Genomic DNA, 42259 nt, shown 5'->3' with positions numbered 1-42259 from the left:
CCTGATGTGGACCGGCTCGACCTGATGTGGACCGGCTCGACCTGGCGTGGACCGGCCCGGCCTGGCGTGGACCGGCCCGGCCTGGCGTGGACCGGCCCGGCCTGGCGTGGACCGGCCCGGCCTGGCGTGAACCGGCCCGGCAGGATGTGGACCGGCTCGGCCTGGCGTGGACCGGCCCGGCCTGGCGTAAAGCGGCTGCCTGACGTGAACCCGGCCCGACGCGGGCAAACGCAAATCTGCCCGACCGGCCGCACGGGCGGCTACCCGGCGAGGACCTGGCCCGCGCGGCCCGACCTCATCCGCCCGACCGGCCGAACACGCGGCCGCCTGCCGTGGATCGGCTCGGCTCGACGTGGATCTCGGCCCGGCCCGACCCGGACCCGAGCGCGCCAACGGGAACCAGACCGACCCCACGGGCCGCCCACTTGACCCGCGACGGGCCCAAGGCCCGCCAGGCTGCGCCTCCATCGTCGTAGATGGATCTTCCGGGGCGTCAGTCATCGCCTCGGACTGGTAATCTGCTGCGTCGTGACAGACGACTCCCACCCCGCTCGGCGCGGTGGCGGCCCGCTTCGCGAGGACGCTGACGCGACGGCTCAGGTCGTCCAGCACGCCGGTGCTTCCGACTCCGCCAACGCCGCCGTCCCGGTGCCGCCAGCCGGTAACGAAATCCCTGGTCAGCGCACCGAACCGGTGCCTCACCACGGCCCGCCGCACGCTTTCCAGCCCGCCACGCCGCCGGCCTATCCGCATGGGGCGGCTCCGGGCGGAGGGGCAGCAGCGGCTGTTCCGACCGGGACTCCAGACCCCCTCAGCGAAGGACCGGCTGCAAATGGGGTCACAAGTGGCACACCGACCATCCACGACAGTGCGGCCGGTGGCTATGGCCCATTTCACCGCGGTGTCGGCCAGGTGAGTGCGCCGACGGCCGGAGCCGGTCCCGTCTACGGAGATCCGGCTGCTGCCAGTGGCAGCTCAGCCTTCGCCGCGCCTCCCACCCACGGCAACGCGCCGACGCCAGGAGTAGTACCGCCCGGCGGCACCCACCCGGCCTCAACGCCAGGTCACCCCTACGCAGGGCCGCCGGCCTCCGATGGGTACCACACCGCGGCGCCGGGTTCGGCATACGGCGAGACACCCGCTTCCGGCGCAACACCGCTCTCCAACCCAGGCCCCACCCCGCGCCCCGGAACGACCTACGGCGCCACCTCAACCTCGGGCGCAGATCCAACCTCCGGCGCCGCCTTCGGCGCCAACCCGGCATTCGGCGCCACCCCAACGTCAGGGGCGGATCCGACCTCCGGCGCCGCCTTCGGCACCATCCCAACCTCAGGCGCAGGCCCAACCTCCGGCGCCGCCTTCGGCACCACCCCAACCTCCGGAGCCGGCCCCACCTCCAGCCCTCCGAGCTGGTCAGCCACCGACCCCATCTCCGGCAGCACCCCCGACCCCTACGGCTTCTCGGTAGCCCCGTCCTTCAACGCCGGCCCCCGCATCGAGCCCACCCCCAAACAACCCAAAAGCCGCTTCCTCATCCCCGCCCTGGCCGGCCTGGTCGCCGGACTCGTGATCTTCGGCACCGGAGGCTGGTTCCTCGGCCGCTCCACCGCCGACAACCCTTCCGCGGCCCCGGCCGTCACCCCGTCCGCCCCGGCCCCGTCCGACCCCGCGGCCTTCCCGCCGTACGAGCAGAACCAGGTGGCGATCAACCAGCCGAAGTTCACCGGCCCGCTCGCCCCGGTCGCTCAGGGCTGGCTTCCCCATCTCTCCGGCTGCCAGCGCAACGGTGAGAAGGACGGCCCGGTCCTCAACAAGGGTGAGAAGAGCCGGGTCCGCTGCGAGATGGACGCCATGAGTGCGATCTTCGTGGAGTACGCCACCATCGCCGACCGGGACAAGGCGCGGGTGCGGACGCTCGGGCAGAACGTTGATGCCCGGACCCTCACGCCGGGCGCTGCCGGGGCCGCCGTGGAGCGGGCCACTCCTTCCGGCCGGACCAACGGCAACTACGTAGAGTACGCGTACCAGGCTTCCGGCAAGACCGTCAGTGGCATCTGGTGGGATGACTCCGCCACTCCGGTGGCCGCCTACCTGCTTGCTTACTGGAAGGAAGGGACCGGGCAGAAGTGGGAGCCGATGCGCGACGTCTGGGCCCGCTACGCCTGAAATGCCCAACAACGTACGTGAGCAGGGCGTGAGCGGGTCTGTGCCGTACGTCCCATCCGCTGCCGAATCATGAGTCCTTGACCGAAGCGGCACTTGCGACCTAGCCTCGCGTTACACAAGGTTTGCTCGACCATCGCAGGCTAAGCGCACAACATAGATCGCATTACATTACGGCATCACTTGAGGCGCAGGGCGCCGTCGATGCCTCCGCCGCCCGCAGACCGCGCGGGCGGCGGCCAGTCATACCCGCGGTCGGTCCTCGACGCCAACGCGTGGCGCCGTCGGCTGACCACGCCCGCGGTCAGTCGCCTTGGTCGGGCATTCCCTCAGGCAGCCGACGCAGTGATGCGGCGCGGCGAAGGGAGACTCGGCGAGATGACCGCCCTGGAGTGGGTACTCGTAGTGGCGATCGTCGTTCTTGCCGCCTTCGTGGTGGTCGGCCTGGTCCTCGGCGCGCGTGCGCTGCGTCAGCTGCAGGAGAGCAAGACCGCCGACCGGGAGAGCCGCGAGCAGACCCTCGACGCCGCCAAAGCCAAGGTCGACGACGCGAACGCCAAGGCTGCGTCCGTACGAGCGGAAGCCGCCGCCGCCAAGGCCGAAGCCACCTCCGCGCGGGCCGAGGCCCGCCGGGTCCTCGAGGCCGCCCACGAGGAGGCCGACACGATCCTCGAGCACGCGCACCGCCAGGCCGAGTCCGACGCGGAGCAGGTCCGCACGGCCGCCCGGCGCAGCGGCGAGCGCGAGGTCGCCCTGCTCAACGCGACCGCCAAGGAACACGCCGCGGAGGTCGAGCGCCGCGCGGCCCGTATCGACGAGCGTGAGCGGCTGCACGCCGACGAGGTGGAACGGCTGGTCGAGCGGGAGCGCCGGCTCGTCGCGATGGACGCCGACCTGGCCGCCCGCGAGGCCGCCCTGTCCGCCCGCGAGACCGAGCTGACCGTCGCCGAGGAGAGCCGCCGCAAGGAGCTCGAGCGGATCGCGGGCCTGACCGCCGACGCCGCCCGGGCCGAGTTGATCGACACGCTCGAGAGCCAGGCCAAGCGCGAGGCCGCGATCCTGATCCGGGACATCGAGAGCGAGGCCAAGCACACCGCCGACACCCGGGCCCGGCACATCGTGGTCGACGCCATCCAGCGGATCGCCAGCGAGCAGACCGCGGAGAGCGTGGTCAGCGTCCTGCACCTGCCCAGCGACGAGATGAAGGGCCGGATCATCGGCCGTGAGGGCCGCAACATCCGGGCCTTCGAGTCGACGACCGGCGTCAACCTGATCATCGACGACACCCCGGAGGCGGTGCTGCTCTCCTGCTTCGACCCGGTGCGCCGCGAGGTGGGCCGGCTCACCCTGGAGAAGCTGGTGCTCGACGGGCGGATCCACCCGCACCGCATCGAGGAGGTCTTCGACAGCGCCAAGAACGAGGTCGACCGGCTCTGCGAGCGCGCGGCCGAGGAGGCCCTGGTCGACGTCGGCATCACCGACATCCACCCCGAGCTCGCGACGCTGCTCGGCCGGCTGCGCTACCGCACCAGCTACGGCCAGAACGTGCTCAAGCACCTGGTCGAGACGGCCCACATCGCCGGCATCATGGCCGCCGAGCTGGGCCTGGACGTCCCCACGATCAAGCGGTCGGCGTTCCTGCACGACATCGGCAAGGCGCTGACCCACGAGGTGGAGGGCAGTCACGCGCTGATCGGCGCCGACCTGGCCCGCAAGTACGGCGAGTCCGAGGACGTCGTGCACGCCATCGAGGCGCACCACAACGAGGTCCAGCCGCAGACCATCGAGGCCGTGCTGACCCAGGCCGCGGACGCCTGCTCCGGCGGCCGGCCGGGTGCGCGCCGGGAGAGCCTCGAGGCCTACGTGAAGCGGCTCGAGCGGATCGAGGAGATCGCGGCCGGCAAGGTCGGCGTGGACAAGGTCTTCGCGATGCAGGCGGGCCGCGAGATCCGCGTCATGGTCCGGCCGGAGGACGTGGACGACATCGGGGCGGCGGTCCTGGCCCGCGACGTCGCCAAGCAGATCGAGGAAGAGCTCACCTACCCCGGCCAGATCCGGGTGACGGTCGTCCGAGAGTCGCGCGTGACCGAGTTGGCCCGGTAAGAAGCAAGGTCAAGGGCCAGATCAAGGGCAGGCTCAAGGGCTCAACGGCTGCGTGCCGATGACTGCGAGTAGTTGCAGCTGGTTCACGGCTGGGCTGCCCGGTGGGGCCGTGAAGAACTGGACGCGTTGGCGGCCGTCCTCGCTGAACAGGTTCTGGCAGTTGATGTCCAGCACGCCGAGCTCAGCGTGGTTGATGCGTTTGCGCTCGCCGCGCCGTACCGCCACATCGCCGGTCTCCCAGAGCGCGGCGAACTCACGCCCGGTCCGGTGCAGGCGGGTGACCAGGTCCCGGGCCTCCGGGTCGGTTCCGCGCCGGGCGACCGCCGCGCGCAGGTCGCTGACCAGCACCTTCGAGTGGTGCGGGTGGTCCGCTTCGGGATAGCCGGCCCTGATCGCGGGCTCCGCGAACCAGCGGTACAGGTAGTCGCGCACCGGCGGGCCCAGCAGCGCCTCGGCCGGCCTGTTCTGCACCACCGTCTCGTGCAGGTCGGTCATGATCCGGGCCGGGGTGCTGCCGAGCTGGTCCAGCAGGAGGAGCATCGCCGGTGGCACGTGCGCCGCCGTGCCCTGGGCCGCCGGCACCCCGCGCCCGGCCAGCAGGAACAGGTGGTCGCGTTCGTCGGCGTCCAGGCGCAGTGCCCGGGCCAGGGCCGCCAGCATCTGCGTCGACGGCTGGGCGCCGCGGCCGCGTTCCAGCTCGGTGTAGTACTCGACCGAGGCGCCGGCCAGCTGGGCGACCTCGTCACGGCGCAGGCCCGGCACCCGGCGGCGCGGCCCGGACGGCAGGCCGGCCTCCGTGGGGGTGATCCGGGCTCGCCGGGATCGCAGGAAGATGCCCAGCTCAGAGAGGTTCACCCGGCCAGTGTCGCCGGTGCCGGCCGCCGTATCCAGGGGCCGGCGTCCCCTGGATGACCGCCGGACCGGGCGCCACGCTTATGCCGGGTCAGCGGACGCCGGCCCGATGCCCACCACGATGCGGAGACGACATGCCGTTCGCGAATCTGAAGGTGCCCGCCGGGCTGCTCTCCAGCGAGCAGAAGGAGGTCCTCGTGCACCGGGTCACCGACCTGTACGCCGAGACGTTCGGCGACGCCGTACGGGACAACACCATGGTGCTCGTCGACGAGGTCGCCGACGGCGGCTGGGGCATCCGGGGTGAGGTTCTCACCCTGGCCAAGCTGCAGCAGCCCGGAGGCTGAGCGAACCGGCGCCCGGGCGTCCCGGGCGCCGGATCACCGCACTCAGGCGCCGCCCGCGCCGCCGGCCGGCACCGCCGCGACCGGCGCCGGGCCGCCGGACACCTTCGGTGCCTTGCCCTGGCGCCGGGTCCGGCGTTCCAGCCAGCCCGCGAAGGTGGTCAGGGACGCGTTCACCGTGATGTAGATGATCGCCGCGACGATGGCCGCCGCCACGATGTTGCCGAAGTTCGCCGCCAGCGTGTTCACGCCGTCCTGCAGCAGCTCCGAGTAGCCGATGATGTAGCCCAGCGCCGTGTCCTTGACCAGCACCACGAGCTGGCTGACGATCACCGGGAGCATCGCCCGGGCCGCCTGCGGCACCAGGATCTCGCGCATCACCTGGCTCTTGCGCATGCCGATCGCGTAGCCGGCCTCGCTCTGCCCGCGGGGCACCGACTTGATGCCGGCGCGGAACGCCTCCGCCAGCACCGAGCCGTTGTAGAGCGTCAGGCCGATGACCACGGCCCAGAACGGGTCCATCGGCGCCTCGGTGATGAACGGGACGCCGTAGAAGATGAAGAACATCAGCAGCAGCAACGGTACGGCGCGGAAGAACTCCACGATCACACCGGACGGCACGCTGAGCCACCAGTGGTCGGACAGCCGCCCCACCGAGAAGACGATGCCGAAGATCAGCGAGAGCACCATCGCGACCGCCGCCGCGCTCAGCGTCGCCCACAGGCCCGGCAGGATGTAGTCCGTCCAGGTGGACGACTCGGTGAACGGCCTCCACAGCGCCGCCGCCCACTGGCCCTTCTCGTCGAACTTGCGGTAGATCCAGTAGACCAGCCCCAGCGCGGCGACGCCGAAGACGGCGGTCAGTACCGCGTTGCGGATCTTCGCCTTGGGACCCGGGTGGTCGTAGAGCACAGCGTCGGCACTCATGCCATCGCCTCCGCTAGCGCTCCGGCGATGACATTCGTCGGACGCAGTGTTGATGATTCGCTCGCAAGCTCGCTCATCGCTTCACCGCCAGCCGGTTGGCCAGCCAGCCGAAGGCGTAGCCGGTGGGGATCAGGACGATGGCGAAGGTGCCGGCGAACACGAGGAAGATCGGGATGACCGCGTCACCGTTGGCGTTGATGAGTTCCTTCATCGCGTTCGAGGACTCCGCCAGGCCGATCGTGCCGACGATGGTGGCGTTCTTGGCCAGGGCGATGAAGATGCTGCCCAGCGGTGCGACCACCGCCCGCCCGGCCTGCGGCAGGATCACCATCGTGAGGGTCTGGAAGAACGACATGCCGATCGCGCGGGCGGCCTCGGCCTGTCCGGCCGGCACCGTGTTGATGCCCGAGCGGATGGCCTCGCAGACGAACGCGGCCGTGTAGACGGCCAGGCCGATCACGCCGAGCCAGTAGTTGTTGAGGTCGATGTCGTCGGCCAGGGACAGGCCCAGGGTCGAGAACAGACCGAAGTAGCAGAAGAACACGATCAGCGTGAGCGGCGTGTTCCGGAACGTGTTGACCCACAGCGTGCCGAAGCCGCGCAGCACGGGCACCGGTGAGACCCGCATGGCGGCGAGCACCACGCCGATCACCAGTGCGCCCACGGCGCCGGCCGCGGTCAGTTTCAGGATCCACAGGAATCCCGTCACGTACACGTCGATGTTCGTGGGATCGGAGAAGACGTCCATCGCCCTCACTTCCTCGCGCCGCGGCAGGGAACAACCGGGCGGGGCCGGCGCTGCCGGCCCCGCCCGTTCTCGAAAAGATCAGCTGCAGTTGGTCAGCTTGGCGACGTCCAGGGTCGGCGCCGCCTGCCCGCTCTTGCCGAGCGTGGTGTCCCACGCCGCCTTGTACGAGCCGTCCGCCGCGGCCGCCTTCAGGATCTCGTTGATCTTGTTGCAGCCCTCGACGTCGTCCTTCTTCAGGCCGACGCCGTACGGCTCCTCGCTGAACTTCTTGCCGACGACCTTGAACTTGCCGGCGTACTGGTCCTGCGCGGCGTAGCCGGCCAGGATGATGTCGTCGGTGGTGACCGCGTCCACCTGACCGCCGGCCAGCGCCGTCACGCACTTGGAGTACGCGTCGAACTGCTGCAGCGAGGCGTCCTTGTACTCGGTCTGGATCCGCTTGGCCGGCGTGGAGCCGGAGACGGAGCAGACCTTCTTGCCGGCCAGCGCCTCGGGACCGGTGATCGTCGAGGCGGCCGGCACCAGCAGGTCCTGGCCGGCGATGTAGTACGGGCCGCCGAAGTTGACGACCTTCTTGCGCTCGTCGTTGATCGTGTACGTCGCCACCACGATGTCGACCTGGCCCTGCTGGATGAACGGCTCACGGTTCGACGACACGGTCGTCTTGTACTCGATGCCGGACTCCGGGACCCCGAGACCCTTGGCGATGATCTTCGCGATCTCGACGTCGAAGCCGGTGTACGTGCCGCCGGTCTGCAGGCCGAGACCCGGCTGGTCGGCCTTGGTGCCGACCACGAGCTTCTTGTTGCTGGCCGTCTTGCCGACGATGCCGCTGGCGGTGGAGCCGGAGCCCGACCCGCTGTCGTCGCCGCCACATGCCGCGGCCGCCATCGCCAGGGCGAACGCCCCGACCACTGCCGTCATTCGGGTGATGCGCATCGTCCTGCTCCTCTGAGGTGAAACTGCGAACTGCGGGAAACTGCAAACATTGTGAACCTGCACGGACAACGCAGAGGGGGGAATCCGCTGTGGACGTTCAGTGGGTGAGGATCTTGGAGAGGAAGTCCCGGGCGCGCTCACTCTTGGGGTTCTCGAAGAACTCGGCCGGGGGCGCCGACTCGACGAGCTGGCCGTCGGCCATGAAAACCACCCGGTTGGCGGCGTGTCGGGCGAAACCCATCTCGTGGGTGACGACGACCATCGTCATGCCCTCGCGGGCGAGCGAGGTCATCACGTCGAGGACCTCGCCGACCATCTCCGGGTCGAGCGCGCTGGTGGGCTCGTCGAAGAGCAGGGCCTTGGGCTGCATGGCCAGCGCCCGCGCGATGGCGACGCGCTGCTGCTGACCGCCGGAGAGCTGGGCCGGGTACTTCTCCGCCTGGCTGGCGATGCCGACCCGGTCGAGCAGGGCCATCGCGCGCTCGCGGACCGCCGCGGGCTTCTCGCCGCGGACCTTGACCGGCCCCAGCATGACGTTCTGCAGGATGGTCTTGTGCGCGAAGAGGTTGAACGACTGGAAGACCATGCCGACCTCGCTGCGCAGCCGGGCCAGCGCCTTGCCCTCGGCGGGCAGCGTCTGCCCGTCGAAGGTGATCGTGCCGGAGTTGATCGGCTCGAGCCGGTTGATCGCCCGGCACAGCGTCGACTTACCGGACCCGGACGGTCCGATCACGACGACCACCTCGCCGCGCGCGACCGACAGGCTGACATCCTGCAGGACGTGCAAGGGGCCGAAGTACTTGTTGACGCCGTCGAGAACGATGAGAGGCTCGCTTGTCGGCACCGTCGGACCACCGTCCCGTCGTTGGGTTCACTCGGATGGGGTCACTCTATGGGCGCGGTTGTATCGGTTCACGCCGAGATTGGTCACGGAGCGGTAACTGTGCAGGTGTACAGCCGAAGGGATGTCCACGATGAGCGGTATGGCTGACGCCGATCCGAGTGACGGGCTTTGGAGCTGGTGTGTCGCCGGACGCCTGGATGCGGCTTTGGTCCGCGACGCTCTGTCGGGTGCTCTGCAACGGCCGGTGACGACCCTGGACGTTCCGGTCGCCGACGCGGTGCTGTGCGACGTCTGGCACGTCGGCGGCGACTTCCCGACGGCGGTCGAGTGCTTCCTGGCCCCCGGCGAGCTGACCGAGGCGACCATCGCCAGCGCCGTCGCGGTCCGGCTCGGCGCCGACCTGCTGCTGCCCGACGACACCCTCAACCCCACCCGGTACGTGCTGGCCGAGCCGGACGGGACGCTGCGGGCCGTGCACGTCGACGAGGTGGAGACCGACGACGGTATGGAGCGCCGGCACGTCCGCCCCTGCACGGGCTCGGACCCGGCCTGCGCCCGCGGCCCCGGTTGCAGCCGTTCGCGCTACAAGCCCGCCCCGACGCCGGAGCGACCCGCGGCGGCTTAGGGACTACCCTGGTCAATTGCCATGACTACCGAGACTTCTCCCGCCGCCGCCCGCACCTACGACGTGCGCACCTACGGCTGCCAGATGAACGTGCACGACAGCGAGCGCATCTCCGGTCTGCTGGAGGGCGCCGGCTACGTGCGGGCCGCCGACGCCGACGCGGCGGACGTGGTCGTCTTCAACACCTGTGCGGTACGGGAGAACGCCGACAACCGCCTCTACGGCAACCTCGGCCACCTGCGCCCGACCAAGCTGAAGAACCCGGACATGCAGATCGCGGTCGGCGGCTGCCTGGCCCAGAAGGACCGCGGCGACATCGTCAAGCGCGCGCCCTGGGTGGACGTGGTCTTCGGCACCCACAACATCGGCTCGCTGCCGGTGCTGCTGGAACGCGCCCGGCACAACCAGGACGCCGAGGTCGAGATCCTCGAGTCGCTCGAGGTCTTCCCGTCGACGCTGCCCACCCGCCGCGAGTCGACCTACGCCGGCTGGGTGTCGATCTCGGTGGGCTGCAACAACACCTGCACCTTCTGCATCGTGCCGTCGCTGCGCGGCAAGGAGAAGGACCGCCGCCCCGGCGACGTGCTGGCCGAGGTCGAGGCGCTGGTCGCCGAGGGCGTGCTCGAGGTCACCCTGCTGGGGCAGAACGTGAACTCCTACGGCGTGGAGTTCGGCGACCGGCTCGCGTTCGGCAAGCTGCTGCGCGCCTGCGGCGGGGTCGAGGGCCTGGAGCGGGTCCGCTTCACCAGCCCGCACCCGAAGGACTTCACCGACGACGTGATCGCCGCGATGGCCGAGACGCCGAACGTCTGCCATTCGCTGCACATGCCGCTGCAATCCGGCTCCGACGACGTGCTCAAGGCGATGCGCCGCAGCTACCGCTCGGAGAAGTACCTCGGCATCATCGACAAGGTCCGCGCCGCGATGCCGGACGCCGCGATCACCACCGACATCATCGTCGGCTTCCCCGGCGAGACCGAGGACGACTTCGAGCGCACCCTCGACGTGGTGCGCCAGGCCCGGTTCTCCAGCGCCTTCACCTTCCAGTACTCCAAGCGCCCCGGCACCCCGGCCGCGACGATGGCCGACCAGCTGCCCAAGCAGGTCGTCCAGCAGCGCTACGAGCGGCTGATCGCCACGCTCGAGGACATCACCTGGGCGGAGAACAAGAAGCAGGTCGGCCGCGAGGTCGAGGTCCTGGTCGCGACCGGCGAGGGCCGCAAGGACGAGCGCACCGGCCGGATGAGCGGCCGCGCCCGCGACGGCCGGCTGGTGCACTTCGCGACCGGCGAGCTGACCGGCATCCGCCCCGGCGACATCGTGACCACCGAGATCACGTACGCGGCCCCGCACCACCTGAACGCCGACGGCGCACCGCTGAGCCACCGCCGCACCCGCGCCGGCGACGCGCACGAGGCCGGCCGGGCCCCGCGCACCGCCGGGGTGACGCTGGGCCTGCCGACCGTGGGCATCCCGGCGCCGCTGCCCGCCACCACCGGCGGCTGCGCGCTGTAGCGGCGCCGCTCACCAGGGCACGGGACCGTCGTCGTTGAAGAAGCCGCCGGTCGGTCCGTCCGGTCCCAGCGTGGCCAGCCGGACCGCGATCGCCGCTCCCTGGGCCGGCGTCCGGTAGCCGGTGAAGCCGTTGAGGTCCGTGGCGACGTAACCCGGGTCGGTCATGTTCACCAGCACCGACCTGGCCGGGGAGATCCTGCCCCGCTGGCCCAGCATGCCGGAGGGCGCCGCGACCGGCCCACTGGTGCACGAGGCCGCCCAGCTGCTGCAGCTCATCGCCCTCGGGCAGACGATCGCCGTGCTGCCCGAGTCAGCCGGTGACGAGCTGCGCAGCGAGCTGGTCTGCGTGCCCGTCACCGACGCCGCCCCGATCGTGACGCTGCTGGCCTGGCCCGAGCGGAGCACGTCCCGCTCGCTGGCCGCGTTCGTGCGGGTGGCGGCCGACATCGCCGCCAAGCACCGTCAGAGCGACTCCACCTCAGCACCGGTACGCCCGGCCCGGGCGACACCCCAGTCGTAGAGCGCCTGCAGCACCGGCGCGAGGGTACGGCCCTCGTCGGTCAGGTCGTACTCGACGTGCGGCGCCGCGGTGCCCAGGTCGCGCCGGGAGATCAGGCCGTCGGCCTCCAGCTCGCGCAGCCGCTGGCTGAGCATCTTCTCGCTGATCCCCGGGGTCAGGCGGCGCAGCTCGCCGTAGCGGTGCACACCCTCCTCGAGGTGGGACAGCAGCACCGTGCGCCAGCGGCCGCCGATCACGTCGACGGTCAGCTCGACCGGGCAGGAGTATCGCTTGGGCACGCACCATTATGTGCGTTCTTGTGGCCGGCCCCCGATCCGTGGTGCGGTGGGGGACATGGGTGACACACCGACGCTCTACGAGTGGGCCGGCGGTACCGACGCGTTCTTCCGCCTGACCACGGTCTTCTATGCCAAGGTCACCGACGACGAGCTGCTCGGGCCGCTCTTCGCCCGGATGGACCCGGAGCATTTCCGGTACGTGGCCCTGTGGCTGGCCGAGGTCTTCGGGGGGCCGCCGGCCTACACCGAGGAGCACGGCGGCTACCCGCAGATGGTGACCAAGCACCTCGGCATGGCGATCACCGAGCCGCAGCGGCGCCGCTGGATCGACCTGATCCAGGACGCCGCCGACGAGGCCGGGCTGCCCGACGACCCGGAGTTCCGGGCGGCGTTCCTGGGCTACCTGGAGTGGGGCACCCGGCTGGCCAAGCAGAATTCCCAGCCCGGGGCCGACGTCGTCCGGCAGGCGCCGGTGCCGCACTGGGGCTGGGGAGTGGCACCGCCGTACCTGCCGGGTCAGGGCCTGTCCTAGCGATATCCGGTTGCCGCTGCCGCGATGATGGTCGAATGTTCAGCTTTGCCGATGTCACCCGTGCCCGCACCGTGGTCCACCAGCACCTGCCGCCGACGCCCGTGCGCTCCTATCCGGCGCTCGACGCGGCGGCCGGGGCGACCGTCCTCGTCAAGCACGAGGACCGGCAGCCGGTCGGGGCGTTCAAGGTACGCGGTGGCCTGACGCTGCTCGCCGCCATGTCCGAAGAGGACCGGTCCCGCGGCACGGTCAGCTACTCCACCGGCAACCACGCGCGGTCCCTGGCGTACGCCAGCCGGATCTACGACGCGCCCTGCACGGTGGTGATGCCGGCCGCGGCAGCTCCCGCCAAGGCGAAGGCGATCGAGGCGCTGGGCGCGCAGGTGGTCCTGCACGGCGACGACCTGGAGGCGGCACAGCGCCACGCCGAGAAGCTGGCCGGGCAGTCGGGCGCGCGGCTGGTCAGCCCGGGCGACACGCCGGAGCTGCTGGCCGGGGTGGGCACGCTCTACCTGGAGATCTTCGAGGCCCGTCCGGACCTGGACGCGATCCTGGTCCCGGTCGGCAGCGGTACGGGCGCGAGCGCCGCCACCGTGGTCGCCCGCGAACTGGCCCCGGACTGCCGGGTCATCGGCGTGCAGTCATCCGAGTCCCGCGCCGCCCACGACTCGTGGCAGTCCGGCGAGCTGGTGCAGCGCCCGAACCGTACCCGGGTCGCCGGCCTGGCCACCGGCCGCGGCTACGCCCTCCCGCAGAGCGTCATGCGCGCCGGCCTGGCCGACTTCCTGCTGGTCACCGACGACGAGATCGCCGCGGCCCAGCGCCTGCTGGCCACCACGGCGGACACCGTGGCGGAGGGCGCGGGCGCGGCTGCCCTGGCGGGCCTGCTGAGCCGCCCGGATCTGTTCGCGGGGACCCGCGTGGCGGTCGTCTGCACCGGCGGCAACGCCGACGAGTCGGAGCTCGCGATGCTGGGCTGACCGGAACAGGCGCACACAGCAAGAGTCCCGCCGGTCAGCCCGGATCCCAGTGATCTGCTGGCGGCGGGACTCTGTGCGCGTACCGGAAAGGTTTTATCCGGCTTGTTCGGCGAGGGAGAGGAACTGGCGCTTGGAGGCCAGCGCCTGTTCGGCCTCCTTGATCCGCTTCGCGTCGCCCGCGGCCTGGGCCCGGGCCAGCCGCTGCTCGGCCTCGGCGACCTGCTCGCGCATCTGCTGCAGCAGCGGGTTGTCCTGCGGCGTGGTCTTGCGCCACGCCGAGTCCATCGCGATCCGGATGCGTTCCTCGGCGGCCCGCCAGCGGCGGTCCAGCGACGCGGTCGACTCGCGGGGCACCCGGCCGGCGTCATGCCAGGCCGCCTGGGCGTCCCGGAGCTTGTTCTGGGCGCCGCGCGGGTCCGCGTCGACGTCCAGCGCCTCGATCTCGGCCAGGATGGCCTGCTTCTTCTCCAGGTTGCCCTTGTACTCGGCGTCACGGGCCGAGAAGACCTCGCTGCGCCGGGTGAAGAACGCGTCCTGAGCCGCCCGGAAGCGTTCCCAGAGGCGCTGCTCGGCCTCCTTGGCGGCGCGGGGAGCGGCCTTCCACTCGTTCATCAGGTCCTTGAGCCGGTTGGCCGTGGTGGACCACTCGGTCGAGTCGGCCAGCGTCTCGGCCTCCTTGACCAGCTCCTCCTTGGCCGTCTGGGCCTGCTTGCGCTGCCCGTCCAGGGTGGCGAAGTGCGCACCCCGGCGGCGGGTGAAGCCGTCGCGGGCCGCCGCGAAGCGCTTCCACAGCTCGCCGTCGGTCTTCTTGTCGACGCCGCGGATGGTCTTCCACTCGTCGAGGATCTCCTTGAGCCGGTCGCCCGCGCTCTTCCACCCGGTCGACTCGGCGGCGATCGTCTCCGCCTCCTCGACCAGGGCGGTCTTGCGCGCCAGGGCCTCGCCCCGGGCCACCTCGCGGGCGGCCTTGGCCTCGCCGGCCTTCTCCTCGGCGACCGCGGTCAGCCGGTCGAGGCGGGCGGCGAGCCCGTCGATGTCGCCGACGACGTGTGCCTCGCCGAGGCCGGCGCGGATCCGCTTCACGCTGGTCAGCGAGTGTGTGGCGTCCGCGGCACCGGACTTGAGCCGGGCCTCGATGAGGTCGACCTCGGTCACCAGGTCCGCGAACCGCCGGGCGAAGTGGGCCAGGCCCTCCTCGGGTGTGCCCGCCTGCCACGAGCCGACCACGCGGTCGCCCTCGGCCGTCTTCACATACACGGTGCCGTCGGCATCCACGCGGCCGAAGGCCGTCCAGTCGTTCATGAGCCCACCCTCGTTCTCCCGGCTGCGCGAGCCTCGCTGCCCGCGACCGCCGCCATAGCGCAGTCGAATGCCATCATCCCATCGGCATTCTTTCTCGCGCATTGTCACAGGTCCAACCCGGTTCCGGGGAAGCGCCCGCGAACGACCGTGACCAGCCCGTTACGGTGGCTCCGTGCCATTGCTCCCAGGTTCGCCGGTGATCGCGGTGGTCGGGCCCACCGCGGCCGGGAAATCCGCCCTCAGCATCGCGCTCGCCCACGCCCTCGGTGGCGAGGTGGTCAACGCCGACTCCATGCAGCTCTACCGGGGGATGGACATCGGCACCGCCAAACTGACCGCTGACGAGCGGGAAGACGTCCCGCACCACGTGCTGGACGTCTGGGACGTGCGCGAGCCGGCGAGCGTGGCGGCCTATCAGGAGCTGGCCCGCGCGGCCGTCGACGACATCCTCGCCCGGGGCCGGGTGCCGCTGCTCGTGGGCGGCTCGGGGCTGTACGTCCGGGCCGTTCTGGAGGAGTTCGAATTTCCCGGCACGGATCCCGCCATTCGGGAGCGGCTGGAGCGGGAGCTCGCTGCCGTGGGACCGGCACCGCTGCACGAGCGGCTGCGGACGCTCGACGAGCCGGCCGCCACCAAGATCCTTCCGTCCAACGGCCGGCGCATCGTCCGGGCCCTCGAGGTGATCGAGCTGACCGGCGCGCCCTTCACCGCGTCACTGCCCTCGCCGACGCCGTACTACCCGTCGGTGCAGCTCGGTGTCGACCGCGAGGCCGGGGCCCTGGACCAGCGGATCGCCGATCGGGTCGACCTGATGTGGGCGGCCGGGCTGCTCGACGAGGTACGCGGCCTCGACGGGCTGCGCGAGGGCCGCACGGCGAGCCGGGCCCTGGGGTACCAGCAGGCGCTCGCCCAGCTCGACGGCGAGTTCACCCGGGAGCAGGCCGTCGAGGACACCGTGCGGGCCACCCGGCGCTTCGTGCGCCGGCAGCGCTCGTGGTTCCGCCGCGACCCGCGGATCACCTGGCTCGACGGCGCGTCACCGACCCTGACGGAGGACGCGTTGGCGGCCTGCGCGGCGGCTGCGCGATGATGGACCGCGTGTTGTTCACCAAGGGCCATGGCACCGGCAACGACTTCGTCATCCTGGGCGACCCGGACGGGGCGCTGCAGCTGACGCCTGCGCTGGTCGCGGCGCTCTGCGACCGGCACCGCGGCATCGGCGCCGACGGCGTGCTGCGCGTCGTGCGCAGCGCCAAGCACCCGGAGGGCGCGGGCTCCGCCGCCGACGCCGAGTGGTTCATGGACTACTGGAACGCCGACGGATCCCTGGCCGAGATGTGCGGCAACGGCGTCCGCGTCTTCTCCCGCTATCTGATCGCCAACGGCCTGGCCACGCCCGGCCCCGAGGGCCTGCCGGTGGCCACGCGGGCCGGCGTCGTGCGCGCGGCGGTCGAGGCGGACATCATCTCCGTCCACATGGGCGCCCCCGAGGTGTACGCGGCCAGCACGGCGACCGTCGGCCCGCTGACCTTCCCCGGTATCGCCGTGAACTGCGGAAACCCGCATCTGGTGTGCGGCCTGCACGACAGCCTGCCGCTCTCCTCGCTGGACCTGCACGTGCCGCCCGGCTTCGACCCCGCGCTGTTCCCGTCCGGCGTGAACGTCGAGTTCACCACCCCGGGCGCCCCGGTGGAAGGTGCGGACCTGCACGTGCACATGCGGGTCTACGAACGCGGCTCGGCCGAGACGCTGTCCTGCGGATCCGGAGCCCTCGCGGTCGGCGCGGTGGCTCTGCGTGACGCCGGGCTGGCCGAAGGTGTGGTGGCGGTGGACCTGCCGGGCGGCCGGCTGACCGTCACCCGCAGAGGTGACTCCTGGTGGCTGGCGGGTCCGGCCGTGCTGGTCGCCACGGGCGAGGTCGACCCGGCGGCCCTCGGCTGATGGCCGGGCTGCACCGGGTGGCGCACCGGGGCTATTCCGCCGTCGCGCCCGAGAACACCCTGCCGGCCCTGGCGGCCGGGGTCCTGGCCGGCGCCACGCTCATCGAGTTCGACGTGCGGACCACGGCCGACGGGGTGCCGGTGGTGATCCACGACCGCACGGTGGACCGCACCACGGGCGGCACCGGCCACATCTGGGAGCTGACCCTGGACGAGATCTCCGCGCTGGAAGCCGGCTCCTGGTTCTCACCGGCGTACGCGGGGACCCGGATTCCGCTGCTGCGCGAGGTCATCGACCTGCTGCGCCCGCATGCCGTCCTGGCACCCTCGGCCGAGGAGGCGGGCGTCACGCCTGACACCGCGCCCCGGATCGAGCTGTTGCTGGAGATCAAGCCGCCGACCACCCCGGAACAGGTCAAGGTCATCCTGGGCCAGGTCACGGAGGCCGGCCTGCGGGACCGCACGGTGGTGCAGAGCTTCGACCCGGAGATCGTCCAGCTCGTCGGCGAGGTCGCCCCGGACGTGCGCCTGGGCCTGCTGCGGCACGGCTTCGACGACGAGCAGGCCCGGGTCGCGAAGGAGCTGCGGCTCAGCTATGTGAATCCGAACCTGCGGGCAGTGCTGGCCGACCCGCCGGCGGTGGCCGCGCTGGCCGACGCGGGGGTCGGGGTCATGCCCTGGACGCCCAACGACACGGCGCTCTGGCCGGCGCTGGTCGAGGCCGGGGTCGCCGGCCTGATCAACGACCGTACCGGTGAGCTGACCGGCTGGATGATCGCCCGCGGGCTGGCCTGACCCGTCCGCGCGGCCCGGCTCGTCCTCCGGGCCGCGCGTGTCCGCTGCTCTCAGAAGGTCCCTTCGGGCGCCTGCTCCAGCTCGGCCTCGGGCACTGCCGCCGGGTTGACCGGGGCGGGGGAGCCCTTGACCACGGCGCGGATCGCCGCCGCCACCGCCGGGGTGACCCGCGCGTCGAAGACGCTCGGCACGATCACCGTCGGGTTGAGCTTGTCCTCGCCGACCACGTTGGCGATCGCCATCGCGGCGGCCAGCGCCATCTCCTCGGTGAACTCCTCGGCGCTGACGTCGAGCATGCCGCGGAACACGCCGGGGAAGGCGAGCACGTTGTTGATCTGGTTGGGCTGGTCCGAGCGGCCGGTCGCGACCACCGCGGCGTGCTGCCGGGCCTCGCGCGGGTCCACCTCGGGGTCCGGGTTGGCCAGCGCGAAGACGATCGACTTCTCCGCCATCTTGGCGATGTCGTCACCGGTGAGCAGGTTCGGCGCGCTGACCCCGATGAAGACGTCCGCGCCGACGATCGCGCCCTTCAGGTCCCCGCTGTAGTTGTCCTTGTTGGTGTGCTCGGTCAGCCACTGCCAGGTCGGGTTGAGGTCGTCCATGCCGCGGTGCAGGGCGCCCCGGCGGTCGTACGCGATGATGTCGCCCACGCCCTGGCGCAGCAGCAGCTTCATGATCGCCGTGCCCGCGGCCCCGGCCCCGGAGACCACGACCTTGACGTCGGCGAGGTCCTTGCCGACCACCCGCAGCGCGTTGGTGAGCGCGGCCAGCACGCAGATCGCGGTGCCGTGCTGGTCGTCGTGGAAGACCGGGATGTCCAGCAGCTCACGCAGCCGCATCTCGATCTCGAAGCAGCGCGGGGCGGCGATGTCCTCCAGGTTGATCCCGCCGTACGCCGGGGCGATCGCCTTGACGATGGCCACGATCTCGTCGGTGTCCTGGGTGTCGAGCACGACCGGCCACGCGTCCACGCCGCCGAACCGCTTGAACAGCGCGGCCTTGCCCTCCATCACCGGCATCGCGGCGGCCGGGCCGATGTTGCCCAGGCCCAGCACGGCCGAGCCGTCGCTGACCACGGCGACCGTGTTGCGCTTGATGGTGAGCCGGCGCGCGTCGGCCGGGTTCTCCGCGATGGCCATGCAGACCCGCGCCACACCCGGCGTGTACGCCCGGGACAGCTCGTCACGGTTGCGCAGGGCGACCTTGGAGTTGACCTCGATCTTGCCGCCCAGGTGCAGCAGGAAGGTGCGGTCGGAGACCTTGCGGACGTCGACGCCGTCCTGCGCCTCGAGCTGCTTGACGACCTGGTCGGCGTGGCTGGAGTCGGCGGTGTCGCAGGTGAGGTCGACGAGCACCCGGGTGGGGTCGGAGTCCACCACGTCGAGGGCCGTCACGATCGCACCGGCCTCGCCGACGCAGGTGGTGAGCCGGCCGATGGACGAGGCGTCGGCGGTCACGGCGATACGGATCGTGATCGAGAATCCTGCACTGGGCAGGCGGGTGGTCACCACGGTGTTCCCTCCGTCGTTGGCGGGTGCGTACCCGCATTCTTGCGCTTCGGGAATACCGGCCACCAATCCGGTGGTTGAATGAGAGTCAGACACTCCTGCGACAACGCCCCGCCGGGTTAAGTGGATGCGCCGACGAGTCCGGCGTGCCACCATCGGCGGAGGAGGTCACCTTTTGCGTACTGAGGTATTCGAACCCGACGTCACCACCGGTGAGCTGGAGCTCGAGGAGCGCCGTTCGCTGCGCCGGGTCGCCGGTCTCTCCACCGAACTCACCGACATCACCGAGGTCGAGTACCGCCAGCTGCGACTCGAACGGGTCGTCCTGGTCGGCGTCTGGACCGGCGGCAGCAGCGACGACGCGGAGAACTCGCTCATCGAGCTCGCCGCGCTGGCCGAGACGGCCGGTTCCGAGGTGCTCGAGGGGCTCATCCAGCGCCGCAGCCAGCCCGACGCGGCCACCTTCATCGGCCGGGGCAAGGTCGACGAGCTGCGCGACGTGGTCATCGCCACCGGCGCGGACACGGTCATCTGCGACGGCGAGCTCTCGCCCTCGCAGCTGCGCAAGCTCGAGGAGCAGGTCAAGGTCAAGGTCGTCGACCGCACCATGCTGATCCTGGACATCTTCGCCCAGCACGCGAAGAGCAAGGAAGGTAAGGCGCAGGTCGAGCTGGCCCAGCTGCAGTATCTGCTGCCCCGGCTGCGTGGCTGGGGTGACTCGCTGTCCCGTCAGGGCGGTGGCGCAGGCGGCGGTTCCGGCGGCGGCGTGGGCACGCGTGGTCCCGGTGAAACCAAGATCGAGACGGACCGGCGGCGGATCAACACCCGCATCTCGAAGCTCAAGCGCGAGATCAAGGCCCTGCGGACGGTACGCCAGACCAAGCGGGCCAAGCGCACCAACAGCGGCGTGCCCGCGGTGGCGATCGCCGGCTACACCAACGCCGGCAAGTCCAGCCTGCTCAACCGCCTCACCTCGGCGGGCGTGCTGGTCGAGGACGCGCTGTTCGCAACCCTGGACCCGACCACCCGCCGGACCGCCGCCGAGGACGGGCGCGTGTTCACGCTCTCCGACACGGTCGGCTTCGTCCGGCACCTGCCGCACCACATCGTCGAGGCGTTCCGCTCGACGCTGGAGGAGGTGGCCTACTCGGACCTGATCGTGCACGTCGTGGACGGCGCGCACCCGGATCCCGAGGGTCAGGTGTCGGCGGTCCGCGAGGTCCTCGGCGAGGTGGGTGCGGACCGCATCCCCGAGCTGCTGGTCGTCAACAAGATGGACGCGGCCGACGAGGAGACGATCCTGCGGCTCAAGCGGGCCTGGCCGGACGCCGTGTTCGTGTCGGCGCACTCGGGGCTGGGCATCGACGACCTGCACGCGGCGATCGCCCGGCAGCTGCCGCGGCCGGCCGTGGACATGCGGGTGCTGCTGCCGTACGACCGGGGTGACCTGGTCGCCCGGATCCACCGCGGCGGGCAGGTACTGGACACCCGGCACACCGAGCAGGGCACGGAACTCAAGGTCCGGGTGGGCGAGCAGCTCGCCGCCGAGCTGGAGAACTTCGTCGCTCCTTAGCTTCCGCTTACGTGTGTTTTAAGTGGCACCCTCGCTGAACAGGGTTGATCCACGCGTAACACCGGTACGAGACGCCGCATGCGACACTGATCGGATGCGGCGTCTCGTGTTCCCGGCCATCCTCGCCTGCGGGCTGGTGATGGTGGGGGCCGTGCCCGCCTCCGCCGAGCCCGCTCCGACGGTGACCTCGGCCAAGGCAGCGGCCGGCAAGAAGATCTGTAAGGTCACCGATCCGGCGCTGTCGGAGCTGTCCGGGATCGTGGCCACCAAGAACGGCTTCGTGGTGGTCAACGACGGCGTCGACGAGGCCGCCAAGCGCAAGATCTTCTTCCTCGACGACGACTGCGACATCACCAAGAAGGTCGACTTCCCGTCGCGCCCGCTCGACCCCGAGGACCTGGTCCTCTCCCCGGACGGCGACACGCTGTGGATCGCGGACACCGGCGACAACAACGCCCGGGACAAGAGCGGCGAGACCCGCCGGACGATCGGCCTCTGGTCGATGCCGGCCGGCGGCGGTAAGGACCCGAAGATCCACCGCGTGACGTACCCGAACGGCGACAAGCACGACGCCGAGGCCCTGCTGTTCAACGGTGACGGCACGCCGATCATCGTGACCAAGGAAGTCTCCGGCAAGACGCTGCTCTACACGCCGACGGCCAAACTGAAGGCGAACGACGAAGAGGGCGTACCGCTGAAGAAGGCGGGCGAGATCGAGCTGCCGAGCAGCGACACCCCCGGCATCCCGATCGCCCGGCTGGCTCAGACGACCGTGACCGGCGGTGCGGTGGCGCCGGGCGGTGGCAAGGTCACCCTGCGGACGTACCTGGACGCGTACGAGTGGGACGTCGCCGACGGTGACGTGCTCGGCTCCCTGAAGAACAAGCCCCGCAAGACGCCCCTGCCGAACGAGCCGTTCGGCGAGGCCATCACGTACAGCGCGGACGGCAAGCAGTTCTACACGGTGTCGGACATGGGCTCGGGCGCCGACCCGGAAGCCGACAACTACATCCTGCGCTACACCCCGGCAACGAAGATCGTCGAAGCGAAGACGAACGCGGCGCAGGACGACAAGTCCGACGGCACCTCCTGGTACGCGGACCTGAGCCTGACCGACATCACCTACCTGATCGGCGGCGTCGGCATCCTCGGCGCTCTGCTGGTCGGCGCGGGCGTGATCGGCATCATGCAGGCCCGCAAGAAGCGCAAACTCGAACCGGCAACGAAGGACCCGGACCCGAACCCCGACCCGGACCCACTGGACGCCAAGACCGAACTCCTGTCGGTCGGCGGCGCGGCCCAGCGCCCGGGCGTCTACGGCGGCAACCGCCCACCGGCCGGAGCCGCCTCAGGCCCCGGCGTGTACGGCGCAAAGCCCTCGGCCCCGGCCAAGGGCAACGGCGTCTACGGCGCCGGCGGTCGCCCGCCGCAGGGTGGTCAGCCCGCTGGTCGTCCGGGTCAGGGTGGTCAGCCTGCCGGTCGTCCCGCCGGCGGTCGTCCCGGTGTGCCGCCGGCCGGCCCGAACCAGCCCGGCCGCCCGAACCAGCCCGCCGGCCGTCCGGCTGCCCCTCCCGCCGGCCGTCCGGCTACCCCACCCGGTGGTCGTCCCGCTGCTCAGCCCGGTGGCCGTCCGGCTCAGCCCGGCGGTCGTCCTGCTTCGCCGCCCGGTGGTCGTCCCGCCGTCCCGCCGGGTGGTCGTCCTGCTGCTCAGCCCGGTGGTCGTCCGGCTCAGCCCGGCGGTCGTCCTGCTTCCCCGCCCGGTGGTCGCCCCGCTGCGCAGCCCGGCGGTCGTCCGGGCCAGGGTGGTCAGCCGGCGGTGCGTCCCGGCCAGCCGCCCGCCCGCCCGTCCCAGCCCAGCGGACGCCCGGGCCAGGGTGGCGGTGGCGGCCGGCCCGGCGGTGGCGTCTACGGCGCGCCGCCTCCACCCCCACCTCCTCCGCCGCCCTCGACCGGCCGGCCGCAGCGCGGGGGACCGCAGCGGCCCTCCGGCCACACGGGTCAGGGCGGACAACAGGGCGGCAACCCCCAGGGAGGCCGACGCCCGGGCCGACCGGACGACGGCCGCCAGGCCAACGGCATGAACAACTACGCGAACCTGAACGGCTCCCCGCGGCGCCCGGAAGGCCGCTTCGACAACCCGGGCTACGGCCGCACCCCACGCGGCTACTGAACCGTCACGGCCGGGCCGCGGTAGGCCCGGCTGAGCCAGCCCAACCAGGCCGGTGTCGCCACCTCGGGTGGTAGCACCGGCCTGTCGGCTTCCCAGCCCTGAACAACACCGCATCGGTGCTCGCTCCGTTCTGGTCCTGGCTTTCAGGGGTCGGCTCAGGGGTGTGGCCGGGCCGGGCACAACCAGCGGAGGGCCATTCCGCCCGGCTTGTCCTGCCCGGCTTGTCCTGCCCGGTCCCGTCTCTGGCTATTTGGATACCGCCCGGACTTTGGCTTTGTGTCCTTCCAGCCCAGCGCTCCGGGCTCTCCCAACTCGGCCAGTCCCAGCGCCGGTCTCGCCTGCCGCCGGGCCTCGCCTGCTTCGGCTCTGGCCGAGCCGGTCCACCGACCCGGTCCACCGACCCGGTCCACCGACCCGGTCCACCGACCCGCTTGGGCTGGCGTGCCGCTTGGGCTGGCGTGTGCGGCCTTCGTTTGACCGATCGGAGTTGCGAGCTGCGCGAAGTGCAGCCCCGGCCCCGCGGGGCTCAGCCGCGCATTCCCGCCGGCCGCCACCAAGGACCCCGACCGGCACCCCGGCCCGCCCAGAACCCATTACGGCCCGACTAGCCCAACCACCCCGGCCACGGCCCGGAGACGAGTCAGACGCGACGGAGGACCGCGACCACGCGACCCATCACCGTGGCGTCATCGCCCGGGATCGGGTCGAAGGCCGGGTTGGCCGGCATCAGCCACACATGCCCGTCCCGCTGCCGGTAGCTCTTCACCGTCGCCTCGCCGTCGATCATCGCGGCCACGATGTCGCCCACGTTCGCCGTCGGCTGCTGGCGGACCACCACCCAGTCGCCGTTGCAGATGGCTGCGTCGATCATCGAGTCGCCCTTGACCTCGAGCATGAAGACGTCGCCCTCGCCGACCAGCTCGCGCGGCAGCGGGAAGAACTCCTCCACCGCCTGCTCGGCCAGGATCGGCCCACCGGCGGCGATCCGGCCCAGCAGCGGCACGTACGCCGGGGTCGGCCGGGCCGACCGCAGCGCCTCGTCGTCGACCATCTCGCTGGGCGCCCGCACGTCCACCGCGCGGGGCCTGTTCGGGTCGCGGCGCAGGAAGCCCTTCTTCTCCAGCTCCTTGAGCTGGTAAGCCACGCTCGACGGTGACACCAGGCCGACCGCCTCGCCGATCTCGCGGACGCTCGGCGGGTAGCCGTAGCGTTCCACCCAGTCGCGGATGAACTCGAGGATCCGGCGCTGGCGGGCGGTCAGGTCCGCGGTGACCAGATCGGGGAACTGGCTGACCACCGGCGTCACGCTGCGCAGTTGCGGCGCGTCACCGCTGCGGGCCCGGGTCGGCGTGCGCCGGCGCATCGCCGCCTTGGTATTGGCGGCCTCTGGCTTCGGGTCATTCTGGTGTTGCCGGCTCGTCCGGTCGTCGGTCGACACGTTGGCCCTCCCTGTCGGCCAGTGCCTCATCGGCACGTGGTGCGCTCGCGGAGCCGGACATTCGCCCGTGGGGATGGACTTGTGCCCGGCTGACCCCTCTTGACCGAGAACCGTAACTGCGGGGTACGACATATTCAAACATCTGTACGACTTTCTCGCGGCGTGTCGCCCGGAAGTGCTCGACTTCCGTACGCCTGTTCTGATAGACCGTCGTACGGGCGTTCGATCGAACGCTTGTCCGAGGGACGTATGCGGAGAAAGGAATATGCCGTGGTGGCCACTGGTATGCGGCGGGTCGATGAGCCGGCCCCGTTGCGGTTGACCCGGCGGGGTCGCGTCGTCGTGCTGACTTTCTTCGTTCTTCTCGCCTCGCTGGCGAGTGCCGTGTTGTGGACCACTGCTTCCCGGGCCGGGAATCCCCCTGCCGGTCCGGCGCCCACGGTCGTGGTGCAGTCCGACGACACGCTCTGGGGCATCGCCGCGCGCACCGATCCGGGTCGCAGCCCACACGCCGTCGTGGCCGAGATCCGCCGGCTCAACGGTCTCAGCTCCGACGACATCGCCATCCATGTCGGTGACACCCTCGTGGTTCCCCGGGTGGGATGATCCACTGAGTGGATCATGTTGTCCCGGTGCTGGCCGTGACCGCTGTGGCACCCCCCGTGTTGAGGTAGAAAAAGCGGCGCGCCGACGCGCCGGTGAACTTGCATCGACGTCCGCAGCGGCATAACGTCAACCCCAACATCTAGTAGTTACAAGGGTGTAAGTCATCCACAGGTTGGGGTCGGGCAACCCCGTCGTCCACAGGTTCGTCCACAGCCACGAGGCGGATTCCACCGCTTCGGAGGCTGTCATTCGGCGTGCCTTGGCGACGGTTCTGCGTCGGTCCCGCGGGGTGGGTGGCAGCGCCCGGCGACAGGGGGATTTCGGTGCGGTGTCCGTATTGCCGGCACGCCGACTCACGCGTGGTCGACTCGCGTGAGGCCGACGACGGTCAGCTGATCCGTCGTCGCCGGTCGTGCCCGGAGTGCGGCAAGCGCTTCACCACGGTCGAGGAGGCCGTGCTCGCGATCGTCAAGCGCAACGGCGTCACCGAGCCCTTCAGCCGGACCAAGATCATGAGCGGCGTCCGCAAGGCCTGCCAGGGCCGGCCCGTCGACGAGGACTCGATCGCTCTGCTCGCGCAGAAGGTCGAGGAGACCGTCCGGGCCAAGGGCGCGGCCGAGGTGCCCAGCCACGACGTGGGTCTTGCCATCCTGTCGCCGCTGCGGGAGCTCGACCAGGTCGCCTATCTGCGCTTCGCGAGCGTCTACAAATCCTTCGACTCGCTCGAGGATTTCGAACGCGAGCTCGCCGATCTGCGCGAGGCGGCGGCCGGAGCCCGGCACACGGTGCCCGCCCGGCCGAGCGGTGGGCGCTCGGCCAAGTGGTCGGAAACCCGTACCAAATAAGCCTTTTGTCCATGGCATGGCGACAGCCGTGCCCGAATGTCGGCAAGCGGATCGCGGTGGGGAAGCTGCGATCTATCGAGGGGGAGCACGAAATGGCCGGTGACGGTATGACAGCAGGCAGGCAGCGCAGTCGCGCGAGCAACGGGGGCGCCGCGGTCGGGGGGCTGCGGATCGAGCGCGTCTGGACGACCGAGGGTGTCCACCCGTACGACGAGGTGGAGTGGGAGCGCCGCGACGTCGTCATGACGAACTGGCGGGACGGCTCGATCAACTTCGAGCAGCGCGGGGTCGAGTACCCCACCTCCTGGAGCGTCAACGCGGCCAACATCGTCACCACCAAGTACTTCCGGGGTGCGGTTGGCACGGACACCCGCGAGTGGTCGCTCAAGCAGCTGATCGACCGGGTCGTGAAGACGTACCGCAAGGCGGGCGAGGACCACGGCTACTTCGCCGACCCGGCTGACGCCGAGGTCTTCGAGCACGAGCTGACCTGGATGCTGCTGCACCAGGTGTTCAGCTTCAACTCGCCGGTCTGGTTCAACGTCGGCACCGCCTCGCCGCAGCAGGTCAGCGCCTGTTTCATCCTGTCCGTGGACGACTCGATGGACTCGATCCTGGACTGGTACAAGGAGGAGGGGCTGATCTTCAAGGGCGGCTCCGGCTCCGGTGTCAACCTCTCCCGCATCCGCTCCTCCAAGGAGCTGCTCTCCTCCGGCGGTACGGCCAGCGGCCCGGTCAGCTTCATGCGCGGCGCGGACGCCAGCGCCGGCACGATCAAGTCGGGCGGCGCCACCCGCCGCGCGGCCAAGATGGTGATCCTGGACGTCGACCACCCCGACATCGAGGAGTTCGTCACCACCAAGGCCCGCGAGGAGGACAAGATCCGGGCCCTGCGCGACGCCGGGTTCGACATGGACCTCGGCGGCAGCGACATCGTCTCGGTGCAGTACCAGAACGCCAACAACTCGGTCCGGGTCAGCGACGAGTTCATGCGCGCGGTCGAGGAGGGCACGACCTTCGACCTGCGCGGCCGGCTGCACGGCGAGGTCATCGAGACCATCGACGCCAAGAAGCTGTTCACCGAGATCGCCAAGGCCGCCTGGGAGTGCGCCGACCCCGGCCTGCAGTACGACGACACGATCAACGACTGGCACACCAACCCGGAGACCGGCCGCATCACCGCGTCCAACCCGTGTTCGGAGTACATGTCGCTGGACGACTCGTCCTGCAACCTGGCCTCGCTCAACCTGATGAAGTTCCTCAAGGCCGACGGTGGCTTCGAGATCGAGAAGTTCGTCAAGAGCGTCGAGTTCGTCATCACCGCGATGGACATCTCGATCTGCTTCGCCGACTTCCCGACCCCGAAGATCGGCGAGACCACGCGGGCCTACCGCCAGCTCGGTATCGGGTACGCGAACCTGGGCGCCCTGCTGATGGCGACCGGCCACCCGTACGACTCGGAGTCGGGCCGCAGTGTCGCCGCCGCCATCACTTCGCTGATGACCGGCACGGCGTACCGTCGCTCGGCCGAGATCGCCGGCGTGGTCGGCGCGTACGACGGGTACGCCCGTAACGCCGACGCCCACAAGCGCGTCATGCGCAAGCACGCCGCGGCCAACGACGAGATCCGCCCCTCGGGCACCGTCGCCACCGCGATCGTCCGGGAGGCCACCAAGCAGTGGCAGAACGGCAACAAGATCGGTGACAAGAACGGCTGGCGCAACGCCCAGGCCTCCGTGCTCGCGCCGACCGGCACCATCGGCCTGATGATGGACTGCGACACCACCGGCGTCGAGCCCGACCTGGCCCTGGTCAAGTTCAAGAAGCTCGTCGGCGGCGGCTCGATGCAGATCGTCAACCAGACGGTCCCGCGCGCGCTGCGCAGCCTCGGCTACCCCGAGGAGCAGGTCGAGGCGATCGTCGAGCACATCGCCGACCACGGCATCGTGGTCGACGCCCCCGGCCTCAAGCCGGAGCACTACGCGGTCTTCGACTGCGCTATGGGCGAGCGGTCCATCGCCCCGATGGGCCACGTGCGGATGATGGCCGCGGTGCAGCCGTTCATCTCCGGCGCGATCTCCAAGACGATCAACATGCCGGAGTCGGCCACCGTCGAGGACATCGAGAACGTTCACTACCAGGGCTGGAAGCTCGGCCTCAAGGCGCTGGCGATCTACCGCGACAACTGCAAGGTCGGCCAGCCGCTGTCCGCCGCGAAGCCGAAGAGCGCCGTGGCCGAGGTGGCCGAGGTGGCCGCCGCCGCCGAGCCGGTCGTCGAGAAGGTCATCGAGTACCGCCCGGTCCGCAAGCGCCTGCCGAAGAAGCGCCCGTCGGAGACGGTCTCCTTCTCGGTCGGTGGCGCCGAGGGTTACCTCACCGCGTCGTCCTACCCGGACGACGGCCTCGGCGAGGTCTTCCTGAAGATGTCGAAGCAGGGCTCGACCCTGGCCGGCGTCATGGACGCCTTCTCGGTGGCGATCTCGATAGGGCTGCAGTACGGCGTCCCACTCGAGACGTTCGTCAGCAAGTTCACGAACATGCGCTTCGAGCCGGCCGGTATGACCGACGACCCGGACGTCCGCATGGCCGCCTCGGTGATGGACTACATCTTCCGTCGCCTGGCCCTGGACTTCCTGTCCTACGACGCCCGCGCCGAGCTGGGCATCTTCACCGCCAAGGAGCGCGCGGCCCAGATCCAGGCCGAAGCCGCCGCCGAGGCCTCGGGTGTCGACCTGGCGGGCATGGCGGCCTCCGCGCCGGTCTCCGCCCCGGTCGGTGCGGCCTCGTCCCCGACGGCGACGGTCCCCGCGGCCGACGCCGAGAAGAGCGCGCCGTCCCCGGTGGGCTCCTCGACGGAACTGCTCGAAGTGGTCCTGGGCACGTCGGCCGACGCACCGCTGTGCTTCACCTGCGGCACGAAGATGCGCCCGGCCGGCAGCTGCTACGTCTGCGAGGGCTGCGGCTCGACCTCGGGCTGCAGCTGAGTCTGACCACGCTGACAGCTGAGGGTCATCGGCGAGTCTGACCAAGGATGGTCCCCCGGGCGCTACTGCCCGGGGGACTTTTCGTTGCCCAGGCCGCGCTCCGTGCCGACCCGATGATCGGGAACGCGACCCCTACCGAGCCTCGGCAATCACGTTCTCCGCGAGGCGGTAGATCTCGGCCGCGCCGATCCGTGTCGCCCCGGCCAAGCTCACGGTGTCGCAGGGACCGGTGTCGAGGCCGATGACAGTCGGCTCGCTGTCGTAGCGCAGGACCAGGAGATCGGTCGGCGTGCCCAGGCACTCCGGCCGAGGGGGAGCGGCCGGCAGCGCATTGATGCGTTCGACGAGGACGGCCCGGTCATCTCGGCTCAGGGCCACCGACTCGGCCCACTGCGCGGGCGTCGCGCCGGCGGGGCACAGCTGCAGCCAGCGATAGCCCGCGTCCGCGAGCAGCGGCCCGTTTCCGCCCGTTCCCGACGCGGAAGGCGCCGGGAACGGGACGGGACACCGCTGAGAGACGTGCGTGACTTCCATGGACGGGCTGCGCATTGCCCTGCTCAGGACGAACCAGGTCCCGACGGCGAGTAACACCGCGACAACTGTCACCGTCATGACCACCAGGCGCCTGCCGCGTCGCCGCGGGTGGGTAGCCGGCCGGACCGCTTCGCTCACGCGCGCCATCTCTTCTGCTCCGCAGGGTCAGGCGCAGTGCCGCCGAATGCCGAGAGAACTGTGTACGAGGAATCGTATTTACCATATGGCGATCCCCGCGCCTTCATTGACACGCTTGCGGTGCGGAGTTCCCATAGAACGTTGACGTACGAGTTTGGGACGCCCGACCCCGGCCGGTGACACGCGCGCTCGGCGGAGCCGGATCTCGTGGTGGTTCGGCTACTGCTTCGGCGTCCAGTGCGGGTCGCGGCCGGTCAGCCCCAGCATCCGGTCCAGCGCCGGCGCCGTGCGGGGCACCGGGACCTCCGCCCCGTACGCCTGCATCTCCCGGCCCAGCTCCGCCGTCTTGGCCACCTCGTCGTACAGGAAGTCCAGCAGCGTCGCGTCCCAGCTGACCTGCCGGCCGGTGGCCCGGGCCAGGTCCCAGCCGTGCACGACCACCTCGCCGATCGCCATCGCGCCGATCATCCGGGCCGGCATCTCGTGCGGCCCGCCCATCGTGGTCATGCCCTGCCAGGCGGCCGGCACCGACCAGCCCGCGACGACCAGCTCGATCTGCCGCTCCAGCGGGTCGCCGCCGGGCCGCGGCACGCCGTCGGAGTGCCGGCTGGCGCGGGCCAGGCTCGGTCCCCAGTGCACCATGTGGTCGATCAGCCCCTGGACGTCGTACTCCGTGCACGGCGTCGGGGCGGTGAGCTGGTCGGGCCGGATGGCCCGCGCGACGGCCAGGGTCGGCGGAGCCGCCAGGGCGATGAGTTCGTGTTCCCGCATGACCGCCGACGATAGGCGGCGCGCGCGCCGCCGTCTTGAAAAAACGCGACGCTAGGCTGCGGTCATGGTCCGGGACGCGCGCGAGCTCCGCGGGGCCTGGACCACCTTCCAACGCCACTGGTACGGCGTCCCGGCCGCGGATCTGGCCCCCTACGTGTCCGGGTACTGGGCCGCCGAGTGGGATCTGCGCGGGCAGGAGCCGTACCGGCAGAAGATCGTGCCGTACCCGACCGTGCAGTTGACCTTCCGCGACGGTGACGCGGTCGTCCGGGGTCCGGAGCGCGGGCATGTGGTCCGGGTGCTCGAAGGCCGCGGCCGCGTCTTCGGGGTGACGTTCCGCCCCGGCTGCTTCCGCCCGTTCCTCGGCACCAGCGTCTCCACCATCACCGGCCGCGCGCTTCCCGCCTCGGCCGTTTTCGGCCCCGGCCTGCCGCCGGGCGACCAGCAGGAGGTGGAGGAGTTCCTCCGGGCCCGGCTGCCGGCCCCGGATCCGCTGGCCGGGCGGGCCGCGGACATCGTGGCCCTCGTGCAGGCCGAGCCGCAGCTCACCCGGGTCGACGAGCTCGCGGCGCGGGCCGGGATGGGCATCCGCCGGCTGCAGCGGCTGTTCGCCGAGTACGTCGGCCTCGGCCCGAAATGGGTGATCCGTCGATACCGGCTGCACGAGGTGGGGGAGCGGCTCGCGTCCGGGGTGGACATCGACTGGGTACGCCTCGCCGGTGAGCTGGGCTACGCCGATCAGGCGCACTTCATCCGCGACTTCACCGCGATCGTCGGCGAGTCGCCCACCCGTTATGCCGAGCGCTACCCGGGGCGCTGAAGCCGGTCAACGGGATCGGCGTCACTGCCAACTGTCTTACGAATCACCACTTTAACGGTTAAGTTCGAGGGCGTGACGACTGCCGCCCCCGACCGTGCCCGCCTGGAGTCCGTGAAGGTTGCCGTCGGCGTCACCTTCGGCACGAACGGCCTGGCCTTCGCCGGCTGGCTGGCCCGTACCCCCGCGGTCCGGGAGGATCTCGGCCTCAGCTCGGCCGGCCTCGGCCTGCTGCTGCTCTGCCTCTCCGGGGCGGCCATCGCCGCGATCCCGCTGGCGGGCCCGCTGGTGCAGCGCTTCGGACCGGCCCGCGCGGTGCTGTTCGGCAGCATGTCGGTGACGCTCGGCCTGCTCGGCATGGCCGCGGGCACCGCGCTCGGCTCGGTGCCGCTGGCCGGCGTCGGTCTCGTCCTGCTCGGCATGGGCAACAGCACCTGGGACGTCGCCATGAACGTCGAGGGCGCGGACGTCGAACGCCGCCTTGGCCGCACCCTGATGCCCCGCTTCCACGCCGGCTTCAGCCTCGGCACCGTGGGCGGCGCCGGACTCAGCGCGGCCGCGGCGGCAGCCGGCGTCAGCGTCACCACCCAGCTGCTCTGCACCGCGCTGCTGAGCGCGGCCGTGATGATCGTGACCGTCCGCCGGTTCCTGCCGCACGTGCCGACGACGGCGGAGCAACGCTCGACCGGCCGGGTCCGCGATGCCTGGCGCGAGCCCCGCACCCTGATGATCGGCCTGATCATGCTGGGCTTCGGCTTCACCGAGGGCGTGGCCAACGACTGGCTGGCGATCAGCCTGGTGGACGGCTACCACGCCTCGGAGGCGGTCGGGGCCATCGGCTTCGGCTTCTTCGTCTCGGCGATGACCCTGGCCCGCCTCTTCGGCGGCAACGCGATCGAGCGCTGGGGCCGGGTCCGCGTCCTGCGCGGTACGGCCCTGTCGGCCCTGATCGGTCTGTTACTGGTGGTCTCCGGCGTCGGCGTGCCCCTGGTCCTGCTGGGCGCCCTGCTGTGGGGCGCGGGGGCGTCCCTGGGCTTCCCGATCGGCATGAGCGCGGCGGCGGACGACCCCCTGCGCGCGGCGATCCGGGTGTCGGTGGCGGGTTCGATCGGCTACGGCTCGTTCCTGGCCGGACCGCCGCTGATCGGCTTCCTGGCCGAACGCTTCGGGGTGCTGAACGCCCTGCTGGTGGTCGTGGTGGCCATCGGCCTGGGCCTGGCGGCCTCGGGCGCGGCCCGCCCGGTCAAGCCGGCCGAAACCCCGGCCGAAACCGCCCCCAACCCCTGATCCACCCGGCCCGAGCGGAGGCCGCCAGGGCCAGGCCGCACGAGCCGGGCCGGTCGCGTCCGACCCGCCGCGAGCGGCCTCAGTGGCCCCCGCTGAGGAAGTCACCGATCAGCGAGGCCAGCACCTCCGGCTGCTCGATCACCATCGCGTGCGAGGAGTCCTCCAGCTGCAGATACCGCATCCGCGGATTGGCCCGGGCCCCCGCCGCGGCCTGCTCCACGAGGTACCGCCGGTGGGCCGCGTACAGGTCGGCGAAGGGCTCCTGATCCGGCAGGTCCCGGGTGGCCAGCACGGCCAGCGTCGGTGCCGGCGTGGTGGCGTACACCGGGCCGAGGTCCAGGCCGTTCATCAGCTCCCGCAGCTCGCCGGCCGTCGCGGCGGACGGCCGCATGGTCGTCTCGCCGTCCTTGTGCACCAGGTTGCGCCGGAAGCCCTCGATCCACACCTTCTCGTTGGCGCCCATGTCCCGGGCCGCCATCTGCTGCCGCTCCACCAGGTCCGGCAGATTCTCCGAGGGGATCGTCCGCCCCGTCCCGGCGTGCGTCATGTCGAAGATGGTGGTGAGCCGGGCCAGTTCGGCCGCGGCCTTCTCCGGGTCGAGCCCGGGCAGCTGATCGGGCCGGGTGGGCGGCGGGTTGCCGTCCAGGCTCACCACACCGGGTGTCTCCGGGTGTCGCTGGCCCCACAGCACCGCGAGCATGCCGCCGAGCGAGTGCCCGACCACCGCGGGCCGGTTCAGCTCCAGCTGGACGGTCACCGCGGCGATGTCACCCAGCGCCGCGTCCCAGGTCCACGGGCCGTCCCCGGACCGCCCGTGCCCGCGCAGATCCAGCGTGATGACCCGGTGCCGGGGCCGCAGCGCCCGGGCCAGAGTGGTCAGCATGGCCAGGTTGCCGCCGGCGCCGTGCAGGAGCAGCAACGGCGGCTGGTCCCCGCCGAAGTCCCGGACGGCGACGGGCAGGTCGCCGGCGTCGACCAGTCGATCGTTGATCACAACATCTCTCCCCAGCACTCGGTATGTCTCAAGTCTCGCCCCGCAGCCGGTCCCGTACGGCCGCGGACGGCACCCCGCCGTCGGGATGGCGCGGCAATTTTCCCCGTCGGACCAGGTCGTGCACCCCTTGGCGGGTGATGCCCAGCATGGCTCCGGCCGTGGCGTAGGACACCGACTCCGCGGCCGGATGTCCGACCCGCCGGGCGACCACCCCGCCGAGCGGCGTGCGCCACCACTCGACCGGAGGGTCGAAGGCCCGGTCGTCCGGATACAACGTGGCGATGAGCCGCACCGCCGCGCGCACCGCCGTGGCGTCGTCGCCGTCCAGCATCTGGGTCGCCCATCGTCCCGCGCGGAGCTGGACCAGGAGGCGCAGCGCTTGTACCGCGTCGTCGCCTTCGAGCAGGACCTCCAGCGGGTCCAGCAGCCGGATGTCGAGCAGCCGGACGATCTGCTCGGTCAGCGCGTTCTTCGCCAGCATGCCGACATGCAATCGCTCCTTGACGCCCGGTGTCAAGGGACTCGCGGCTGGCTAGGGTTGGGCTGTGGAAAAGGAGGCACGGATCGAGGCCGCGCACGCCGCCGCGGTCGCCGCCGGCCAGGCCGGCTACCTCGACCCGGACACCGGGCTCTTCGTACTCACCGCGGCATTCCTCGCCAAGCGCGGCACCTGCTGCACCCGGGGCTGCCGTCACTGTCCGTACACCGACGGTGTCTGAGCTGGGGCTTTCGTCCCTACCCCCGCGCACAGTACGGTGTGCCCCGAAGTCGGGAGGACACTCGTGCGTTCGCGTCTCATCGCCGTCGGCGCCACCGCCGCGCTGCTCCTGCTGACGGGTTGCACGGACAAGAAGGACGAGACCGCCGCGCCGCCTCCCGTGCAGGTCGTGCAGCAGCCCGCCGCCTCGGCCGGTGGCGCCTGCATCCTCTGGGACTACGCGTTCATCGAGCAGAAGATCGGCGTCGCGTTCAGCATCGCCGCCTCCGACCAGATCGACGACACGTCCACCTGCGTCGTGCAGACCGACAGCGCGGACTGGCCGGATCTGGCGCTGTCCGTGGTGGAGAGCACCAAGGCGGACGCCGAGCTGTTCACCGAAGAGCTGATGCCCAAGAAGGCCACCAAGCTCAAGGGCCTCGGCAAGGCCGGCTACCGGTTGGTGACCAAGGCCTCCGGCGGGCACGGGCCCACCGTGGAGATCGGCTGGCTCAGCGAGGCCGAGCAGCTGCAGACCCTGCGCTTCACCTTCCCCGCGGACGCGCCGAGCGAGGCCGTCGACGACCTCGCTCCCAAGCTGCTCGACCTGGCCAAGGCGATGGACACCACTGACGGCTGACCGAGCCGGGGCAGCTCAGTGGGCGTCGACGAACACCCGCGACGCCACCTCGCGCGGCAGCCGGATCTTGTCACCGGAGCGGTCGATGGTCACACCGTCACGCTCCTGCGCCACCGTCACGGTCGCACCCGGGTCGATGCCGGCCGCGTGCAGCTGACGCAGCACACCGGCGTTGGTCTGCACGCTCTCGCAGATCCGGCGCACCACGACACTGCCGGTCAGCCCCGGGAACGCCAGGTTGCGCTCGCCCGCATTGATCACGGTCGCGCTGCTCTCCAGCGGCTCCTCGGCCGGCAGGCCGAGCACCTCGAGGCCGGGGATCGGGTTGCCGTACGGCGACCGGGTCGGCTTGTTGAGCAGCTCGTAGACCTTGCGCTCGACGGAGTCGCTCATCACGTGCTCCCACCGGCAGGCCTCCTCGTGGGCCTCCTCGTAGGGCATGCCGATGACGTTGACCAGGAGCAGCTCGGCGAGGCGGTGCTTGCGCATGACCGCCACGGCGGCCACCCGGCCCTCCTCGGTCAGCAGCAGGTGCCGGTCGTTCTCGACGGTCAGCAGCCCGTCGCGTTCCATCCGGGCGACGGTCTGGCTGACGGTGGGCCCGCTCTGGTGCAGGCGCTCGGCGATACGGGCCCGCAGCGGCGGTACGCCCTCCTCCTCCAGTTCGAGGATGGTGCGCAGGTACATCTCCGTGGTGTCGACGAGGTCTACGTGAGGTACCTTCGTGTCGGACTTCTTGGTTGACGTGTTGTGAGTCCGCGCCATCGGTACTGACCTCCCGGAGTAAGCGTGCCTGTCAAGGGTAGTCGAGCTGGGATCTCCTGCCGAATCTCGCGGACCGCACGGGCCCGGAGAGTGGCGCCGGCACCCAGCGGGCCGGCTGCCTGACGCCGGCGACCGGCCGGGCATCGAGGTCGGGCAGATGGTCGGCAACGACATCAGTGCCCGCACTCTATCCAACCGGGCCGCCGACGAACCGGCGCCATGCATGCAGCGCCGGTGCACCCTCCGATTGTTCCCGCCGGCGTGGCAGCATGAGGCCCATGGCGGAGTCGACGGCGGTGGTCTGGGACGAGGCGCTGCTCGCGTACGACATGGGGCACCACCCGATGAACCCGGTGCGGGTGGAGCTCACCATGGCGCTCGCCCGGGAGCTGGGCGTGCTCGACCGCCCGGGGGTAAGCCTGATCGTGCCGGAGCCGGCCGACGACGCGGCGCTGATCAGGGTGCACCGCCCGGAGTATCTGGAGGCGGTCCGGCTCGCCCCGCACGATCCCTTCTTCCGCGGCTGGGGCCTCAACACCCCGGACAATCCGGTCTTCGAGGGGATGCACGAGGCGAGCGCGCGCATCTGCGGCGCCACTCTGGCCGCGGCCGAGGCCGTGTGGAGCGGAGCGGTCACCCGCGCGGTCAACGTCTCCGGTGGGCTGCACCACGCCATGGCGGCCCGGGCGGCCGGCTTCTGCGTCTACAACGACCCGGCGGTGGCCATCGCGCGGCTGCTCGACCTGGGTGCGGAGCGCATCGCGTACGTGGATGTCGACGTGCACCACGGCGACGGGGTGCAGGCGGCCTTCTACGACGACCCCCGGGTGCTCACCGTGAGCCTGCACGAGACGCCGCTCACGCTGTTCCCGTTCACCACCGGATATCCGGAGGAGTCGGGCGGCCCGGGCGCCGAGGGCATGTCGGTGAACCTGGCCCTGCCTCCCGGCACCGGGGACGCGGGCTGGTTGCGCGCTTTCCACGCGGTCGTGCCTTCGGTGCTGCGGGCGTTCGCGCCGCAGATCCTCGTCACCCAGTGCGGCGCCGACGCGCACCGGCTCGACCCGCTGGCCGACCTGCGGTTGTCGGTCGACGGCCAGCGTGCCGCCTACATCGCGTTGCGCGCCCTGGCCGACGAGCTCTGCGACGGCCGCTGGGTGGCGACCGGCGGCGGCGGGTACGCCCTGGTCGAGGTCGTGCCCCGGGCCTGGACCCATCTGCTGGCGGTGGCCACCGGCGCGGCGCTGGATCCGGGCACGGCCATCCCGCCGGGCTGGCGCAAGCTCGCCGCCGACCGCCGTCCCGGTGAGGAGGTGCCGGTCACGCTGACCGACGGCACCGCCCCGCCGGTCGAGCGCTGGGAGCCGGGCACCACGCCGGACCCGGTCGACAAGGCCATCATGGCGACCCGGCGGGCGGTCTTCCCGCTGCACGGGCTGGACCCGCACGACATCCGGGACTGAGAGGGGAAATGCGGTGACCAGAGAGGCGGACGTCCTGCTCTCCGACGGCAGCGCCGTCCATCTGCGCCCGATCCGCCCCGACGACGCACCGGCCATCGTGGAGCTCCACTCCCGGATGAGCGACCGCACCCGCTACCTGCGCTACTTCTCTCCCTATCCGCGTATTCCGGAACGCGACCTGGCCCGTTTCGTCAACGTCGACCACCACGACCGCGAGGCGTTCGTCATCGTCAGCGGCTCGCGGATCATGGCGGTCGGCCGCTACGAGCGGCTCGGCCCGGAGTCGCCCGAGGCCGAGGTGGCCTTCGTCGTCGAGGACGCGCACCAGGGCCGGGGGATCGGCTCGGTGCTGCTGGAGCACCTCGCCGACGCGGCCCGGGAGAACGGCATCACCCGTTTCGTCGCCGAGGTCCTCCCGCAGAACGGCGGCATGCTGCGGGTCTTCAGCGACTTCGGCTACCAGGTCCAGCGCAAGTACGCCGACGGCGTGGTGCACCTGGGCTTCCCGATCGCCCCGACGGAGAAGTCCCGCGAGGTGCAGGAGAGCCGCGAGCAGCGCACCGAGTCGCGGTCGATCGCGCGGCTGCTGCATCCGCGCGCCGTTGCGGTGTACGGCGCCAGCGCAAGCGGCCAGGGCATCGGCGCGGCGATCCTCGGTCACATCCGCGACGGCGGTTACACCGGCACGATCGTGCCCGTGCACCGCAGCGCGGACCGGGTGGCCGGGCTGCCCGCGTACAGGTCGGCGGTGGAAGCCCGCGCCGAGGTCGACCTGGCGCTGATCGCCGTACCGCCGGATGGGGTCGCGGACGCCGTGGCCGACGCGGCCGCAGCCGGCGCGGGTGGTCTCGTGGTCGTCTCGGCCGGCTTCGCCGAGTCGGGAGTGGAGGGTGCGCTCGCGCAGCGGGCGCTGATCGACGCGGCCCACGCGGCGGGCCTGCGCGTGGTCGGCCCGAACTGCCTGGGGATCGCCAACACCGACCCCGCGGTACGCCTCAACGCCACGCTCGCGCCGCGACTGCCGGCCGCGGGGCGGGTCGGCTTCTTCAGCCAGTCCGGCGCGCTCGGGGTGGCGCTGCTGGCCGAGGCGGAACGGCGGGGGCTCGGATTGTCGAGCTTCGTGTCGGCCGGCAACCGCGCGGACGTCTCGGGCAACGACCTGCTGCAGTACTGGCAGGACGATCCCGGCACCGACGCCGTCCTGCTCTATCTGGAGACGTTCGGCAATCCGCGCAAGTTCGCCCGGCTGGCCCGCCGGATGAGCCGGGTCAAGCCGGTCGTCGCGGTCGCGTCGGCGACCCGGCCGGCCGGGCTGGCCGGGGATCTGCCCGGCCCGGACACCCGTGCGGTCACCGCCCTGTTCGCCCGTTCCGGCGTGATCCGGGTGGACACCGTGGCGGAGCTGTTCGACGTCGGCCTGCTGATCGCCCACCAGCCGCTGCCGGCCGGGCGCCGGGTCGCGATCGTGGGCAACTCCTCGGCGCTGTCCAGCCTGGCCGTGGCCGCCTGCCGGGCCAACGGCCTGACCGTCGCCGAGGGCTATCCCTGCGACATCAGCCCCCAGGCCGGCGCCCACGAGTTCGCCGACGCGCTGGCCGACGCGGCCGTCGACGAGCGGGTGGACGCCCTCGTGGTGGTCTTCGCGCCGCCGCTGCCCGGTCAGCTCCCGGACGAGGACGCGGACTTCACCGCGGCGCTCGGCAGCGTGGCCATGGCCGGGGAGAAGCCGACCGTGGCGACGTTCCTGCTGGGCACGATGCCCGACCGGGTCCCGGCGTACCCGTCGGTGGAGGAGGCCGTCCGCGCTCTGGGCCGCGTCGCCGGGTACGCCGACTGGCTCCGCCTGCCCCCGGGCGTGCTGCCCGCACTGTCCGGCGTGGACCCGTCGGCCGCCGAGGTCGAGGGCCCACCGTCGGAGCTGCTCGCCGCGTACGGCATCAAGGTCGAACCGTCCACCTCCGCCACCTCGGTCGACGAGGCTCTGGCCGCCGCGGACACGCTCGGTTACCCGGTCGCGCTGAAAGCGGCCGGTGGCGCCCTGCGGCACCGCATCGACCTGGGCGCGGTCCGGCTGGCCCTGGCCGACGAGGACGACGTCCGCGCCGCCTACCGCGAGCTGGAGTCGGCGTTCGGCCCGCACGTGCTGGTGCAGTCCATGGTCCCGCCCGGAGTGGCGTGCACGATCGAGGTGGTCGAGGATCCCGCGTTCGGGCCGGTGGTCGGCTTCGGTCTCGGCGGGGTGGCGAGTGAGCTGCTGGGCGACCTGGCCTGGCGGGCGGCACCGCTGACCGACCGGGCCGCCGCCGCCCTGGTCGACGAGCCGCGCGCGGCGCCGCTGCTGCACGGCTACCGCGGCTCGGCGCCGGTCGACCGGGAGGCGCTGATCGACCTGCTGCTGCGGGTGGGCCGGCTGGCGGACGACCATCCCCGGGTCCGTGCCCTGTCGCTGAACCCGGTGCTGGCCCGCCCGGACGGCATCACGGTGCTGCACGCGTCGATGGAGATCGGCGAGGCCGGCACCCGCCCGGACACCGGCCCCCGCCGCCTGCACAGCGCCTGACCTGCCTCAGCGCGTGATCCGGGGGTCCGGGTGCTCCTCGGTGCGGCCGCCGGTGGTGACGTGCAGCAGGTGCAGGGCGAGGCGGTTCGCGGCGGCGAGGACGGCCAGCGCCACAGCGAGGATCGGGTGGCCGGTCACGGCCAGAGCGACGGTCGCGCCGCCGAAGACGAGCCATTCCGGTACGAGCCGCAGCGGGTCCGGAATCGGCCGGCGCGCCTTCGGGGCCACCCACTGTCCCCAGACGACGGCTGCGAGCAGCGGCAACGCGATCGCGGCGAGCAGCCGCACCCAGAAGCCGGCCGACGTCTGCCAGCCCGCGTAGGCCAGGGCCGCCAGCGCGCACAGCTCCAGCACGAATCGCAGCACCAGCTGCAAGCCTCGCACCCGGCCCACCTCCCCGACGACGATCTTTGCGGCGCCCGTTGATTGTCGCCGAGAACGCCCGCCGAGTCAGCCGGGAATTCGCCCGGTCCGCTCCCGGACACGGCGGAGGCCGGTCGCGCATCGCGACCGGCCTCGTGATTCTGGTGCGGCGTCAGCTGGCGTACGCCTCCAGGCGCGACGCCCGCTGCGGGTCCCGCAGCTTCGACATCGTGACCTTCTCGATCTGGCGGATCCGCTCGCGGCTCAGGCCGAACTCGCGGCCGACCTCGTCGAGGGTGCGCTGGCGGCCGTCGTCGAGGCCGAAGCGCAGCCGGATGACCGCGGACTCCCGCTCGGACAGCGTGGAGAGCACGATCTCGACCTCGCCGCGCAGTTCGCTGCGGCCGACGCTGTCCCCGGGCTCGCCGCGCGGGTCGACCGCCGCGACGAAGTCGCCGAGTGCGCTCTCGCCGTCCTCACCGACGGCCTGGTCCAGGCTGACCGGCTCCCGGTCGTACGAGATGAGCTCGATGACCTGGAACTCCGGCACGCCCATGGCCTTGGCGATCTCGGCCACGACGGGCTCGCGGCCCAGCGTCGTGGCGAGGTCGCGGCGGGCCCGGACCATGCGGTTGACCTGCTCGACCATGTGCACCGGGATGCGGATGGTGCGGGCCTGGTCGGCCATGGCGCGGGTGATGGCCTGGCGGATCCACCAGGTGGCGTACGTGGAGAACTTGTAGCCCTTGGTGTAGTCGAACTTCTCGACCGCGCGGATCAGGCCCAGGTTGCCTTCCTGGATGAGGTCCAGGAACGCCATGCCGCGGCCGGTGTAGCGCTTCGCGATGCTCACCACCAGCCGCAGGTTGGCCTCGAGCAGGTGGTTCTTGGCGGCACGGCCCTCGGCGATGATGATCTGCAGCAGGGGGGCCAGGTCGTTGCCCGCCGCGGGGAGCTTCTCCTCCGCGTAGAGGCCGGCCTCGATCCGCTTGGAGAGCGTCACCTCCTCGACCGCGGTCAGCAGACGAGTGCGGCCGATGCCGTTCAGGTACGCCCGGACGAGGTCGGCGGAGACGCCGCGCTCGTCGATCGCGTCCAAGTCCGCCAAGGGCTCGACACCGTCAGTCATGATGTTCTCGGCAGCAACCGCCGCCGTGGACTCCGTCGCCTTCATCTGCAGGACCACCTTTCAGTCCCCTCCCCGCGTTCACCGAGTCGTGCATTCCCAGCCGCATTCGTGCCGGTGATCACTAGCTTGGCGGCAGGCGCGTTAAGCGGAGGTGAGGCAAGCGTCCAGGTGGCATGAATCGGGGAGAACCCTGAGGTCGCTAACCCGACAGGGTGCCCGTCTTGGTGGGACATGTACGGACAGTGAGGCAATTCCGTCGGGTGCGGGGGCGCCCCATAATCGGCGGCAGGCTCGTAACAAGGAGGATTCGTGGTCTTCAAGCGCATGATGCAGGCGATGGGTGTCGGGGGCCCGTCAGTGGAAACGGTGCTCGCCAACCCCAACTGCCGCCCCGGGGGCTTCCTCGAGGGGCAGGTGCACGTCATGGGCGGCGACCACGCCGTCGACATCGAGTACGTCGCGGTCGGGCTGATGACCCGGGTCGAGGTGGAGAGTGGCGACAGCGAGTACAACACCGACCAGGAGTTCCACCGGCAGCGGCTGACCGGCTCGTTCAAGCTGGACGCGGGCGCCCGGCACGACATCCCGTTCCGCTTCGACGTGCCGTGGGAGACCCCGATCACCGAGGTGTACGGCCAGCACCTGCACGGGATGACGATGGGGCTGCGGACCGAGCTCGAGGTGGCCCGGGCGGTCGACAAGGGTGACCTGGACGCGGTGGCTGTACACCCGCTGCCGGCCCAGGAGCGGATCCTCGACGCCTTCCTGCGGCTGGGCTTCCGCTTCAGCCGCGCCGACGTCGAGCGCGGCCGCGTGTACGGCGTGCAGCAGACCCTGCCGTTCTACCAGGAGATCGAGTTCTACCCGCCGTCGCAGTACGCCGGCCGCATCACCCAGCTCGAGGTCACGTTCGTCCCGACCCCGCACAACCTGCAGGTGGTGCTGGAGATCGACAAGCGCGGCGGCCTGTTCACCGAGGGGCACGACGCGTTCGGCCGCTTCGACGTCGACTACCGCTCCGTCGACCAGGTCGACTGGACCGCGCAGCTCAACGGCTGGCTGCAGCAGTCCGCCCAGCGCCGCGGTTTCTTCTAGAGCTCCAGCCAGACGGTTCTCGGGCCCACGTTCACGCTCTCCACGAGCATGCGGGCCCGGAACCGCCCGGTCTGTACCGGCGCGCCCCGCACGCGCAGCGCCTCGACGAAGGCGGTGACCAGCGGCTCGGCCACCTCGGCGGGCGCGGCGGCGGACCAGGTGGGCCGGCGGCCCTTGCGGGCGTCGCCGTAGAGGGTGAACTGGCTGACCACCAGCAGCGGGGCGCCGGTGTCCGCGGCCGAGGCGTCGCCGTCGAGGATGCGCAGCTCGTGCACCTTGCGGGCCAGGGTGGCGGCGATCGCGGCGGTGTCGTCGTGGGTGACCCCGAGCAGCACCAGCAGCCCGTCCTCGATCTTGCCGACGACCTCGTCGTCCACGGTGACACTGGCCCGGCTGACGGTCTGGATCAGCGCGCGCATGCCCGTACCTTCTCAGCAGCGGTGTCGATCAGGCCGATCTCGGCCGGCGTCAGTGT

Annotated in this window: 43 protein-coding genes (1 of these 43 only partly in view); 24 read left to right on the top strand and 19 right to left on the bottom strand. The window is 71.3% G+C overall.

Translation table 11 applies throughout. The features are described from left to right. Positions 1–26: 26 nt before the first annotated feature. The 3 genes from Aau02nite_RS08370 (at position 27) to rny (ending at position 4266) form a co-directional block, all read left to right on the top strand. Positions 27–203: a hypothetical protein gene (locus Aau02nite_RS08370; protein WP_212987732.1), complete on the top strand. Its 177-nt coding sequence runs from the start codon at positions 27–29 to the stop codon at positions 201–203. 1363 nt (positions 204–1566) lie between these two features. Next, positions 1567–2166, top strand: coding sequence for a hypothetical protein (locus Aau02nite_RS08365; RefSeq protein ID WP_212987731.1), 600 nt, complete (start codon positions 1567–1569; stop codon positions 2164–2166). A gap of 375 nt (positions 2167–2541) precedes the next feature. Beyond that, positions 2542–4266 carry a ribonuclease Y gene (gene rny / locus Aau02nite_RS08360; RefSeq protein WP_212987730.1) on the top strand — a complete coding sequence of 575 codons (1725 nt, stop codon included), beginning with the start codon at positions 2542–2544 and terminating at the stop codon, positions 4264–4266. 33 nt (positions 4267–4299) lie between these two features. On the opposite strand, the gene Aau02nite_RS08355 is transcribed toward rny, so the two are convergent. Next, the gene (locus Aau02nite_RS08355; RefSeq protein ID WP_212987729.1) at positions 4300–5121 is read right to left on the bottom strand and encodes an MmyB family transcriptional regulator; all 822 of its coding nucleotides are present in this window, start codon (positions 5119–5121) and stop codon (positions 4300–4302) included. Between the two features lie 131 nt (positions 5122–5252). Between Aau02nite_RS08355 and Aau02nite_RS08350 the strand changes: the two genes are divergently transcribed. Then, positions 5253–5465 carry a tautomerase family protein gene (locus Aau02nite_RS08350; protein ID WP_212987728.1) on the top strand — a complete coding sequence of 71 codons (213 nt, stop codon included), beginning with the start codon at positions 5253–5255 and terminating at the stop codon, positions 5463–5465. Between the two features lie 42 nt (positions 5466–5507). On the opposite strand, the gene Aau02nite_RS08345 is transcribed toward Aau02nite_RS08350, so the two are convergent. From Aau02nite_RS08345 to Aau02nite_RS08330, 4 genes are all read right to left on the bottom strand, one after another. Then, entirely contained in the window at positions 5508–6389 is an 882-nt protein-coding gene (locus Aau02nite_RS08345; RefSeq protein ID WP_212987727.1) for an amino acid ABC transporter permease, read from the bottom strand. Between the two features lie 73 nt (positions 6390–6462). Continuing rightward, positions 6463–7137, bottom strand: a complete 675-nt coding sequence (locus Aau02nite_RS08340; RefSeq protein WP_212987726.1) for an amino acid ABC transporter permease — start codon at positions 7135–7137, stop codon at positions 6463–6465. Between the two features lie 78 nt (positions 7138–7215). Next, positions 7216–8076 (bottom strand): glutamate ABC transporter substrate-binding protein, encoded by an 861-nt coding sequence (locus Aau02nite_RS08335; protein WP_212987725.1) that lies wholly within the window; start codon positions 8074–8076, stop codon positions 7216–7218. A gap of 97 nt (positions 8077–8173) precedes the next feature. Further along, positions 8174–8920, bottom strand: coding sequence for an amino acid ABC transporter ATP-binding protein (locus Aau02nite_RS08330; protein ID WP_212987724.1), 747 nt, complete (start codon positions 8918–8920; stop codon positions 8174–8176). A 139-nt stretch (positions 8921–9059) separates the two neighbouring features. Between Aau02nite_RS08330 and Aau02nite_RS08325 the strand changes: the two genes are divergently transcribed. Both Aau02nite_RS08325 and miaB read left to right on the top strand, forming a co-directional pair. Beyond that, complete coding sequence (locus tag Aau02nite_RS08325; RefSeq protein ID WP_246594987.1) at positions 9060–9545, top strand: hypothetical protein; 486 nt, start codon at positions 9060–9062, stop codon at positions 9543–9545. Between the two features lie 21 nt (positions 9546–9566). Further along, positions 9567–11060, top strand: coding sequence for a tRNA (N6-isopentenyl adenosine(37)-C2)-methylthiotransferase MiaB (gene miaB / locus Aau02nite_RS08320; protein WP_212987722.1), 1494 nt, complete (start codon positions 9567–9569; stop codon positions 11058–11060). Positions 11061–11069: 9 nt separating this feature from the next. Here miaB and Aau02nite_RS08315 read toward each other — a convergent pair whose 3' ends face one another. Then, positions 11070–11225 carry a Rossmann-fold NAD(P)-binding domain-containing protein gene (locus Aau02nite_RS08315; RefSeq protein ID WP_212987721.1) on the bottom strand — a complete coding sequence of 52 codons (156 nt, stop codon included), beginning with the start codon at positions 11223–11225 and terminating at the stop codon, positions 11070–11072. On the opposite strand from Aau02nite_RS08315, the gene Aau02nite_RS08310 reads away from it, so the two are divergent. Next, positions 11224–11580 carry a type 2 periplasmic-binding domain-containing protein gene (locus Aau02nite_RS08310; protein ID WP_212987720.1) on the top strand — a complete coding sequence of 119 codons (357 nt, stop codon included), beginning with the start codon at positions 11224–11226 and terminating at the stop codon, positions 11578–11580. The genes Aau02nite_RS08315 and Aau02nite_RS08310 overlap by 2 nt on opposite strands. Here the strand turns inward: Aau02nite_RS08310 and Aau02nite_RS08305 are convergent. Further along, positions 11523–11858 carry a winged helix-turn-helix transcriptional regulator gene (locus tag Aau02nite_RS08305; protein WP_212987719.1) on the bottom strand — a complete coding sequence of 112 codons (336 nt, stop codon included), beginning with the start codon at positions 11856–11858 and terminating at the stop codon, positions 11523–11525. The genes Aau02nite_RS08310 and Aau02nite_RS08305 overlap by 58 nt on opposite strands. A 55-nt stretch (positions 11859–11913) precedes the next feature. On the opposite strand from Aau02nite_RS08305, the gene Aau02nite_RS08300 reads away from it, so the two are divergent. Together Aau02nite_RS08300 and Aau02nite_RS08295 are read left to right on the top strand one after the other, a co-directional pair. Continuing rightward, the gene (locus Aau02nite_RS08300; protein ID WP_212987718.1) at positions 11914–12390 is read left to right on the top strand and encodes a group II truncated hemoglobin; all 477 of its coding nucleotides are present in this window, start codon (positions 11914–11916) and stop codon (positions 12388–12390) included. Positions 12391–12425: 35 nt separating this feature from the next. Further along, positions 12426–13370: a threonine ammonia-lyase gene (locus tag Aau02nite_RS08295; protein ID WP_212987717.1), complete on the top strand. Its 945-nt coding sequence runs from the start codon at positions 12426–12428 to the stop codon at positions 13368–13370. 93 nt (positions 13371–13463) lie between these two features. Here the strand turns inward: Aau02nite_RS08295 and Aau02nite_RS08290 are convergent, their stop codons facing one another. Then, positions 13464–14672, bottom strand: coding sequence for a DUF349 domain-containing protein (locus Aau02nite_RS08290; RefSeq protein ID WP_212987716.1), 1209 nt, complete (start codon positions 14670–14672; stop codon positions 13464–13466). Between the two features lie 178 nt (positions 14673–14850). Here Aau02nite_RS08290 and miaA point away from each other — a divergent pair, with 178 nt between their 5' ends. The 3 genes from miaA to Aau02nite_RS08275 are packed head-to-tail and all read left to right on the top strand — an operon-like array spanning position 14851 to position 17407. Then, positions 14851–15762 carry a tRNA (adenosine(37)-N6)-dimethylallyltransferase MiaA gene (gene miaA / locus Aau02nite_RS08285; RefSeq protein ID WP_212987751.1) on the top strand — a complete coding sequence of 304 codons (912 nt, stop codon included), beginning with the start codon at positions 14851–14853 and terminating at the stop codon, positions 15760–15762. Next, the gene (dapF, locus tag Aau02nite_RS08280; RefSeq protein WP_438841112.1) at positions 15762–16613 is read left to right on the top strand and encodes a diaminopimelate epimerase; all 852 of its coding nucleotides are present in this window, start codon (positions 15762–15764) and stop codon (positions 16611–16613) included. The genes miaA and dapF overlap by 1 nt, the downstream gene beginning before the upstream one ends. Then, a complete protein-coding gene (locus Aau02nite_RS08275) occupies positions 16613–17407 on the top strand; it encodes a glycerophosphodiester phosphodiesterase (protein WP_212987714.1) in 795 nt (264 codons plus the stop codon). The genes dapF and Aau02nite_RS08275 overlap by 1 nt, the downstream gene beginning before the upstream one ends. Before the next feature lie 50 nt (positions 17408–17457). On the opposite strand, the gene Aau02nite_RS08270 is transcribed toward Aau02nite_RS08275, so the two are convergent. Continuing rightward, the gene (locus tag Aau02nite_RS08270) at positions 17458–18918 is read right to left on the bottom strand and encodes an NAD-dependent malic enzyme (protein ID WP_212987713.1); all 1461 of its coding nucleotides are present in this window, start codon (positions 18916–18918) and stop codon (positions 17458–17460) included. A 172-nt stretch (positions 18919–19090) separates the two neighbouring features. Here Aau02nite_RS08270 and hflX point away from each other — a divergent pair, with 172 nt between their 5' ends. Together hflX and Aau02nite_RS47275 are read left to right on the top strand one after the other, a co-directional pair. Continuing rightward, a complete protein-coding gene (hflX, locus tag Aau02nite_RS08265) occupies positions 19091–20488 on the top strand; it encodes a GTPase HflX (protein ID WP_246594986.1) in 1398 nt (465 codons plus the stop codon). A 94-nt stretch (positions 20489–20582) separates the two neighbouring features. Further along, complete coding sequence (locus Aau02nite_RS47275; RefSeq protein WP_212987711.1) at positions 20583–22658, top strand: hypothetical protein; 2076 nt, start codon at positions 20583–20585, stop codon at positions 22656–22658. Positions 22659–23298: 640 nt separating this feature from the next. Here Aau02nite_RS47275 and lexA read toward each other — a convergent pair. Next, positions 23299–24126, bottom strand: coding sequence for a transcriptional repressor LexA (gene lexA / locus Aau02nite_RS08255; protein WP_438841111.1), 828 nt, complete (start codon positions 24124–24126; stop codon positions 23299–23301). Positions 24127–24366: 240 nt separating this feature from the next. Here lexA and Aau02nite_RS08250 point away from each other — a divergent pair, with 240 nt between their 5' ends. The 3 genes from Aau02nite_RS08250 (at position 24367) to Aau02nite_RS08240 (ending at position 28531) form a co-directional block, all read left to right on the top strand. Continuing rightward, positions 24367–24702: a LysM peptidoglycan-binding domain-containing protein gene (locus Aau02nite_RS08250; protein WP_246594985.1), complete on the top strand. Its 336-nt coding sequence runs from the start codon at positions 24367–24369 to the stop codon at positions 24700–24702. 323 nt (positions 24703–25025) lie between these two features. Beyond that, on the top strand, positions 25026–25547 hold the full coding sequence (gene nrdR / locus Aau02nite_RS08245) for a transcriptional regulator NrdR (RefSeq protein WP_212987710.1): 522 nt from the start codon (positions 25026–25028) through the stop codon (positions 25545–25547). 92 nt (positions 25548–25639) lie between these two features. After that, entirely contained in the window at positions 25640–28531 is a 2892-nt protein-coding gene (locus Aau02nite_RS08240; RefSeq protein WP_212987709.1) for a vitamin B12-dependent ribonucleotide reductase, read from the top strand. A gap of 132 nt (positions 28532–28663) precedes the next feature. On the opposite strand, the gene Aau02nite_RS08235 is transcribed toward Aau02nite_RS08240, so the two are convergent. Continuing rightward, positions 28664–29203 (bottom strand): hypothetical protein, encoded by a 540-nt coding sequence (locus Aau02nite_RS08235; RefSeq protein ID WP_212987708.1) that lies wholly within the window; start codon positions 29201–29203, stop codon positions 28664–28666. 219 nt (positions 29204–29422) lie between these two features. Further along, positions 29423–29974 carry a TIGR03086 family metal-binding protein gene (locus Aau02nite_RS08230; RefSeq protein ID WP_212987707.1) on the bottom strand — a complete coding sequence of 184 codons (552 nt, stop codon included), beginning with the start codon at positions 29972–29974 and terminating at the stop codon, positions 29423–29425. Between the two features lie 64 nt (positions 29975–30038). On the opposite strand from Aau02nite_RS08230, the gene Aau02nite_RS08225 reads away from it, so the two are divergent. After that, the gene (locus Aau02nite_RS08225) at positions 30039–30794 is read left to right on the top strand and encodes a helix-turn-helix domain-containing protein (protein ID WP_212987706.1); all 756 of its coding nucleotides are present in this window, start codon (positions 30039–30041) and stop codon (positions 30792–30794) included. Between the two features lie 72 nt (positions 30795–30866). Continuing rightward, positions 30867–32078 (top strand): MFS transporter, encoded by a 1212-nt coding sequence (locus Aau02nite_RS08220; RefSeq protein ID WP_212987705.1) that lies wholly within the window; start codon positions 30867–30869, stop codon positions 32076–32078. A 79-nt stretch (positions 32079–32157) separates the two neighbouring features. Here Aau02nite_RS08220 and Aau02nite_RS08215 read toward each other — a convergent pair whose 3' ends face one another. Next, complete coding sequence (locus tag Aau02nite_RS08215) at positions 32158–33072, bottom strand: alpha/beta fold hydrolase (protein WP_212987704.1); 915 nt, start codon at positions 33070–33072, stop codon at positions 32158–32160. Positions 33073–33100: 28 nt separating this feature from the next. After that, positions 33101–33553, bottom strand: a complete 453-nt coding sequence (locus tag Aau02nite_RS08210) for a hypothetical protein (RefSeq protein WP_212987703.1) — start codon at positions 33551–33553, stop codon at positions 33101–33103. 64 nt (positions 33554–33617) lie between these two features. Here Aau02nite_RS08210 and Aau02nite_RS08205 point away from each other — a divergent pair, with 64 nt between their 5' ends. Together Aau02nite_RS08205 and Aau02nite_RS08200 are read left to right on the top strand one after the other, a co-directional pair. Then, positions 33618–33791, top strand: a complete 174-nt coding sequence (locus Aau02nite_RS08205) for a DUF5522 domain-containing protein (RefSeq protein ID WP_212987702.1) — start codon at positions 33618–33620, stop codon at positions 33789–33791. 63 nt (positions 33792–33854) lie between these two features. After that, positions 33855–34409, top strand: a complete 555-nt coding sequence (locus Aau02nite_RS08200; protein WP_212987701.1) for a hypothetical protein — start codon at positions 33855–33857, stop codon at positions 34407–34409. Between the two features lie 15 nt (positions 34410–34424). Here the strand turns inward: Aau02nite_RS08200 and Aau02nite_RS08195 are convergent, their stop codons facing one another. Beyond that, positions 34425–35174, bottom strand: coding sequence for an iron-dependent transcriptional repressor DtxR (locus tag Aau02nite_RS08195; protein ID WP_212987700.1), 750 nt, complete (start codon positions 35172–35174; stop codon positions 34425–34427). A 278-nt stretch (positions 35175–35452) separates the two neighbouring features. Between Aau02nite_RS08195 and Aau02nite_RS08190 the strand changes: the two genes are divergently transcribed. Together Aau02nite_RS08190 and Aau02nite_RS08185 are read left to right on the top strand one after the other, a co-directional pair. After that, entirely contained in the window at positions 35453–36637 is a 1185-nt protein-coding gene (locus Aau02nite_RS08190; RefSeq protein ID WP_212987699.1) for an acetoin utilization protein AcuC, read from the top strand. A gap of 13 nt (positions 36638–36650) precedes the next feature. Next, entirely contained in the window at positions 36651–39197 is a 2547-nt protein-coding gene (locus Aau02nite_RS08185) for a bifunctional acetate--CoA ligase family protein/GNAT family N-acetyltransferase (protein WP_212987698.1), read from the top strand. Between the two features lie 6 nt (positions 39198–39203). Here the strand turns inward: Aau02nite_RS08185 and Aau02nite_RS08180 are convergent, their stop codons facing one another. Both Aau02nite_RS08180 and sigB read right to left on the bottom strand, forming a co-directional pair. Continuing rightward, positions 39204–39581 (bottom strand): YrdB family protein, encoded by a 378-nt coding sequence (locus tag Aau02nite_RS08180; protein ID WP_212987697.1) that lies wholly within the window; start codon positions 39579–39581, stop codon positions 39204–39206. 151 nt (positions 39582–39732) lie between these two features. Further along, positions 39733–40689 (bottom strand): RNA polymerase sigma factor SigB, encoded by a 957-nt coding sequence (sigB, locus tag Aau02nite_RS08175; RefSeq protein WP_212987748.1) that lies wholly within the window; start codon positions 40687–40689, stop codon positions 39733–39735. Between the two features lie 309 nt (positions 40690–40998). On the opposite strand from sigB, the gene Aau02nite_RS08170 reads away from it, so the two are divergent. Beyond that, positions 40999–41784, top strand: a complete 786-nt coding sequence (locus Aau02nite_RS08170; RefSeq protein ID WP_212987696.1) for a sporulation protein — start codon at positions 40999–41001, stop codon at positions 41782–41784. On the opposite strand, the gene dtd is transcribed toward Aau02nite_RS08170, so the two are convergent. Together dtd and Aau02nite_RS08160 are read right to left on the bottom strand one after the other, a co-directional pair. Next, positions 41781–42203, bottom strand: a complete 423-nt coding sequence (dtd, locus tag Aau02nite_RS08165; RefSeq protein ID WP_212987695.1) for a D-aminoacyl-tRNA deacylase — start codon at positions 42201–42203, stop codon at positions 41781–41783. The two genes, Aau02nite_RS08170 and dtd, sit on opposite strands and share 4 nt — an antisense overlap. Continuing rightward, on the bottom strand, positions 42191–42259 hold the 3' end of the coding sequence (locus tag Aau02nite_RS08160; RefSeq protein WP_212987694.1) for a phosphotransferase. Its footprint extends 591 nt past the window's final position; the window shows 69 of its 660 coding nt (coding positions 592–660); its start codon lies beyond the right edge, outside the window; its stop codon occupies positions 42191–42193. Before Aau02nite_RS08160 ends, dtd begins: the two co-directional genes overlap by 13 nt.

It is taken from the genome of Actinoplanes auranticolor (genome assembly GCF_018332655.1).
In the GTDB taxonomy this organism is placed as follows: domain Bacteria; phylum Actinomycetota; class Actinomycetes; order Mycobacteriales; family Micromonosporaceae; genus Actinoplanes; species Actinoplanes auranticolor.
The sequence above is the reverse complement of the archived record's forward strand: the minus strand, read 5'-3'. Positions and strand labels throughout refer to the sequence as shown.

Coding starts and splice junctions, on each gene's coding strand:
- rny (WP_212987730.1), top strand. CDS start 2,542: ATGACCGCCCTGGAGTGGGTACTCGTAGTGGCGATCGTCGTTCTTGCC.
- Aau02nite_RS08350 (WP_212987728.1), top strand. CDS start 5,253: ATGCCGTTCGCGAATCTGAAGGTGCCCGCCGGGCTGCTCTCCAGCGAG.
- Aau02nite_RS08345 (WP_212987727.1), bottom strand. CDS start 6,389: ATGAGTGCCGACGCTGTGCTCTACGACCACCCGGGTCCCAAGGCGAAG.
- Aau02nite_RS08340 (WP_212987726.1), bottom strand. CDS start 7,137: ATGGACGTCTTCTCCGATCCCACGAACATCGACGTGTACGTGACGGGA.
- Aau02nite_RS08335 (WP_212987725.1), bottom strand. CDS start 8,076: ATGCGCATCACCCGAATGACGGCAGTGGTCGGGGCGTTCGCCCTGGCG.
- Aau02nite_RS08325 (WP_246594987.1), top strand. CDS start 9,060: ATGGCTGACGCCGATCCGAGTGACGGGCTTTGGAGCTGGTGTGTCGCC.
- miaB (WP_212987722.1), top strand. CDS start 9,567: ATGACTACCGAGACTTCTCCCGCCGCCGCCCGCACCTACGACGTGCGC.
- Aau02nite_RS08310 (WP_212987720.1), top strand. CDS start 11,224: ATGTTCACCAGCACCGACCTGGCCGGGGAGATCCTGCCCCGCTGGCCC.
- Aau02nite_RS08315 (WP_212987721.1), bottom strand. CDS start 11,225: ATGACCGACCCGGGTTACGTCGCCACGGACCTCAACGGCTTCACCGGC.
- Aau02nite_RS08300 (WP_212987718.1), top strand. CDS start 11,914: ATGGGTGACACACCGACGCTCTACGAGTGGGCCGGCGGTACCGACGCG.
- Aau02nite_RS08295 (WP_212987717.1), top strand. CDS start 12,426: ATGTTCAGCTTTGCCGATGTCACCCGTGCCCGCACCGTGGTCCACCAG.
- Aau02nite_RS08290 (WP_212987716.1), bottom strand. CDS start 14,672: ATGAACGACTGGACGGCCTTCGGCCGCGTGGATGCCGACGGCACCGTG.
- dapF (WP_438841112.1), top strand. CDS start 15,762: ATGGACCGCGTGTTGTTCACCAAGGGCCATGGCACCGGCAACGACTTC.
- Aau02nite_RS08275 (WP_212987714.1), top strand. CDS start 16,613: ATGGCCGGGCTGCACCGGGTGGCGCACCGGGGCTATTCCGCCGTCGCG.
- Aau02nite_RS47275 (WP_212987711.1), top strand. CDS start 20,583: ATGCGGCGTCTCGTGTTCCCGGCCATCCTCGCCTGCGGGCTGGTGATG.
- lexA (WP_438841111.1), bottom strand. CDS start 24,126: ATGAGGCACTGGCCGACAGGGAGGGCCAACGTGTCGACCGACGACCGG.
- Aau02nite_RS08240 (WP_212987709.1), top strand. CDS start 25,640: ATGGCCGGTGACGGTATGACAGCAGGCAGGCAGCGCAGTCGCGCGAGC.
- Aau02nite_RS08230 (WP_212987707.1), bottom strand. CDS start 29,974: ATGCGGGAACACGAACTCATCGCCCTGGCGGCTCCGCCGACCCTGGCC.
- Aau02nite_RS08225 (WP_212987706.1), top strand. CDS start 30,039: ATGGTCCGGGACGCGCGCGAGCTCCGCGGGGCCTGGACCACCTTCCAA.
- Aau02nite_RS08210 (WP_212987703.1), bottom strand. CDS start 33,553: ATGCTGGCGAAGAACGCGCTGACCGAGCAGATCGTCCGGCTGCTCGAC.
- Aau02nite_RS08195 (WP_212987700.1), bottom strand. CDS start 35,174: ATGGCGCGGACTCACAACACGTCAACCAAGAAGTCCGACACGAAGGTA.
- Aau02nite_RS08190 (WP_212987699.1), top strand. CDS start 35,453: ATGGCGGAGTCGACGGCGGTGGTCTGGGACGAGGCGCTGCTCGCGTAC.
- sigB (WP_212987748.1), bottom strand. CDS start 40,689: ATGACTGACGGTGTCGAGCCCTTGGCGGACTTGGACGCGATCGACGAG.
- dtd (WP_212987695.1), bottom strand. CDS start 42,203: ATGCGCGCGCTGATCCAGACCGTCAGCCGGGCCAGTGTCACCGTGGAC.